Here is a 57,671-nt window from a genome sequence, read left to right as displayed (position 1 = left end):
TAGGAATTTATAGAAAGATCTGAGGCAAGCGATTTTTCTATTTATTGATTTGGCTGTGATTTCGTTTTCTGCTAGTGTAACAATCCAAGATCTGATTATCTGGTAAGAGGCTTCAGAAAGGCACGATAATCCATAACTGTCCTTGGAAAAGGCAGAAAATTGAGTGAGGTCATTCTGATATGAAACAAAGGTATGATTGCTATACCTTTTTTCATATCTTATATAATTTAAATACGATTCTATCATATTAGTACTACCTGAAGATCAGGTAATACTAAACATAATAAAAAAAAACTTATTTCAAAAGGAAGAAACTATATAGTTTCTTGTTCATTAAGTTTTTGTCTGTAGATAGCTCTGATTTTTTCAGCTCTTTTTGAAACAGATTTTTTCTCGTAATAGCTTCTTGCGCGAAGTTCTTTCAATACGCCTGTTCTTTCGAATTTCTTTTTAAATCTCTTAAGAGCTTTATCTATTGACTCGTTTTCTTTTACGTTGATGATAATCATTTATTTTCAATTTAAGGGATGCAAATATAAGTAATTATTCACAAATATTCACTTGTATTGATTTAAATTTTTAATTTATTAGATTTTTACTTATAACTATTTTTTGAATTTCTGAAGTTCCTTCACCTATCGTACAAAGCTTTGCGTCTCTGTAAAATTTTTCTACCGGGAAATCCTTTGTATATCCATATCCTCCAAAAATCTGTACAGCTTCATTGGCGATTTTTACTGCCACCTCTGATGCATAGTATTTGGCCATTGCAGCTTCCTTAGTCATGTGCATTCCTTTGATTTTCATATCTGCCGCTTTATAGGTAAGGAGGTTTGCAGCCTCAATTTCGGTAGCCATTTCTGCGAGTTTAAATGAAATTCCCTGGAAGGAAGCAATAGGTTTGTTGAACTGATGACGTTCCTGAGAATATTTCAAGGCTGCATCAAAAGCACCTTCTGCAATTCCAAGGCTTAAAGCTGCAATTGATATTCTTCCTCCATCTAGAACTTTCATTGCTTGTACAAAGCCATCGCCTTTATTACCAAGCATTTGGTCCTTATGGACTCTTACATTATCAAATATAAGCTCTGTTGTTTCGGATGCCCGCATTCCCAGTTTATTTTCTTTTTTCCCTGCACTAAATCCCGGAGTGCCTTTTTCAATAATAAACGCAGTAGAGCACCTGTGCTCTCCCGGATTTCCTGTTCTTGTTATAACTACAGCAATATCTCCGGATTTACCATGGGTAATAAAGTTTTTGGATCCATTTATTATCCAATAATCTCCATCCTGAACGGCAACAGTTCTCATATTGCCTGCATCAGAGCCAGTATTGGGCTCGGTCAGGCCCCATGCTCCTATAAATTCTGCTGAAGCAAGTTTGGGCAAATATTTCTTCTTTTGATCTTCATTACCGAAAGATAAAATATGGCCGGTGCAGAGGGAATTGTGGGCAGCCACTGAAAGTCCGATTGACCCATCAATTTTGGATATTTCCTTGATTGCAGTAATGTATTCAAAATATGAGAATCCTGACCCTCCATATATTTCAGGTACTAAAACCCCCATTAATCCCAATTCTCCCAGTTTTTTAAAGAGGGGAACAGGGAACTCCTGTTTTTCATCCCATTCCAATACATGAGGTTTTATGCTTTTCTGGCCAAAATCTTGTATCATCTTGGCTATCATTTGTTGGTTTTCGTTGAAGTCAAAATTCATACTCTAAAAATATTTTTTTTTTATAAACGTTGTATTATTTTAATTTGTTGAGAAAAAATTGAACTTTTGGTTCAAATTGGGAAAAAAGTATTTCCAACATTGTACCTCTTGATAAAGTTATAAAAAAGTAATGCTATCTTAGCAAAAGGAATTATATTGAATTTTTGGTAAACCGTTAACTTTATAATCATGAAAATTACAGTTGTAGGAACAGGGTATGTGGGTTTAGTAACAGGAACCTGCTTTGCTGAAACAGGCAATTTTGTGACATGCGTCGATATTGATGAGCAAAAGGTCTGCAAAATGAAGGAGGGTATTGTGCCAATCTATGAGCCAGGCCTTGATATAATGTTTGAAAGAAACATTAATGAAGGAAGGTTAACTTTTACGACAAAACTCGAAGACGCAATTGAAGGAGCAGAAGTAATATTTTTGGCTTTACCAACACCTCCCGGTGCGGATGGGGCTGCTGATTTGAGCTTTATCTTAAAGGTAGCTGAACAGTTAGGCTCATTAATTAAAGATTATGTTGTTGTTATAGATAAAAGTACTGTACCGGTTGGGACTGCTAAAAAAGTAAGACAAAAAATTGCAATGAATTGCAATTGTGAGTTTGATGTAGTGTCTAATCCGGAATTTTTAAGAGAGGGGGTTGCTATTGAAGATTTTATGAAGCCGGATCGTGTTGTAATCGGAACGTCTTCTGAAAGAGCCAAAAAACTTATGGAAAAGTTATATGCACCATTTGTAATGCAGGGAAACCCTATCCACATTATGGACGAAGAGTCCGCAGAACTTACAAAGTATGCTGCTAATGCATTTCTTGCAATGAAAATTTCATTTATGAATGAAATAGCAAACCTTTGCGAAAAAGTTGGTGCAAATGTGGATATGGTCAGAATGGGGATTGGTACCGATAAAAGAATTGGTAACAGATTCTTATTCGCCGGTGTGGGGTATGGTGGAAGCTGTTTTCCAAAAGATGTTAAAGCTCTTGTTAAAACAGCAAAAGACAATAACTACGACTTTAAAATTCTGAATGCAGTTGAAGATATCAATGAAATTCAGAAAACCATTATGATTCCTAAGATTAAAAATTTCTTTAAAGGGAATCTTATGGGAAAAAGAATAGCAATCTGGGGACTTGCTTTTAAACCTAATACTGATGATATCAGAGAAGCACCTGCTTTATATATCATTAATTCCCTATTGGCAGAAGGAACTGAAATTGTTGCATTTGATCCGGAAGCTATGGATAATGTGAAAAAGATCATGGGTGACAGGATTACTTTTGTCGATAACCAATACGATGCTTTACTTAAAGCTGATGCTTTAGTTATTGTTACAGAATGGCCGGCATTCCGTACCCCTGACTTCCCAAAAATGATTCAGAGAATGAATGCGAAAGTAATTTTCGACGGAAGAAACGTATTCAAAACAGAACAAATGAAAGAACTGGGCTTCCATTATGAATCTATAGGTAGAGAAAAAGTAACAAGAGATTCTAAGCCTGGAGAAAAAATTACCATTAGCAAGGATAAAATTATTGAAAACTAAGAAGTTTCTTATAAATGTATAATAAAGCTACAACAAATAAAAGAGTTTTAGTTACCGGAGGTGCCGGCTTTTTAGGGTCACATCTTTGTGATAGATTTATCGCAGAAGGTTACCACGTAATAGCAATGGACAACCTTATTACTGGAAATTTAAGAAATATAGAACACTTGTTTCATTTACCACAATTTGAATTCTATAATTGTGATGTTTCGAAATTTGTGCATGTTCCTGGCAATCTGGATTATATTCTTCATTTCGCTTCTCCGGCCAGTCCGATTGATTATCTCAAAATTCCTATTCAAACTTTGAAAGTGGGTTCATTAGGAACACACAATCTTTTAGGTTTAGCTAGAGCTAAAAAGGCAAGAATCCTTGTAGCTTCAACTTCCGAAATTTATGGTGACCCACACGTTCACCCTCAAAATGAGGATTATTGGGGAAATGTTAACCCTATTGGTCCTAGGGGAGTTTATGATGAGGCTAAAAGATTTCAGGAAGCTATCACTATGGCTTATCATACTTTTCATGGCCTTGAAACAAGAATAGTGAGAATCTTTAATACCTACGGACCTAGAATGCGATTAAATGATGGAAGAGCACTTCCTGCTTTCGTAGGTCAGGCGATCAGAGGCGAAGATCTCACGGTATTCGGTGACGGATCTCAAACAAGATCATTCTGCTACGTGGATGACCTGGTAGAAGGTATTTACCGATTATTATTAAGCGATTATGTATATCCTGTAAATATTGGTAATCCGGATGAGATTACTATTAAGGAATTTGCAGAAGAAATTATAAAATTAACGGGTACGTCTCAGAAAATAATTTATAAGCCTTTACCAACGGATGATCCTAAACAACGAAGACCGGATATCAGCAGGGCTAAAGAAATTCTTGGATGGGAGCCTAAAATATCCAGATCCGAAGGGCTAAAGGTAACTTATGATTACTTCAAAAATTTACCTTCTGAAGAGTTGAAAACAGAACCTAAGGAATTTTCGAATTATTCGAAGTAGTCTTTTGATAGGAATATCATTTATAATTAAAAAGTCCTGCCAGCTTTTGCTGGCAGGCTAATTTAAAGAATGGACTTTAATATATATGATGATATTGTAGCCAGGAGAAAGAGTTTATGTGTGGTTGGGCTAGGATATGTTGGTCTGCCAATTGCATTGGAATTCGCCAGAAAAACTAATGTTGTCGGATTTGATATAAACGCAAATCGGATCGGTCTAATGAGACAAGGTATAGACCCAAGTGGCGAATTAGCCAGAGAAGATTTTTTGGAAAAAAGTATCATTTTTACTCATTCAGTTGAGGATCTCAAGGAGGTGAATTTTTTTATTGTGGCAGTTCCTACTCCTATAGATACATTCAACCATCCAGATCTTAAACCATTAATAGCTGCTTGTAACACTGTTGGGAAAGTACTGAAAAAAGGCGACTATGTGGTGTTTGAATCTACTGTTTACCCAGGTTGTACTGAGGAAGATTGTATTCCAATCCTGGAAAAAATTTCTGGCTTAAAGTTTAATGAAGATTTTAAAGTTGGTTATTCCCCGGAAAGAATAAATCCGGGAGACAAAGAACATACTCTTTCTAAAATTATTAAAGTCGTTGCGGGATCTGATGATCAAGCAAAGGATGAAATTGCTAAAATTTATGCTCTTGTTGTTGAAGCAGGAATTCATAAAGCATCTTCAATTAAAGTCGCAGAGTCTGCCAAAATTATTGAAAATACCCAGCGAGATCTCAATATTGCACTGATGAATGAGCTTTCAATTATTTGTGATAAACTTGGAATCAATACCTTTGAGGTACTTGAAGCGGCAGCAACTAAATGGAATTTTTTAAAATTTACTCCCGGATTGGTTGGGGGGCATTGTATAGGTGTAGACCCTTATTATCTAACTCATAAAGCTAAATCATTAGGGTATAATCCGAATGTGATTCTGAGTGGCAGGTCAATAAATGATAATATGGGCGCTTATATAGCAAAGAAAACTATTCAGCTCCTGATTAAAAAAAATAAAAATATTAACCAGAGTAAGGTTTTGATTATGGGGGCTACATTTAAGGAAAATGTAGAGGATATAAGGAACTCAAAAGTCGTGGATGTGATCAGAGAATTAAGGTCATTTTCTCTGATTGTTGATATTATAGACCCTCATGCATCTTCTGAAGATTTTGAGCTTGAGTATGGAATCAGCATCAATCAAAAACCGGTAGGGCCATATGATGCCGTTATTATGGCGGTGGCACATAAAGAATATACATCTCTCGATCTTTCCTATTTTAGTAAATTAATGGATCAGAATTCAGTCTTTATCGATTTAAAAGGAATGTATCGAAATCAATTTAAAAATTTGACATATTGGAGTTTATAAAGAACATCTATGAAAACCTTTAGTAAAAAGATATTGATAACAGGAGGAGCCGGATTTATCGGATCTCATGTTGTAAGGCTATTTGTAAATAAATATCCTGATTATATGATTTATAATCTTGATAAACTTACTTATGCAGGAAACCTTGCAAACCTTACAGATGTAGAAAAGGCGCCAAACTATAAGTTTGTGAAAGGTGACATCGTAGATACGGGATTCATATCAGCCCTTTTTAATGAAAATAAGTTTGATGGAGTAATCCACCTGGCTGCGGAAAGCCATGTAGATAGATCCATTGAAAATCCAATGGAATTTATTTTTACCAATATCGTCGGAACAGTTAATCTTTTAAATGCTGCTAAAGGTATTTGGAAAGACAACTATGACGGAAAGGTGTTTTACCACGTTTCTACAGATGAAGTATATGGTTCTCTTCATGATGGAGGATTCTTTACAGAGACAACATCATACGATCCACAATCTCCATATTCGGCATCAAAAGCAGGTTCTGATCATTTCGTAAGGGCTTATCATAATACATATAAAATTCCTGTTTTAGTAAGTAATTGCAGCAATAACTATGGCCAGAATCAATTTCCTGAAAAGCTCCTGCCATTGATGATTAATAATATTATTAACAAGAAGCCATTACCTGTTTATGGCAAAGGTGAGAATGTCAGAGACTGGCTTTATGTGGTAGATCATGCCAGAGCTATCGATGTTATCTTTCATAAAGGGAAGATAGGTGAAACATATAATATAGGAGGTAATAATGAATGGAAGAATATTGACATTGTTAAGCTAGTATGTAAAGTAATGGATCAAAAACTGGGAAGAGCGTCTGGCGAATCAGAATCGCTCATCACCTACGTTAAAGACAGAGCCGGTCATGATTTGAGATATGCTATTGATGCTACTAAGATAAAGCAGGAGCTTGGGTGGGAGCCTTCACTTCAGTTTGAAGAAGGCCTTAATATTACAGTTGACTGGTACCTTAATAATCAGGAGTGGCTTGAAAATGTGACTTCCGGAGCTTATCAGAATTATTATCAACTACAATATAGTTCAAAATTCTAAGGATGTTTCAAACTCCCTTTCATAAAGAAAATTTAAGTAAATGCAGTTTCCTGGTAACAGGTGGTGCCGGATTTATAGGGTCTAATCTGGTAGAGTATTTACTTAAGTATAACGCAGGAAAAGTAAAAGTTCTGGATAACTTATCTACAGGATTTTACCATAATATTGCTGCGTATGAAGATAATCCTTCATTTGAGTTTATTGAAGGGGATATTAGAAATTCTGAAACTTGCCAAAAAGCTTGTGAGGGGGTTGATATCGTTTTTCATCAGGCTGCTTTAGGCTCTGTCCCGAGAAGTATTAATGATCCGATAACTTCTAATGAAGTTAATGTTAACGGATTTTTAAATATGCTTGTCGCGGTCAAAGATCAATCTGTTAAAAGGATGGTATTTGCTTCTTCTTCATCTGTATATGGAGATAATCAGGATCTTCCAAAACTGGAAGGTAAAGTGGGGAATGCGCTGTCTCCTTATTCGGTTACCAAGAAAATCAATGAAATGTATGCCGATGTTTTTTCTAAAATTTATGGCATAAACTTAATTGGCCTGAGATATTTTAATGTATTCGGTCCCCGGCAAAATGTTCAGGGTGCATATGCAGCTGTGATACCAAGGTTTATAGAAGCATTTTTAACAGGGGGCAAAGTTATATTTCATGGAGATGGTAGTCAAAGCAGGGATTTCACTTTTGTAGAAAATGCAGTACAGGCAAATATCAAGGCAGCATTTACGGATAATCCAAAGGCGTTGAATACTATTTATAATGCAGCTTTTGGAGATACTATTTCTTTGGTCGGTGTTTTTAAAAAATTACAGGAAATTTCTGGGAACAAAGAAATCCAACCTGAAATTCATCCAAAACGGGTAGGCGATATTCAGGATAGTCTGGCAAATATAAGCAAAGCAAAAGCGCTACTTGGTTATGAACCTGCAATAAAAGTTTCTCAAGGACTGGAAATTACATACAACTGGTATAAGTTTAATCTGGAATCAATAAAAAAATAACAAAATGAAAGGTATAATTCTTGCCGGAGGGTCTGGTACACGATTACATCCATTGACGCTTGCTGTAAGCAAACAGCTTATGCCGGTTTATGATAAACCAATGATATATTATCCTCTATCAATCCTAATGTTGGCAGGAATCAAGGATATCCTTATCATTTCAACACCTCATGATATGCCCAACTTCAAGAAACTCTTAGGTGATGGTAAAAATCTGGGTTGTACTTTTAGCTATGCAGTTCAAGAAACGCCTAACGGTCTTGCTCAGGCTTTTGTAATTGGTGAGTCATTTATTGGTAATGATAAAGTAGCGCTAATTTTAGGAGATAATATTTTTTATGGGTCTGGATTAAGTAATTTATTGTTTAAAAATAATGATCCTGATGGAGGAGTTGTATTTGCCTACCATGTCCAGGATCCTGAGCGATATGGTGTCGTAGAATTTGACAAAAACAACAAAGTTCTATCTATAGAAGAGAAGCCTTTGCAACCTAAATCTAATTTTGCAGTACCTGGGTTATATTTTTATGACAATCAGGTAGTAGAAATAGCAAAATGTCTTGAGCCTAGTCCAAGGGGTGAATATGAAATCACTGATGTTAATAAAGCTTATCTTGAGATGGGAAAGTTAAAAGTAGGTATTCTTGACAGAGGAACGGCTTGGCTTGATACAGGGACATTTCCTTCATTAATGGCGGCAGGGAATTTCGTTCAGGTAATTGAAGAAAGGCAGGGATTAAAAATTGGCTGTATTGAAGAAGTTGCATACAGAATGAATTTTATAAATGATGAAGGGTTAGAAAAACTAGCGAAGCCTTTATTGAAGAGTGGTTATGGAACCTATCTTCTGGACCTTTTAAAAAATAAATCCTGATAATAATCCACAGATTATAATAATGGGAGGAGGAACTTTCGTGAATTGAAGTAAGCAGAAGGTTCCTCCCATTATAAAATAACTCACAATATTACCTTGCAAGGGCTGAAACAGAATTATAGCAGTTGCAGTAACAATACCAGCACTCACGGCATTTATCCCTTCAAGTGAAGCTCTTACTGCTCTATATTTTTTTAACCTGTCCCAAAAACGGATTATAAAGAAAATCATAATGGTACCAGGCAAAAAAATACCTGCAGCAGCTACTACGGCTCCTAATATCTCTCCCCCAAGACCAAATTCCCTCATAGATAATGCACCAACAAATGAACTAAATGCAAATAAAGGTCCTGGTAAAATTTGAAGTAGAGCGAAGCCAGAAAGAAATTCTTCATGTGTCAGGTATTGTTTCTGATCAAAAACAACAAATTCTTTATAAAGCATTGCACTTAATGCTTGACCTCCACCAAAAATAAGACTGCCGTTTCTGAAAAAGTTTTCAAAAAGTCTGATTGGCAGTGCATTTGTCATTTTACCAAGCAATGCCGCTCCGATAAATATTCCAGCAAAAAGAAAAAAGTTAGACCATTCTATTTTTTTCAGACTAGCGCTTTCTTCTATGGGCTGTTTCTTAAAACGAAAAGAAGTAGTAAAGCCTCCTAATATAAGGCAAATAGGAAATATCGCCGGGGTTTGAATAAAATAACAAACTACAGCTGATATGATAAAGAGTACTATACTTGTCTTGGTTTTTACTGTTCCACTGCTGATTTTATAAGCAGCTGATGCTACAAAGCCAACAGCCATAGGTTGAATAAATCTTGTAAAGTATAATGGAATGCTTTCATTTTGTAAATAGGAAATTGCAATTGCTGCAATTGTCATAATTGTCACGGTAGGCAAGATCCAGCAAAGTAAGGTAAGAAAGGCAAGCCTGGGACCTCCAATTTTAAATCCAATAGCAGTAAGCGTTTGTGTTGAGGCTGGTCCTGGCAAAATCTGACAAAATGAATTCAATTCTATTAATTCTGCTTCCGTTAGATAGCCTCTTTTTTTTACTAAAATATTAAAAAATAAGGCCAAATGAGCTTGAGGTCCTCCAAAAGCGGATAGTGAAAGGAGAAAAACATCTTTTAAAAAAATAAGATGTCTTACTTTTTTAATTGAAATAGAGCTTTCGGTTTTATGTAATGGAACCTCAGGAAGCAATGGAGTCGATGGGATTTTTTAACTTTTAAACTTAAATATAGTTATTTCGGAGAAATTTTAATCTCATAAACAATCAAACTACTCTTATATGATAAAGTTTAATTTTAATTTGGCAGTGCTACTCTGCCTTTTTTTAATCTCATGCGATTCTCAAAATGGAAAATCGAAGGAAGCTGAAAACGTAGATACAATTGCTGCAGATAATATTTCGGCTGATAAAGAAGGAGCTGAAAATGATACTGCTGGTCTATTGAAAAGTGGGGAACTTACATTAAGACCTTTGGTCCAATCTCCGGATTTTCCTGATGCTATTCTGGAATTGAACAAACCGGAGGAAAATGGGAAATTAAAACCTGGAAAGGTGGAATTTGATTATGAGATAAAAAATTATGAGCTAAAAGGTCAGACCTCTGGTTTTTGTCAGGAAAAATGTGCCAATTCCAAAGATGGACAGCATATTCACCTGATATTAAATAACGAGCCCTATATAGCTAAATATGAACCAAAGTTTGAAGAAGAGTTGAAAGAAGGTCACTATGTAGCTTTATCCTTTCTTTCACGTTCTTATCATGAAAGTTTAAAACAGAGACAGGCATATGATTTACGCCAGTTTGTAGTTGGTAAGGCTGCTAATAAAAATATAGATTTGACTCAGCCAATGTTATTCTATAGCAGACCTAAAGGAGAGTATGTAGGTAATGATACAAAAAATATTCTGTTGGATTTCTATCTCGTAAATACCGATTTAGCCGAAAATGGCAATAAGGTGAAGGCTACGATAAACGGAAACGAATTTACAATAACTCAATGGAAACCATATTTAATTGAAGGTTTGCCAATGGGGGAGACGAAAATAAAACTTGAATTGTTGGATAAGGAAAATAAGCCAGTTAAAGCGCCTTTTAATCCGGTAGAAAGGAAGATAACTTTAAAACAAGCTGCAAGTTAAATGAATGGAAATATAGAGGCACCTTATAAAGTGCCTCTTATTTTAGTTTAGTGCAGAACTTCTCTTAAAATCTTAACTGACTTTAATTCGCCAAAATTTTCAATATGTTTGTTGAAAAACTGAAGAAGGATTTCGAGTAGCCTTTGACGGACTGAATTCGATATTTTTACAGGCTCAAAAAAATCTGATCCTATAAATTGATTTATTTTAGCTTCCTCTTCTTTAGTAAGAATTATGGCTGTTGAAGTAATTATATCTTTGGCAGATGAAGGGAAAATACCATGAAAGGAGGAAAGCTGAAATAGAAAATGAATATGAAAATTTTCATAATCTGATTCTAAAGAATCAAGGATAATAAGACTTTTATGCAAAAAGAAGAATAAGTCTTTATTGGCCTCTTCTTCCTTTAGTGTTTTAATTAAAACTTCTGCAATCATTAATGCGATCGTGGTCTTCTTTAGGTCATATGGAAGACTTTTATACGGCTGACTGCAATGTATTTCTGAAATTCTGTTCAGATTGATATTATGTTTCTTGTAAACAATTAAATCAAGAATAGTGAGGGGCTGGAAAAGTGCAATTTTACTTTTGCTTTTGCTTCTAACCCCATTTACTATATAGCTTTGAATGCCTAACTCGCTAGTATAAATTTTGGCTATAACAGAACTTTCTTTATACTTAATGAAGTTTAATACTATTGCTTCAGTTTTTACAAGCATTATTCAATTACAGCGATTTTTGCTACCATTGATTCTTCTCCGTTTTCTGAAGAAGAAAATACCAGGTAAGTTCCTGTTTCAGCTTTTTTACCGTTGTAATTCTTCCCGTTCCAAGTTGCAGTACCTCCGGCAGCTTTTGTCTGGAAGATAAGGTTTCCGTAAATGTCTGTTATTTTAACATTTGCATTTTTGGCCAGGCCTGAAATGCCTACTGTCCCTGAAAATCCTGGTGGTATAGGGTTTGGGAAGATTTTTACGTCTTTAAATTGATCAGTGCCTTCTGAAGATTCTCCGCGGAAAGAAATAAGCCCTTTGGATGTTGCAATAAAGACTTCTCCTGTGTTTTCCATAATTGCAACATCATTGATGATGTTGGAAAGGAGTGGACTGTTGTCAACAGTAAAATGATGAATTACTTCAAGGCCTGTTTCACTGAGGAGCCAAAGGCCGTTTTCTGTACCTATCCATTTTCGGTTACCACCATCAACTTTGATGCAATTGATAGTTTCCTGGTATAAAAGAGGATAGCCTTCATATATTGGCTTGACAGCGTCTACAGTAGCAGAAGTAAGTACAGAAGATGCATTGTAGATAATTCCAATGCCCTCAGTAGTTCCTATCCACATATCTCCTTTTTTGTCTTCTGCCATGCTTGTTATTATATTTTGGGGTAGACCACCTTTCCCGGGTGTATTATCCAGATAGCGATATTTATTTGTTTTTTCATTAAAAATAATCAATCCTTTAAACTTGTTCTGATTCATTCTTATCCATTTCTGGTTATAGCTGTCGATCAGTAATTCAATGTTGTGTGTGATATCATCAAGTGGGATAATATAATTTTTCCAAACAGAATCTTTGCTGAGTGCATGAAGCGCAAATGAGGTGGATGATGGAAGGAAACTGTTGAGAATCCACAATGTTCCGTTCTTGTCTACCTTTGCGTCTGTCGTCAGAACAAATGAAGAATGTCCTCCCCAAGGGTCTATTATTGGAGTATTGGTCGGATTGTATATGGTAGTTTGATTATTTTTTACTTCTAAAATACCGTTACCATAGGAGGCGAAGTATAATTTTCCATTGAAAGGGTTATATGTACTATGTATAATATCTGCAACATTTGATATGTTTCCAGAACTGGTCCATGTGTTATTTTCAAAGATATTGTATTGACCGGCTATGTCGGCTTTGAGGTAGCTGGAATTATAACCTCCACCACAAACTACGATTTTATCTCCATAAGCATCAACTTTGAAGGCATTCTCGCTTAAAGGTGAGTTTATCTGGAATGATTGGATGGTACCATTGGAAACTTTAAATAAGCCTCCACCTTCCTGATCTGCTACCCATAAATTACCGGCTTTGTCAAAAGAGGCCTCTTTCGGGAAGTTATATGGACTTCCCGTCTTCACTTCATAACTCCCCAAGTTTTCAACTATCAAAAGATAGTCATTCATACAACATAGAAGTTTATTCCCGCTTAAGTTAACCGTGGAAAGCTCTCTGTTATAAGATGGAAGGTCTGTTTTTTGCCATTTTTGGTCGGTATAATAATAAAAATCGCCATTAGAAGTTCCTGCTATCATAATCCCATTCAGGTAGTTTATAGTCCTGATAGATGATGGAATTCCGTCTTGAGTTTGAAATATATACCAGTTGGAATAGTCAAGAAGATTGATGGTTGTTGAAATGCGTCCAACCATAAGTCCTTTGTCGGTTGCAGCGTATAAACTATCCTTATTCTGGTTAAGTGAGCTAGTGTACACTTTTAAGGTGCTTCCGTTGGGGCCAATATTTGTATAAGATTCCTTTACTTCTTTTTTCTTGAGGTTTATAATTATTAATCCAAAATCTGTAGAAAGGTATGCAAACTCATTGTTGAAATTAATATGGTTAATGGCCTTACTTCCAATAATTGTTTTATTTTTCAGCTCACTCAAATTATAAATTGACCCATCCTTCTCAATAATATCAATATTGGCATCAGCGTAGGTTATGACTGTTTGGCCGGTGTAATCATTATGTTTGATGCTGGTGTAATCAACACCAGTGAGTCCATCAATTTTTGATAAAGGAGAAATACTGTTGTCTGTCTGGTCAACTACCGCCAGACTTCTGGGAGTGGCTGTGGCGTAAACTTTATTGCCTGCAACTGTAACTCCAGTCCAGTAATTATAAGGTAAGTGAGTTCTCCAGCTACCCAGTGGGATGGAAGACTGAGCGTGTGATTTTCCTGTTTGTATTAAAAGACAAAGAAAGATTAAAAGTATAAATCTAGATTTCATAATAAAAAGACATCAGCCCAAATATAACTTCGAAAAACAATAATTATTACATTCGCCTAAAAAGGAAAAGTGAATATTTTTTTTCAAATTTGATAAAATCCTGGTTTTATATAAAAAAATAAACCGAAATCCGTTTTATAAAATAAAGAGTCGAGTATGTCTGTAAGAGTTAATTTACCTAAAAGTGAGTCTTATTCAGTTGCATTAGCTGAAAAGCTTACTTCTGAATTTTTCTCTAATAATTTAACTATATCTGGCAGTCAGATAGTCCGATTTTGTAAAATTGATCAGGTTAATTTTTTTGTGTTAAAAGTTTTAATGGATAAGTGGAAGGAGGAAACTACCAAACTTAGGAGTCCATATTTTGATTATGAAAATGAAGAAGTCAAAAACGGAGTAGAAGTTTTTTTGAATATTCTTTCAAACCATATCCTAATAAAAAAGGAATTTTTCCGCCCTCTGCTCCAAAAAGCTATTTACGAGGCTATTATTTATATCATAAATCCTAAAGAATATATAAAAACAGAACTCATTCAGTCAGGACAAAATATTGAAGGGCTGAAGAAAAATCTTAAATTCTACAAGGTACACAAAAGGTTTTCAGAAAGTATCATTAACAAGGTAAAGCCAGATACTCAAGAAAATGAGTTTAATGAGATGGCAAGCCTTTACTCCGAACATTCAGATTATTTTGATTCTATTCAGCCCATTCTTGAGCAGTTTTCATCATTACTAGTAATTAATCCTAAGGAGTTTATTTTAGAAGAGCAGATTGCTTCTTTAAAAGTTGAAGAGAGAAAAGAAGAAAGTAGTATAAAGAAATCAATAGATATTCCAACCGTTGTAGAAACGGCTTCCAGTCCGACAAAAGAAAACACGACACTTAATCAGACCTATTCAAAATCACAACTTACTCTGAATGATATGCTTAAACAGCAAAATGTGTCAAATTCAGGGATGCATGTAAAAAGCAAAATTTTTGATATCAAATCTGCTATTCCACTTAATCAAAAGTTTATTTTTATAAGTGAATTATTTTCAGGTCACAGTGGTGAATATGAAGCAGCTCTTGCTGAGATTAATAATTGTACTGAACTTGAAGAAGCCAAACAATTATTAAAGGATAAATACCTTCCAAAATGGAAATGGGATTTAAACAGGAAAACTGTTCAGGATTTTTTTGAAATCGTAAGTCGTAAATTTTATTAGTGACTTAGCAGCTGTCGTCTGTGTGCATCCAGCTTTAAGAATATAAATAGCAGTATTGTAAATGACCACAGTGATGAGCCGCCATAGCTGAAGAATGGAAGCGGAATGCCTATAACAGGAAAAATTCCAATTGTCATTCCTATATTTACCATAAAGTGGAAGAATATAATGCATGCAACAGAATACCCGTAAATTCTTGCAAATTTATCCTTTTGTCGCTCTGCAAGATAAACGAGTCGCATCATGAAAAGTACATACATTACAATAAGGATTGTACTCCCAAGCCAACCATGCTCTTCTCCGATAGTGCAAAAGATAAAGTCCGTACTTTGCTCTGGTACGAAGTCAAATTTAGTTTGCGTACCTTCAAGAAAACCTTTCCCAAGGAATTCGCCTGAACCAATTGCGATCTTTGACTGAGTAACATTATAGCCTGCTCCGAGAGGGTCTATATCAGGATTTACCAGAACGAGAATTCTCTTTTTTTGGTGGTCCTGTAAAACTTTGTTTACAAAGAAGTCTACACTGAATGCAGTTGCAATACAAATAATGCAACCTGCCAGAACAAAAGCAGATCTGATCACTAATGTCCGGATTTTGGTACTTTTCTTTCTGGAAGTGATAATATAGATAAGGGCAAGAATCCCTAATCCTACTATAACCTGAACAATGACATTTGGAGGAAATATAAGGGCCAGGATAAATAGAATAACACTGACAAGACCCAGAATAAGTATGAGAGGAGAAAGCCCTTCTCTATACAGAACAAGAATAAATGCGCTGAAAACCAGAACAGAGCCTGTTTCATTCTGTAGTAATATACATATTGCTGGTAATCCGATGATCAGGGCACATATGAGTTTAGTCTGAAGTTTTTCGAATTTAATGTTGATTTTCCCTAAATATGTAGCAAGTGCAAGGGCAGTTATAAACTTGGCAAACTCGGCCGGCTGAATTCTCAGTGATCCTATTTCAAACCAGGATCTGGAACCTTTTGCTTCTGTTCCGAGGAAGATGGTGGCTATTAGGAGCAAGATCATTAACCCATACATAATGTATGCAAAGGTGTTGTAAAATTTATAGTCAATGACAAGGATCAATATAATAAGGACAACGGATGTACCTATCCAGACCAACTGTTTCCCTGAGTTTAAAGAAAAATCAAATATATTCTGCTGTGCTTCTGCATCGTATACTGCTGCGAAAACATTCAACCAACCTGCAACCACGAAAATAGCATAGAAGCCTACGGTGAGCCAATCTATACTTTTTGATAAATTATCATCTTGACGCATATTATTTTTTCAAAGCTGTCTTATTCCTATGGATAAAATCTTTTTCCAGGATGTATTTTTCAATATGTGGTTTAGTGATGGTATCGTTCAGGTATTTTTCCATCATTAATCTTGCAATAGGCGCCGCTGTCATTGCTCCGAATCCTGCATTTTCAACAAAAACTGCAATGGCGATTTTAGGATCTTCTTTTGGAGCAAATGTAATATATACGGAATGGTCCTTTCCGTGAGGGTTTTCAACTGTTCCCGTTTTACCACATACTTTCATTCCGTCAATCCTATTAAAGATTGAAGCAGTTCCTCCATTCACTACCATTTCCATTGCATCGATTACCACAGGATAATATTTTTTGTCAACTTTGGCGTAATGTTTTTCCTTGTATTGCTCTGGAACTTCCTTATTTTTTCCAATATATTTTACAAAATGAGGAGCATAGTAAAACCCTTGATTGGCAATTGTAGCTGCCATATTAGCCATTTGAATCGGTACAATCATTACCTCTCCCTGCCCAATATCAAGTGATCGTATCGTCGAATGTTTCCAGCCATTATAACCATACCATTTGTCATAAAATTCCGGAGACGGAATATATCCTGCTTTCATATTAGGTAAGTCTACACCTAGTTTTTGCCCAAATCCATATGACATAATCAAATCTCTCCATTGTATATATCCTATTCTGGAATCCTTAAATTTATTTTCATGTTTTCCCTGCTGAATCATGTTCCTGAAGGCCATATAATAATATGGATTACAGGACCATTGTAGCGATCCCAAAAGATTTAGCGGGGATGGGTGGTTGTGACAATTTGGCCCCCATGATCTGTTGCATGCAAACGTAGTATGAGGAGTCAAAATTCCCATTTGTTGTCCAACAAGAGCCTGAACTATTTTAAAAATTGACCCTGGAGGGTACATTGCCATTAAAGGTCTGTTAAATAATGGTTTTAAACTATCTTTCTCCAGTTTTCGGTAATTTTCGGAAAAGTGTCTGCCAGCCAATATATTAGGATCATAGGAAGGACTGGAAATAAAGGCAAGAATTTCTCCAGTTCCTGGTTCAATTGCTACAACACTTCCAATTTTATTTTCCATTAACCTTTCTCCGTATTGTTGAAGTTCCAGGTCAATACTTGTATAAAGATTTTCACCGGGCACAGAAATGGTATCATAAATTCCGTCTCTGAAAGATCCTTTTTCAACTCCTCTAACATTCACCATCATATACTTTACACCTCTTTGGCCTCTTAACAATTCTTCATAACTTGCTTCGAGCCCAGATATACCAATGTAATCGCCCTGGAGGTAATACTTACTTTCTTGTTTTTCCAGTTGTTTTTTAGAAATTTCCCCGATATAGCCTAGAGCATTGGCGAGACTTCGGTGCGGGTAGGAGCGGATGGTCCTTGCCTGGGGGTAAAATCCAGGATAGTCAATCAGGAAGTCCTGTACCTTGGCAAAGTCAGCGATAGAAAGTTGTTTTAAAAAAGCGGTTGGTTTTACAGATGAATAATCCCTTGCTTCTTTGATTTTTTTTACAAATTCTTCTTTGGAGATTCCAAAGCGTTTACAGAAGGTAAGCGTATCCTTTATTTGTACTTCCTTGGGTACAACCATTAAGTCAAATACAGGAGTGTTGAATACAAGTATCTTACCTTTTCGGTCATAGATCAGACCTCGGTAAGGGTATTCAATTATGCGGCGCATAACATTGTTCTGGGCTTCAAATTTATATCTTGAATCCAGTACCTGAATAAAAAACAGTCTTACAATAAAGACTGCTCCAGTCAATATGAAAATCAACTGAACAATATTTTTTCTATCTCTGAACATTTATCTTTTGCGGGAGAAAAGCAGAAACTGTAGCAGGGTGAAGACCCCGAAAGTAAATATTGAGCTTAATACAATTTTGCCAATTGCCTGAAAGAAGACATTAAGTCCCCAGGCTTCAATAGCAAAAAGAAGCGTATGATGAATAAATATGAGTACCGCGGCGTAAGAAGCGAACCATTGAAACCCAAGGGACTGGATGGAAATTTCCATGGTAGCATCGTAACCACCTCTAGGGGTAAGCACATTTATTACATATGGTCGAATATAAGCTATGAAAACGCAGGCTGCCATATGCATACCAACGGTGTCATAGAATATGTCAATTGTAAAGCCGAAGGCCATGGCTATAATCATGGTGAGCAGATGCGGAATCTCGTATGGCAGCATAAGTATAAAGCCAATATAGATATAGCAAAATGCCATATTGAAGAAGGCAAAATTTCTGAATATCAAAATTTGTAATACCCAAAACAGGATAATCAGAAATATGGGCATTATGATTGATCTGCTTCTCATTCGTCAGATGAATAATTATTCTGGTATTCCAGTGAATCTTTTTCGGCTTTTAAGTAATTTTCAATTACATAAACATATCTCAGACTTGTAAAGTCAGTGGCCAGTTTAACATTGATTTTGTAAAATGGTTTTCCCTGATCTATTTTGAAATTTTGAATTCTCCCTATTAAAACTCCGGGAGGAAACAAGGTATTGTAGCCTGATGTAACAACACTGTCTCCAATTTGGAAATGGTGATGCCTACCCACATACTGAAGGTCCGCTACAGCAGGATCCATTCCTTGCCATTTTACAATTCCGTCAATTTCTCCATCTGCGATTTTTGCTGATACACTCCATTTCTCATGTAACAACGAAATAATTGTTGAGAAATTTTCGGAGCAAGATTTAACTTTTCCGACAATTCCATCCTGAGCAATAACCCCCATACCGGGTTTGATTCCGTCAAGAGTTCCCTTGTCTACTGTAATATAATTGGTAAATCGACTTGTGGAATTATTTACAACTTTTGCAGGAATGTAATTGTATTGGTTGGCTTTTAAAAATTCTGATTTATTGCCAATGATAAAATCCTTTTTTTGGTATTCTTTGGTAAGCAGTCGCTTCAGCCTTGCGTTTTCTCCTGCAAGCTGAGTGTTTACATCCTTAAGATTAAAATACTCAGTTACGTTGTTGGTTGTTTGAAGAATTTCACCAACAACGTAATTTGAAGTATTAAAATAGGATGCGCTTTGATAACTGTTGTTTCTGATTATGAGCCATACACATATGGCTTCGAGAATCAGAAAAAAAAGAAATGCCTTATACTGGTATAAAAAATGAAATAACCTGTGCATTTAAATTTTAAGTCATCAATACTGCTCTGTATTTATCAAATTCTTTTATGGCCATTCCAGTCCCTCTTACTACAGCGCGAAGTGGATCTTCAGCCACGTGTATCGGAAGTTTGGTTTTCATTGCCAATCTCTTATCCAATCCTCTAAGAAGTGCTCCTCCTCCTGTAAGGTGAATACCATTATCATAGATATCGGCACTAAGCTCCGGGGGAGAAATCTCAAGGGCTTTCAGCACTGCTTCCTCAATTTTTGAAACAGATTTGTCAAGTGCAAAAGCAATTTCTGAATAAGTTACTTTTATAATTTTCGGAATACCAGTCATCAGGTCTCTTCCTCTTATTTCATAATCTTCAGGAGGATTATCAAGTTCAGTAAGCGCTGAACCAACTTCGATTTTTACTCTTTCTGCAGATCTTTCACCAATAAGCAAGTTGTGCTGTCTTCTCATATAGTCGAGGATGTCTTTATTGAAGACATCACCTGCTACTCTGATAGACTGTTCGCAAACAATACCTGAAAGTGCGATCACTGCAATCTCTGTTGTCCCTCCTCCGATATCGACGATCATAGAACCTACTGGTTGTTCGATATCGATTCCAAGACCAATTGCGGCTGCGATCGGCTCATGTATCATATAAACTTCTTTTGCGCCTGCATGTTCTGCAGAGTCACGTACGGCTCTTTTTTCTACTTCTGTGATTCCTGAAGGGATACATATGACCATCCTGTGAGATGCACCGAAGAATCTTTTTCCTCCATCAATTAACTTGATAAGTCCTCTTATCATGTGCTCGGCAGCATGGAAGTCGGCGATTACGCCGTCTTTAAGAGGTCTGATGGTTTTGATGTTCTCATGAGTCTTCTCATGCATTTGCATTGCTTCCCGGCCAATTGCTCTTACCTTACCTGTAATCTTGTCAAGGGCAATTATTGATGGTTCATCAACCACAATTTTGTCCTTATAGATGATTAAGGTATTTGCTGTTCCCAGGTCAATTGCGATATCACTGGTGAAAAAATCAAATAATCCCATGCTTATTAAAAATCCTGATTTAAACTAATCCTTTTAATACTGTGAAATTTACAAATTTGTTTTTAAATCAAAAGAAATTATACTCATTTTTAGTGCTTGAAATGCCTGAATCCAGTCAGGACCATGGCTATTTCATGTGCATTGCAATAGTCTATTGACTCTTGATCTTTAATTGACCCTCCCGGTTGTATTACTGCTTTGATACCAGCTTTATCAGCTATTTCAACGCAGTCAGGGAAAGGGAAGAATGCGTCGGATGCCATTACTGCTCCTTCAAGGGAGAATCCAAAACTTTTGGCTTTTTCAATCGCTTGTCTGAGTGCATCTACTCTTGAGGTCTGACCTACTCCGCTTGAAATCATCTGTCCGTCTACTGCCAATACGATTGCATTGGATTTGGTATGCTTACAGATTTTGTTGGCAAACAACAAAGCTCTTTTTTCTTTGTCGGATGGAAAACGATTGGTTACAGGTTTTAGTTCTTCCTCTGTTTCCTTTTTTAAATCTTTTTCCTGTTCTATAACTCCGTTAAGAAGTGTTTTAAACTGTCTTGAAGGGAGTGTAACGGATTTTCTCCTTAATAAGATTCGATTTTTTTTCGAAGTAAGTAATTCAAGTGCATCTTTTTCAAAATCCGGAGCAATTAATACTTCGAAGAAAAGCTTGTTTAGCTCTTCAGCTGTTGCAATGTCAATTTTAGATCCGGTGATGATTACACCTCCAAAAGCAGAAACAGGATCAGCCGCTAATGCTTTCAGATAAGCTTCTTTGGGAGAGCTTGCTGTAGCTATGCCACAGGCATTATTGTGTTTAAGAATTGCAAAGGTAGTTGTCCCTTCAAATTCATCTATTAATCCAACAGCTGCATCAACATCAAGGAGGTTGTTATAAGATAATTCCTTGCCGTTTAGTTTCTCAAACATATCATCAAGTTTACCATAGAATACACCTGCCTGATGAGGGTTTTCTCCATAACGAAGCACCTGAAAGTCTCTTACACTTTGCTTAAAGTGTTTTATTTCTTCTCCGCTAAAGAAATAATTAAATATTGCAGTGTCGTAATGGGAGGAAATATCAAATGCTCTTCCTGCGAAAAGTCTTCTTTCATTAAGATCTGTTTCTCCTTTTCTTTCAATAAGAATATTTTCGAGCATAGGATATTGATCTTTTGAAGCTACAATCACAACATCCTTAAAGTTTTTAGCAGCTCCTCTGATTAGAGAGATTCCTCCTATGTCAATTTTTTCGATGATATCTTCGTCAGAAGCACCGGATGCAACTGTTTCTTCAAATGGGTATAAATCTACTATTACAAGATCGAGGCTTGGTATGTCATATTGAGCAACTTCTTTCTGGTCTTGTTCAAAATCTCTTCTGAAAAGAATTCCACCAAAAATTTTAGGGTGAAGTGTTTTAACCCTTCCTCCAAGAATTGACGGATAAGTAGTTAGTTCTTCTACCGGAGTAACTTTTATTCCCAGGTCTTCAATGAATTTTTGAGTGCCTCCAGTGGAATAGATTTTAACGCCCTGTTTGTCAAGAAGTTTAACTATTCTGTCAAGTCCGTCTTTATAATAAACTGATATAAGGGCAGATTTAATTTTTCTTGGATTCATTATTTACTTTTTAAAATTTCAGGAAATAGGATTATATGTTTTTGAACAAATAAGCGCATCGATCACTTTAGGAAAGTGTTCGTGTTCAAGTGCTTGTATTTTTTTTGCAAGAGTTTCGGCAGTATCTTCATCAGTTAGAAAGCATTTTGCCTGAAATACGATTGTTCCTTTGTCGTATTCTTTATTTACCATATGGATGCTTATGCCGCTTTCTTTTTCCTTAGCCTTTACAACAGCTTCATGAACATACATGCCATACATTCCTTTTCCTCCATAGGATGGAAGTAATGCGGGATGAATATTTACAATTGAATTGGGAAATGCTTCAATCAGATTTTCAGGAACTAGCCATAAAAAACCAGCTAAAATAATCCAATTTACGCCTAACTCTTTGAGTTCATTTACTATTATTGGTGATTGAGAAAATTGTGCTTTGTCAAATACGCGCGTAGGTACTCCAAGCAATTTTGCACGCTCCAGGGCGTATGCATTTTTATTATTAGAGAGCAGTAATACTACTTCTGCACTTTTATGCTCCTGAAAATACTCAATAATTTTTTGTGCATTTGAACCTGAACCGGAACAAAATATTGCAATTTTAACGGGCAAGGGATTTTTGATTTTAAGGATGCAAATATATAATAAGATTAGACAAAAAGCATACTCAGTACTCCGGTAAGCATTATTACCTTGCAAAAAGTGCTTAATTTCTTAAAATCTGTTATAGTATCTGCCCTCGAAAGGTAAATCAGGAAGATAAAAAATGGAAGAATAACAAAAATGAGATTATATGTAATAAAGTATATATTATAAGGATTCTCTCTCATCAGCCAAAAGTATCCTATGATAAGAGAGACAATGAAAATTATTCCGATGATGAATAGGAATGATTTGGTTTTTCGGATTCCCCAAATTATCGGCAATGTTTTACAGCCAAAATTTGCATCACCTTTAACATCTTCCATGTCTTTTACAATTTCCCGAATCAGGGATATAAAGAAGGCAAAGACTGCATAAACGAGAACCGAGATGTAGCGCTCTTTAGCAAATATTCCAACAAGCATTATTGATAGTCCGGTAAGGAAGGATATAGCTAAATTTCCGGAAAGTGGTTGTCTTTTTAATTGGTTTGAGTAAAGCCATAGCAGGAAACTGCAAAAGGCAATAATAACCCCTAGCCTCAATCCCATCATCAATCCGGCAATAATACCGGTGCCATTGAGAATAAAATGGAAGATCATTGCTGTCCTCCTTTTGAATATTCGTCCGATTACAACTCTTCCAGGTTTATTAATGATGTCAATTTTGATATCATAATAGTCGTTGATAATGTATCCGGCTGCTGCTATGGAAACTGTAGCTAATGTGAGTAATAGGAAAGAGAAGTTAAATGGTTTAGTACCATGAAAAACTTTAATAAGGAAAAAATAGACAAACAGCTGAGAAAAAAACAAAATCAGAAGATTATTAAACCGGATGAGTTTAACAAACCCCTTGAAGTAAGTTTTTAAATGCAGTTTTACCGGTCTTGGCATATTTTAATTTTTTACCATTGATCTATCAGCCATTTGCCCTGAGCTTTCATTACTTTTTCGATGACATCTCTTACTGCCCCGCGTCCTCCATTATAAGGAGAAATATATTTGCAGACGTTTTTTATATCATCTACGGCATCATTGGGGCAGGTTGGCATTCCAACCAATTTAAGCATTTTAAGATCAGGAAGATCGTCCCCCATGTATAAAATTGAACTTTTGTCCAGATGTTTATCGTGCAGGTATTCATTGTATACTGCAAGTTTGTCTTTTACCCCCATGAAAACATCTTTTATCCCTAGAAATTTTAATCTTTTGGAAACTCCTTCTTCAAACCCTCCTGTTATAATAATGATGTTATATCCGCTCTGCAGAGCTTTTTCAATGGCATATCCATCTTTAATATAAAAATTTCTAACATGTTCTCCGGTTGAGAAAGCCTGTATACTTCCATCAGTAAGAACCCCATCTACATCAAAAAGAAAAGTGTTGATTTTTGAAAAATCAGAATGTTGGCTATTCATGAAAATTAAGATTGTGAATGAACTTTAATTATATTCTCTGTAATGTCTTTATAAATTTTCTTAAAATCTTCTTTATTGTCAAGAATTTTTAAATGGTCCCTTATAGTTGAAATATCTTTCCGTACAGCAGGGCCCGTTTGCGCTTTAATAGGATCTATTTCAAACGCTTTTTTCAGTGTTTCAGAAAGCAGAGGTTGCAGTATGGTAAAGTCTATATCATTCTCGTCCAGCATAGATTTAGCCATATAAAGCAGGTGATTTGCAAAATTTGCTGAAAAAACTGCAGAAAGGTGGACGAGCTTTCTTTTTTCTTCAGAAGCCTGAAATGCTTTTGTGGAAATACTCTTCCCTAAAGCTAAAATATGCTTGGAAGTTTCTTCATCAGAGCCTTCTGTGAGAATCGGAATTTCTTCCCAGGAAACCTTTTTCCGTTTTGTAAAGGTCTGCAGTGGATATAGGCTTCCAAAATGTTCGAAACAGGATAAAATTGATATAGATTTGGTACCAGAAGTATGAAGCAAAATTCCATTTGGAGGAAGGCTTATCTGAGCGGATACTTCTTCTATAGCATCGTCGTTAACTGCAATAATAAAAATTGCAGACTTGCTTTGGGTAAAATTCAGACTTGAAACGCAGGCAGCATTGTATAACATACTACACAGGTTTTTTGCTGAATTGGGATTTCGTGAATATACTTCATTCACAAAATGCCCGGCATTTTCAAGAGCAGGGGCCAGATGACTGGCCAGATTGCCCGAACCGATCATAGTTATTTTATAGCCCATGCTCGCAGATTTAAAAATTATTCAGTGTTTTTGTCTCTCATTTTAGCAAACTCCTGATATCTTCTGATCATAGCAAGCAGAAGACCCGCCACCAGCACAAGAGTTCCGATCCAAAGAATATTAATAAATGGTTTTTCAATTGCTTTCAGAATGATATAATCTTTCTGGGTGGTATTTACAGCAAATGTAAACTCTTCCTTTGCCGGGTCAATATTTAGGAAGCTGATTTTGATTCCAAGATCTTCGTTGACATCAGGAATTTGTCCTGCCAATCCTTCTTTTACTTTAATTATGTATATCGGATGTATGCTGTGATTCTTCTCCCTATCAAGTACGTGGAAATGAGCCATTACTGCAGCGTCTTCCTGAGTCAACGGCATTCCCGGAACGTATTTAACTCTTTCAACTTCATTAAGGATCGTTACATAGTCGTTGATAAATACAGTGTCTCCTGGTTTAATGGTATACTCTTCAGTAGGCGACCATTCTTTTTCTTCGTCAGGAGAAGGGATGGAAGACACGTGAGCATATAGGTCCTTATCATAAAAATGTTCAATGCCTGGTGATGCAAGAAGGCCCATAGTAGGATTAACCTGAGCTCTGGGGTAAAGAGTAAATGTATCACCGTTAGCTTTAGCTATTAAAACTTCATAATAAGTGTTTTCAGGATAGATTTCGATTGTATCTCCTTTGTTAAAATATTTTTCCCCTTTATGTTCTATTGCCTTTTTGGCCAGAGCCTTGTATTGGTCATCAAGAAGAATCAGGTGTTCTTTTTTGATGTAACCGGGAAAACCTTTGGCTTCAAGCCTTGGTCCAATGAATTTCAGCTTGTAGTCATTCATTTCTTTCCACTCATTTCTCCAGAGAAGAATATTGTCTCTGTTAAAATCATCGCCTGCTTCCTTAGAATAAATTAATCCTGTGGTGTTAAGGGAAATGATTTTAGAATATCCTGATGAAAATAGAATTCCGAAGAGCATCAGAGCTACGCCTATATGAGCAATAGCTCCACCAGTCAGTTTGTAGTTGTTTTTAACTATTTTGAAAAAGATGCTGATATTGCTGATTACTGAAAATAATGCAGTAGTAAAGAGTAAAATATAAGTCGGAGTGATGTCGATTTTATTCAGCATCGTCAGACAAATTAGTGCACTGGAAATCAGTAAAGTTAAGATCGCAGGGATGCTCATTTCTTCCCATAGCTTTTTGCTATCCATTTTTTTCCACCAGAAAAACTGACCGATAGCGGAAAGTAATGCAATCAGTATTCCTGCCCAGATTTGAAATTTTGTGTAATGTTCAATCTGATCGGCAGGAGGGGCAATGTTGGATTCAATTCCGACCCAGCCAAGGAATTTATTGTAAACAGGAATTGAAGTAGTATAAAGAACCTGAAATGCTGCAAGACAGAATACTACTACTCCGATAAATATCCAGAATTCTCGGGAGTAAACAGATACTTCTTCATTTTCTTCTCCTCCAAGTTTTTTCCAGCGGACACTGATGAATATTACAGCTATAATTATAAGTGCAAAAAGGAAAAGTAAAAGTTGCCCCGAGAGCCCAAGATCAGTAAATGAATGTACGGAAGAATCTCCAAGGACCCCGCTTCTTGTAAGGAAAGTAGAGTAAAGGATTAATAGAAACTGTGCAGTGATGAGTATTACAGATGCTTGAAGAGATTTATTGCTGTTTTTGAAAATAAGCATTGTATGAATTCCTGCAACAAGAATCAGCCAAGGTACATATACAGCATTTTCTACGGGGTCCCAGTTCCAGTAGCCCCCAAAGTTCAGGGTTTCATATGCCCAGTAAGCTCCCATCAAAATTCCGATACCCAAGCTAGATGCAGCGAATAGAGCCCAAGGGAAAGCAGGTCTGATCCATTCTTTATACCTGCCTTGCCATAATCCGGCCATACAATAAGCAAAAGGAACAAGGGTTGCGGCAAAGCCAAGGAAAAGAGTAGGAGGGTGAATCACCATCCAATAATTTTGTAAAAGAGGATTTAAGCCAGTGCCATCCTCAGGAATGAAGTTAGGATTATTTTGATATACAGGAATATCTCCCATATAATCTTTCAATAAGATAAATGGAGAACTACCAATTTTAAAATCTAGTCCTGGAATTACAATCCCCAGAATCATCGAACAAAGGAAAAGCTGAACAAGACAGAAAATTGCCATGACAGGCGCTTCCCAGGTTTTATTAACTTTAATAAGAATTAAACCAAGAAGTACATTCCAGAAAGTCCAGAGCAGAAAACTACCTTCTTGGCCTTCCCAGAAGCATGAGATCATATATTCGGAAGGAAGATTGTTGGAAGAATGGCTCCAGGCATAGTGGTATTCGTAGTAATGCTGACTTATTATGGTAAATAAAGCTGCAACTACACCAAATACTGCCAGTGAGTGGATGAAAAAGATGCCTCTGGCAAATCTGATCCAGGAATCTTTTTTGGCTAGATCAACTGATACTGTGGATTTTCCGAAAGAGATGGTAGCAAGTATGGAAAATATAAATGAAATGATGACACAAAGATGGCCTATGTCCCCCAGATATTCGCGCATGAATTCGATAGTTTAATTAGTTAGCCTTCAGTTCTTTTTCTTCGTATTTAGAAGGGCATTTCATAAGGATTTTATCTGCTTTGAAGATTTTCTCCTGACTGCTGCCTATTACCACAATTTGTTCAGCTCTTTCAAAATCCTGTGGTCTAGGGTTAAGGTATACTACTTCCTGTTCCTGGTTATTCTGATCAATAAGTTTGAATGCAAAATAATTAGGGTCCATTTCCGGCTTGTAGTAAAAATCTGTTAATTGTCCATTGGCGTCTTTTTTAACTTTGCCAACTACGTGCACCTTGCTTTTATTCCCGTCTGCTGCCATTTGGGCTGCATCTTTAAATGTTACGTAAGCACTTGTATCCCCGGATGTTGAAACTATAACACCGATGCAAATAGCGATAACAATAAGGCCTATTATGTGAGTCTTTTTCATGTTATTTTTGATGCTCGATTTCGTCTTCCAGTTTAGTTAGTTTTCTGTCTAGTGCTACCAGGTATACAATGATACCTGTAAGAATTAGCACAAAAGTTCCCACTACAACATATATTTTACCTTCTTTTCTGAATGTATCTGCCATTTCCACATTTTCAGAGGAAGTTGTACTTTGCGCCAGAATCGGAGTGCCAAAATTCAATAAGAACAATAAGACGAATAAAAAAAACAATTTTTTCATAGATTAATTCCCCCACTTAATTAGGTGTTCGATATTTTTAAAGCGTATTCTTAAAGTTGTGATCCACCAGCCTAAAAGGGAAAAGCCAATGATGGCTGGGTAGAATACCAATCTCATTTTGCTGTCCAGGTCATAAGCATTAAAGCCAGGATTTCCGCCATTTCCAGGGTGAAGAGAGCTCGTCAGTCTTGGCAGTACAAAAATCAGAGCGAGAAATGCAGGATAAGCAAGGATGTTGTAAATGGCACTGATTTTAGCTTTTTCTACAGGATCGGAAAAAGAACCTCTTAATATAAAATATGCAAGGTAAATAAGAATGCCGATAGCAGACGCATTTTGTTTCGGATCGCCGCTCCAAGGTTCACCCCAGGTGAATTTTGCCCAAAGCATACCAGTTACAATCCCTAGTATTCCGAATATGATACCTGTATTGGCTGATTCTACAGCGGTTTTATCATGTTTCCAGTTTTCGTTGGAAAGATATAATATGGCATTTACCACAGAAACCCCGAGCATAATGATCATAGCAAACCACATTGGCACATGGAAATACAAGTTTCTTATAGATTCATTAAGAATGGGAAGTCTTGGTACGGGAAATAAAAAACCTGCAATCAGTGTGTAGAACAGGAGAATGATTGTAAGTATTTTCCACCAGTTGAGTGGACCTTTTCTTGAATTTGTTGTCATGAGGCCGAAATCTACGAAATTACCTTTTTCAGCTTCGCCAAAGGTAAGGAAATAGTAAATATGTTACAGTTATTATAATTACATTTATAGAAAGCACAATTGCAATTTCATCAATACTTAACGATCGATCCAGTCCGTCCATTGCGGCTTTCGAAATTTTGATGATAAGAAGTAATAAAGGCAAAATCACAGGAAAGCCAAGAATGGCCATAAGCGTGGCATTATTTCCGGCTTTTGCTGCAATAGCGCTGATCATTGTGAGTGAAGAGGCAAATGATATCGAGGCCAGTAATATGTTGAGTATAAACAACATATTGTCTTCAACCCTATTCTCCATGACCAAAGTGTAAAATCCGAAAGCAATAATTCCCAGAAAAATCATCAGAATACCATTGTAAATGATTTTTGATATGATAAAAGCCTGAGGATTTGCTATGGTATAATAATAAATAAACCGCTGTTGCCGTTCCTGAAAAAAGCTTTTAGATACAGCATTTATGGAAATGAAAAGCATTATGATCCAGAATATTGCATTCCAGGTTGAAGGAGAAAGTTGCGATGTTCTGACTCCAATGCTGAGGTAGCATATAAAAATAGCTCCGCCTACATACAGCAAGATTCCTCCGAAGGCGTATTTTTGTCTCCATTCGAGGGTAAGATCTTTTTTTATCAGGGCTAATATCTGGGCAAGCATTTCAGGTGCAAAGATGGGGAAAACCCATTGATCAAAAAAGTAAATTTATCTAGTTTAAATACCTATTTAAAGGAAAATCCGGCAGCTAAACGTATATTTGTGATATAGAACTTTTGAAACAATGAAAAAAAATCTTTTAACTCTTGGTTTGTTATTTTTTGTGTTGGTTACCTCTTTTGCTCAAAAGGCTGACCCTAAAAATGTTGTAAAAATAGGCTTTCCAGTAGTATTTGTTGGCAGTTTAAATTTGGCATATGAAAGAGCAATAAATGAGAAGGTTTCAATTCAGATTGGAGGCGGCTATCGTCATATTGTAGATGATTATGGTTTTACATGGTCGGACCCTGATAATTCAAGAGCCGACGATTCAAAAATATTTTCGGGATATACGCTTGTTCCTGAAATAAAATATTATTTAACAAACACAACTTGGTCAGCTCCCAAAGGATTTTACATTTCTGCATTTGGAAGATATGGGAAGTATGATGTTAATTTCAAAGATAATACTACTACTACCAATGATTATAATGCAAAATATAGCTACACAGAATCTGGTGGAGGTGTTTTAGGTGGTTTTCAGTTTATTGTGGCAAAGGTTTTTGTGATGGATTTTTATATTGGGCCACAGTTTAAAGTCAGGACCGTGCAGCCTATTGTTTGGGAAGATCCAAGAATCGCCAGAACTAATCCTAAAAATGCAGCTTCTTATATTGGAGTTGAAAAGGATGGTCAGAGACCAGGAGTCAGGCTAGGATTTAATATTGGTATTGCATTTTAAAATAATGTATATAAATAAATCATAAAAAAGCCTTCCGATTTGTTCTGGAAGGCTTTTTTATGATTTATCTAAATTGGAATGGCAGATCTAGTAGGTATCTACTTTTTTTTGAATAGCTTACTATATGCGGTGCTTGTCTGATAGGTAAGTGTTGAATCATTGTCAAACGTGTAGTTCCAGGCCGGCATATTTCTGTTTTCTATTATGATTGTTTTAAGGCTGTCCTTTTTTCGATAGCCATTCATGTTGAAATTCAAAACGTTCTTTTTTTTATTCACGTAGTAAGTGCCAAAGATGCTGTCAACCAGAATTGTATCACTTCCCATTCCGCTTCTAAGGTAGAGGGAATAAAATGTCTTATCCTCGCTAAAAGCATAGGAAGTGTTAAAGTCAGTCCATTTTCCAATAAGTCGTGGGTCCGAAAAGTTTTCGTCTTTTTTACAGGCAAAAAGTATGGGTAGGGCCAGAGCGAAAATGTATAACTTACGTTTCATGCTATAAATTTAGCTAAAATTTAAATCCCAGAGAGGGAGCAAGATAAATTGAGTAAAAAGTCTTGTTTGCTACATCTGTATTAGCCTGGACTCCTAAGACCAAGCATCCTATCAAATGTTCCGGAATTATAACCGTCTGGAATCCAATTCCCAGCCCACCTCCTAAAGGTTTGGGCTTTTCAATGGGTATACTGCTATTTACATTTTGAAGTTTTCTCCAGTGATTGTGAAGGGTATAGGGACGAGTATTGCCATCAAAATAAATGAGGTTGCCATACGTTAAACTGCCCTGAATGAATATTCCTTCAGGAGCCATTGCTAATGGGTAAAACCGGAAAAGACCTTCGGCAAGGTAACCGTCTTTCAGAAAACTTTCTTCTTTTACCTTAATATTATTTTTACCGCTTCCGGTATTTCCGAGTTTTGCGAAAAGATTTATACCCAGTGAGAATTTGCTGCTAAGAGGATATTCAAATTCAATCGATGCGGTGTTCCAGAAAAATGCTGGAGAAAGCTTGATGTTTAAACCTTTAGAAGAGTTCTCTTCTGTTGCAGCGTGCTTAAAGAAATGATAATGAAAGGGCCTTTTTTCAAAATCTGATGAAAATGAGGATAAAGGGAGCAAAAGTGCAAAAAGGTAAAAAATCCTTTTCATTTAATTCTTCTGAAGATATAATATTCTAATATAAAGTTATGAATAATAGTTGGATTTAACTGATATCGGTAGTGCATTTTAACTATAAGTAATAGTTCTTTGTAAAAGAAATACTTATTAGAAGGGCTTAAAAATGTCCAGTAGAAGTCTACGGCGAGGGTACAAATATAGTTGTATGTTAAAAATGCCAGAAATGAAAAAGGCAGGCTCGTTTAGAGTCTGCCTTTTTTTGTATTTTATTTATTGTTTAGCCGATTACAGCTTCGGCAAGTACAATGACTTTATTGTTAAGTACTTCCACTATTCCACCATCAATTACTAGGTTTTTTACCTGGTTATGGCCTTCGGAAATTTTAACATTTCCTTTGTCCAGTGTGCTGATGATTGCTGCGTGGTTATTGAGTACTTCAAATGGTCCTTCAGTTCCGGGAAGGTTCACTGCGACAACTTCGCCGCTGAATACCTTTTCATCAGGAGTTATGATTTCTAGAAACATCATTCTAATGTTTTATAGTGAAATTTTAATGAGGATTTAGAAAGAAAAGAGGAATGCCGTTAGATCAGCATTCCTGATTCCTCATTAATTATTTTGCTTCTGCAAGAAGTTTCTCTCCTTTAGCAACTGCCTGTTCTATGCTACCAACAAGGTTGAATGCAGATTCAGGAAGGTGATCATATTTACCATCCATAATTTCATTAAATCCTTTGATAGTATCTTTAATATCTACAAGGACACCTTTAAGACCAGTAAATTGCTCCGCAACGTGGAATGGCTGAGACAAGAATCTTTGCACCCTTCTAGCTCTGTGAACCACTTGTTTATCTTCGTCAGAAAGCTCGTCCATACCAAGGATGGCGATAATATCCTGAAGTTCTTTGTATCTCTGAAGTATTTCTTTTACCCTTTGAGCACAGTTATAGTGAGCATCACCAAGAATGTCTCTTGTAAGAATTCTTGAAGTAGAATCAAGAGGGTCAACTGCAGGGTAAATTCCAAGCTCGGAAATTTTTCTTGACAATACGGTAGTAGCGTCAAGGTGAGCGAAGGTTGTTGCCGGAGCAGGGTCAGTCAAGTCATCTGCAGGAACGTAAACCGCCTGTACAGATGTGATAGATCCTCTTTTGGTAGAAGTAATTCTTTCCTGCATTGCACCCATTTCTGTTGCAAGCGTTGGCTGATAACCCACAGCTGATGGCATACGGCCAAGAAGAGCGGATACCTCAGAACCTGCCTGAGTGAAACGGAAGATGTTGTCGATGAAGAAAAGGATGTCTTTACCTTGTCCTTGTCCATCGCCATCACGGAAATATTCAGCTACAGTAAGACCTGACAGAGCAACTCTTGCACGTGCTCCAGGAGGCTCGTTCATCTGACCGAAAACGAATGTAGCTTTAGAATCTTTTAGTTTTTCAGTGCTAACAGCAGCAAGATCCCATCCACCATGTTCCATGCTATGCTTAAATTCGTCACCATAGTTAACGATACCAGCTTCAATCATCTCACGAAGAAGGTCATTCCCTTCTCTTGTTCTCTCTCCAACACCAGCAAACACTGAAAGACCAGAATAAGCTTTAGCTATATTATTGATAAGCTCCTGGATCAAAACGGTTTTACCTACTCCAGCACCACCAAACAAACCGATTTTACCTCCTTTGGCATATGGCTCGATAAGGTCAATTACTTTAATACCGGTAAATAAAACTTCAGTAGATGTAGAAAGATCTTCAAATTTAGGAGCATGTCTGTGAATTGGAAGGGTTCTGTCTCCTTTTGGCTGAGGGATACCATCGATAGCTTCACCAACTACGTTGAAAAGTCTTCCTTTTATGTCTTCACCAACAGGCATTTGGATAGGAGCACCTTTGTCTATAACTTCCATTCCTCTCTGTAAGCCGTCTGTACTCTCCATAGAGATGGTTCTTACCCTGTCTTCTCCCAGGTGCTGCTGACATTCAAGTACAACTACCTGGCCATTCAGTTTTTTAACTTCAAGGGCATCCAATATCTTTGGAAGTTTTGTATTAGGCCCCTCAAAGCTCACATCTACCACAGGTCCAATTACCTGTGTTATTTTACCGATATTTGCCATTATAATTTAAGCTGTTAAAGTAAAGTATGGTTAAATTTGCGAGTGCAAAACTACTGGTTTATTTAATCATTCCAAAATGAGCATTATTTTATTTATCCATAACATCAGTAGTTCTTTCGAATTTTATAGATAACTGTAGTTATAGTGTTCTTTTTCCAGTTATTAGAAGTATTGATGGACAGGAAATGTTTAATATTTAAGAAATATTTGTAAATCAGGAGTTAAGTATGATTCTGAATGTAGTTCCTTTCCCTAATTCTGAAAAAAGTACAAATATTTTCCCGTTATGGTAATTTTCTACAATCCTTTTCACAAGGGTTAACCCAAGGCCCCACCCTCGTTTTTTAGTAGTATATCCAGGTTTAAAAATTTCCTGAGCTTTTGATCTTGGAATACCTTTTCCGGTATCTGAAATATCAATGGCGATTTTTCCATCATTCATTCTTAATATTCTGATGTCGATCCTGCCGATTCCATTCATTGCATCGGTAGCATTTTTACAAATATTCTCAATAACCCATTCAAATAGCGGTTTATTGATTTTTGCTGTCGCAGATACTTCTACATCTGAAATGATAGAGAATGTGACTTTACTTGAAATTCTGGATTTGAGATAGTCAATATTTAATTTTACCGCCTGATACACATTTTCATCGGACAAAGTAGGGACGGAGCCTATATTGGAAAATCTTGCAGTAATCATTTCCAGGCGAACTATATCTTTATCCAGCTCTATAAGAGCTTCTTCACCCTCATATTTGGGGTTGCTTTTTAATAACTCCAGCCATGCCATCAAGCTGGATAAAGGTGTGCCAAGCTGATGAGCAGTTTCCTTAGCTAAGCCTACCCAAACTCGGTTTTGTTCTGCGTTCCTGGAATAGCTAAATGCCAAATAGGCAATTATTGCAAATATTGCAATTACTGTAAGTTGAATGAATGGATAATAAACTAATTGAGTTAATAGATAGGAGTTTTTGTAGAATATGTAATTTTTAAGTCCAGGGCCGAATTCTACAACAATTGGCTCATGTTCCTTTTCCATTTCCGAAATTTCTTTCTTCATGAAATCGATTCTTTCAGCTTCCGAAAGGCCATCTGGAATAAATAAATTTTTCTCACTAATAGGTAATTTATTTTCATCCGTCAGAATTACAGGAACGGAATTATTAGCTTCAATGATTTCCTGAAAGAGAAAGGTTAATCCTCCGCTATTCTCCGGACTTATGGCCGTTTTAAGTCCCTTGGCATAAAGATCAATCAATTTTTTCTCCCTTTCTGCCAGTTTGTTAACCAAACTCTGGGTGTAATAAATTGATACTGTGCCAATTACTACGGCAATGATTAATATAATCAGTTTGAATTTTGATCTGTTCTGATATATGTCAAGTGTTCTTAACTGAGTAAATTCCATTTTTCAAAAATACTTTTTTCCTAAAAGAAACAGGAACATTTTTGCTCTGTCTTATATTACTACAATTAAAATATCCTTTTTCTTACATTAGCTTTCGTATTTAGAAATTTAAAGGTTATTTTTGCAATCCCACAGTACAAAAGGAATGATTAGTAATTTTAAAGCGGTTAGTTTATCCTATAAAACGGCTCCCCTGGAAGTCAGAGAGTTGCTCTCTTTAAACGAGGATTTATGTAAGAAACTGATGCTGAGCCTAAAAGAGTTCACTGACGCTTCCGAAATATTAATCCTTTCTACCTGTAACAGGACTGAAATTTATTATTCTTCCAATTCAGACTTCAGCAAGGAGATTGTAAAACTGGCTTTTCTTCAGAAAGGAATTACCGATGGAGAAAAGTATTACAATTATTTCCAGATTATAGAAGATCATTCTGAAGCTGTCCTCCACCTGTTTAATGTGAGTATTGGTCTGGAGTCTCAGGTTGTAGGAGATATGCAGATTACTAACCAGGTAAAACATGCTTACCAGTGGGCGGCAGACATGGGAGTAGTTGGTCCGTTTTTACACAGACTAATGCATACCATTTTCTTTACCAATAAAAAAGTTGTTCAGGTTACGCCTTTCAGAGATGGTGCTGCTTCAGTAAGTTATGCTACTGTGGAACTTGCTGAAGAATTGGCAATAGAACTGGCTGAACCTAAAGTGCTGATCGTTGGATTGGGTGAAATGGGGGCAGATGTATGCAGGAATTTCTCAGGGACCGGACTTAAAAATATCACAATCACCAACCGTACTTATTCTAAAGCAGAAGAACTGGCTAAGGAATGCGGAGTTAAGGTTATCCCATTTGAAAATCTTTGGGAAGCAGCAAAAGAAGCTGATGTAATTATTTCTTCTGTTTTCAGAGATGAACCTTTGTTTACGAAAGAGGAAGTAGCGAAGCTGAATATTTTATCTTATAAATACTTTATTGATATATCAGTACCAAGAAGCGTAGAGAGTAAGGTTGAAGAAATTCCCGGAGTATTGGTATATAATATAGATCATATCAAAAACAGAGCTAATGAAGCTCTGGATAAAAGAGTCAATGCTATTCCGATGGTAAGAGAAATTATTTCGGAAAGTATTTTGGACTTTAATGACTGGGCTAAGGAAATGGTGGTTTCTCCGACCATCAATAAATTAAAAAATGCATTAGAACAGATTCGTCAGGAAGAAATGTCAAGGTATTTGAAGCAGCTGAATGACGAAGAGAGCAAAAAGGTAGACATGATTACCAAAAGTCTGATGCAAAAAATAATTAAGCTGCCTGTACTCCAGTTAAAAGCTGCATGCAAAAGAGGGGAAGCTGAAACACTCATGGATGTTCTGAATGATCTCTTTAACTTAGAGCAGCAACCGGAAGAGCTTAGAATAAAAGACAAGAACTAAGGGTTTAAAATATTCGTTTAAAAACTAAAGCAGGGAAAACTTCCCTGCTTTTTTTATAGTTTTGCCCTGGATGAATCTAAATAAATCATTTTTATTTCTGCTATTTTCCTTGATCTCTCAGGCATTGGTCCTGGCAGGTGGGAGGGACTCATTAATTACTGTAAAGAAAGAAAAGCTTGAAAGTAATAAGAAAGGTCAGTTTGTCCTTCCGAAAGAAACTATCCTTAACCTATATAATGATTTTACACCTGTAAAAGTGGTGTCGCCGGGAGATGCTGAGCAAATTGGTTTTGTAGACAGAAAAGGAAAATTTGTTATTGCTCCTGAATATCATGTTTTGGTTGAGCACTTTCAAAACGGTTGTGCCATAGTCGGCAATTATAAAGACTCTAAAACCTTAATGGGAGTGATTGATGAGAACGGAAAAGTAGTTGCGCCCCTTAAGTATGACTCCATTGTACGTATTTCAAAAGCAGTATTTTCTTGTAACCTGGGCGGTTATTTTGATTTTTATAATGCGGCGGGAATTCGATTAAATGTAGCAAAGCTTACGGATTTCAAAATAGATGGAAATCTTGTTTCGGGAACCAATGTTGAAGCGGAGCAAGGAGTTTTTGATCTGAATGGTAAATTGCTTTTGCCCTTTCAATACAAGAAGATAATTATCAAAGATTCCGGAATTGATGCAAAAAAATATCCGATCTGGAAAATAGTAGGAAGTGGGAAAGATTTGTTTACAATTCATGCAGATAGTCTCCAGTCTTTTCAACCTGGCTTCAATAGATTTTTTAGGAATGAATATGTAGGGGTTTTAAAGGGTAGTCAGATTCTAGCTCCACCTGTATATACAGACATCCAGATTCTGGAACCAGGTCATTTTATAGTTAAGAAAGAAAAATATTTCGGATTGGTTGATAGCACGGGAAAAGTAATCCTGCCGTCAATATTTGACAGTATTGAGAAAACAATGTGCCCATCTCTTTTAAAGCTTTATTCAAGGGAAGGAGAATCTGTTTTTAATAAAGAGAGCAGGCAAGTGATATTCCGAAATGAAAAGGCTGTTCATGTGCTTGATTGTATTGCTTTTGCTTTAAAAGATAAAGACCATAAATGGGGAGTAGTTGATGTGAATAGCAACACTATTATTCCATTTGAATATGATTCAATTGGATATAAAAGAGAAGGTTTATTTGAAGCAGGTACAATAACGGACGGGAAGCTTGAAATGGGCGCTATTGATTCAGAAAGGCAGTGGATAATTTGTCAGGGCGACCTCGACCTGTTTAATATAGGCCTGCTTGAAGCAAATGAAGAACAGGATAGTAGTGGTAAGATCGAAAGAAAAAGTATTTGTAATCTTAACCGATATAAGTATGCTTCCTATGAAAAATTGGCAAATGGATTTATAAAAGTAAAAAACTATAAAGGCCAGATTGGGTTAATCAACAGCAAAGGGAAAGAAATCTCAGAGCCAATTTATGATTCACTGGCTGCAGTTTCTGATACTCTTGAACTTTTCTTTTTAAGAAAGGGAAAAAATGTCGGACTCATAGATGGTGACGGAGTATTTGTGTTCAGTTTTAAAGATGACGTAACAGATATACAACCTTTCGAGAATGGTCATGCTGCATTTAAGAAAAAAGGGCTGTATGGTTTTATAGATTTAAATGGAAATATAAAAGTTGCTCCAAAATATCCTAAATATCAGAATTTTTCAGATGGTTATGCTGCTGTTGTGTTGTTGGGGAAATGGGGGTTTGTAGATAAAAATGAAAACATAGCTGTTCAGCCTTATTATCCTCAGGTTCGTCCTATGAGGAGAGGAGTAGCAAGAGTTTCAACCGGGGCCGATAAATGGAAGTTTATAGACTCGACAGGAAAAGATATAAACGGGAACGTCTACAATGAAATTGATGTTTGCGGCAAAGGCAGATATAAGGTCTTTAAGAATGGGAAGGCAGGTTTGGTTGAAGTCAACGGAAAGGAGTTGATCGTTCCCAGGTATGATCAGCTGATAGATTATGAAAATGGAATTATCAAAGTGAGGAAAGATGGTAAAGCAGGATTTATTGATGAAGCGGGTAACTTCATTATTCCTCTCGAATATGAAGACGTATCATACGATAAGATTAATAATATTTACTTTCTGCAACCGAAGCCGGAAGAGAATACATCTTTAGAACTTACTACAGATAAAAAATAAACCTGATTATTTCCTTACTAAATGCCAATAAGAGTTTTTATTATACTGATCTGTTGTCTTTCTTTTTCCTTTTCGAATGCACAGGAGAAGACTTCTCTGACCTATAGCGAGGGACTTGCTGTTGTAAAAAAGAAGTTACCTGAAGGTACGCGCTTTGGCTTTGTGGATGAAGATGGTAAGCTGGTAGTGGATCATAAATATGATACTGTCTATAAACCTTTTAGACAAGGGCTGGCAAATGTCGGGATATTTGGTAAAGCAGGTCTTATTAATAAAAAGGGGAAAGAGGTAATTCCTATCCAATATAAAGAAATCGGAGATATGTCAAGGAACATCATTCCAGTAAAGAATGATCAGGGGTTGTGGGGATTTTTAAAGAAGGACGGAAAGAAGATCACTGATTGTCTGTATAACAATTACAGATTTTCCCATAAAGGAAGGATCATCGTTCAGTACAAGGGTAAATGGGGGATTATAGAAGGTAACGGCAATCAGGCTGTTAATTTCAGCTATAACTACATTCAATATCTTGACGGGAAAAACTTCAGAGTCCACAGAATAAACAGCTGGCAGATTAAAGATGCGAAAAATAAAGTGATGGCAAGTTTTGAATTTGACTCTCTGAAACCCGCATCCGGAAATACTTTTATCTATTCTCTTATCGGAAGTTATGGACTCGTTGCTTTGGATGGAAGCCTTCTGACGGATCCTGTTTACGATGAAATCGGACCTTTCAAAGGAAGTGTAGCACCAGCCCAAAAAGATAAGTGGGGCGCTGTGAGTATTACTGGAAAGGAAGTACTCCCGTTTACATTTGATAAGATCATTGTTGAAGCTGCATTTATCATTGCCGGCAAAAAGATCCGGGATGGTTACAGATACCAGCTTTACGACCATGAAGGCAAATTGCTTGGCAAGCACGATTTTGATGAAGCAGGCTTTGCTTCCGAAAATCTTTGTGCGGTAAGAAAAAAGACGCTGTGGGGGTATGCTGATGAAACAGGTGATTTGGTAATACCCTGTAAATACAGAGACGTATCTGTTTCTCCCGAAGGGATGCTTGAGGTAACAACAGTATCCAATCAGAAGATGTTGCTGAGCAGGAATGGTGAGACCATTGTTGAACCAGAGGATTTCTCTTTCTATAAAAAGGGAATTTTCAGAGTGGATGCAGCTCAGAAAGCGAGCTGGATTGTTCCCAAAAACAGCTATGACACTTTTGAGAAGATAAGCAATGAGCATTGGATCGTTTCTAAAGCTGGTAAATATGGTATCATTAATACATCAGGAAAAGAAGTGATTCCGGTAAGGTACGATGCTGTACTTCCTCCTTCCCCCAATGGATATATTCCTGTTTCTTTAAGTCGTAAATGGGGTATCCTGAATATGAGCAATCGTTTCACTGTCCCTCTTACTTATAAGTTTGAAAAAATATACCCCTTTAAAGACGGGTTGTTTCGTGTTGTGGTAAATAAGAAATTTGGATTTATTGATGGTGAAGGTAATATGTGGATTTCTCCTCAATATGCCCAGGCAAGAGATTGTTCCGAGGGGATGGTGCCAGTGGTGATAAGAGATAAATGGGGCGTATTGGATAATAAAGAAGTGCTGAAAGCTCAACCATATTACGAATCTGTCAGTGATTTTAAAAACGGTTCTGCAATTGTTAAAGAAGGCAGCAAATGGAATCTTATAAACAAAGAAGGGAAGCCTCTGCATAGTGTACCTTTCGATAAGATTGTGTCTACTAAGTATGAACGTTATTTACTTTACAAAGACAATAAGTTAGGCCTTGCAGATAGGAATGGTGAGGAGGCTCTTGCGCCTAAGTACGACATGATAGAAGAACTTGGAGAAAACAAGATAAAAGTGAAGAAAGACGGTCTTTGGGGGGTATTAGACTATAATGAAAATATCATATTGCCCATAGAGAATGATGTAGTGATATATGATTCTGTTACAGGCAATTTTTTTGCAGGAAAGAAGGGCAAGCTGGAAGTGATGCAAGTGAAATGAGTTAAAAGTTGAAAGTTAAAAGCTTAAAGTTTTTTTAGCTTTGAACTTTTAACTTTCAACTTTAAACTTTCAACTTTATTAAAGTTCCACTCCAAACCTTGCCCCTAACTCTTTTAAATCCTTTTCTACAGGCGCTAGTAACGGAATTCCCTTTTCCATTCTTTCTGCTTCCATATCTCTTTCGGGGTCTCCGGGAATAAGTACTTTTTCTCCTTCTATTGCTTTGGCTGATCTGAATCTTGTGATCCAGTTATCCATGTGTGATTTAAATTCTTCTTTTGGTCTCCAGGCGTCTATGCGCATTGCTCCGAAGAAATGTCCGATGCCTTCCCCGACAGGATCTGCAGGTGGAGCAAGGAAACTAACGAATGGAGGAACCCATGGTCCGTAGTTGGCTCCGGAAAATACTGCTGAAAAAATATCAACTATTGCGCCAAGGCAATATCCTTTGTGACTGCCGTGTTCTCTGTCACCGCCCAGTGGTAATAGTGCCCCCCCGTCTTTTAATTCATGGGGGTTGGTACTTTGTGCTCCTTCTCTATTCTGGATCCAACCGTATGGGGCTTCAAGATTTTTTCTCTGAAGTATTTCAAGTTTACCATTAGCAGCAGTTGTAGTAGCAAAGTCAGCTACAAAAGGAGGTTGCTTGTCAGCAGGTATGGAAACAGCTATGGGGTTGGTTCCCAGTAATCTCTCTAAAGAGAATGTAGGCGCTACGAGCGGACTGGCATTCGTCATTGCAATACCAATCATATCTTTTTCCAAGCCCATCATAGCATGATAGCCGGCTATGCCAAAATGGTTTGAGTTTTTAACTGAAACCCAGCCTGTTCCCGCTTTTTCTGCTTTCTCCATTGCTATCTGCATAGCTTGTGGAGCAATTACAAGGCCTAATCCTTTGTCACCATCTACAACAGCTGTGGATGGTGTTTCATGTACTATCTTAAGTTTAGGGTTTGCATTTATCCTTCCTGCCTCCCAGAGTCTTACATATCCGGAAAGTCTTGCTACTCCGTGAGAATCAACGCCTCTGAGGTCGGCGGATAATAAAACCTTAGCTCCGAGTTGGGCATCAGCCTCTGGGCATCCTATTTTTTTAAGAATATTTTCAGTAAAGGAAAGTAATTGATGGTAGGCGTACATAATGCTGAATTTGTCCGCAAAACTATCAAATTAATAGAAAAGATTCTATAAAAAATTTTATAGGATAAGGTATGTAGTGTGTATCTCAAATAAATGTTTTTTGTCGATGGTGACCTTTCTGGCCCTTTCCAGCTATGCAAAAGGACTTGAGATTAAGGCCCCAAACTTTCTCGAACCTGGGTTCGGAAGTCCCGGGAGTACGCCTGGATCTTTCAAAAGTACTTCTGGAACTTCCGGAAGTAAGCCTGACGCGCTCAGGCTTAAGCCTGGAGGTCTGAGGCTTTAGCCTGGAATTTTTAGGTTTAAGCTTCATGAATATTTGCTTAAGTCTGGAACTTGCAGCAGCCACCTGACTCCTTCAGAAGTACTCCTGGAGGAGCCAGGAGCGTTCCCGGAAGTATAAGGAGGTTTCTGGAAGCTCCAGGCTTAAGCCCGGAACAGTCAGGCTTAAGCCTGGAGGCTCCGGGCTAAAGCAGTAATGCCAGAAGCTTAAGCAATATGGGCGGAGGCTAAAGCCTGAGAGGAATTTAGGGGAGATCTTTAGTGAGTAGTATGTTGCATAATGGCTCTTAAGATTTCTTTTTGTGCATGGAGAATTAAATACCTAATCTTAAAATTTTAAAGCTGCACTAACAGGATGCTTAAAAGCGTTGAATGGTTTGTATCTTTGGCTTACGTCAATTGCTTTTTGTAAAAAACTTTTGAATGGCTTTACATTTAACTTTTAACTTTTAGCTGAAAATATCTTGTTTGAAATACTAAATGCCTCAATAACAATTATGAAACGAATTTATATTTTTATTTTACTACTTGTACAGTTTCAGGTCTTCGCAGAAGATCCAAAGCATCTTAAAGCGGAGATCAAACAAGTGACTGTTTTTTTGAACAAAGCACAGGTGACTAATTTACTTCACGCAAGATTGGAAAAAGGAAACAATGAGCTTGTTGTGGATGGATTGCCTGCGGGGATTGATAAGCACAGCATTCAGCTTTCCGGTAAAGGAGATTTTGTGATTATGTCTGTGAAACATGACTTAAATTATATTGATCCCCAGAAGAAAAGTGCTGAAATGATTGCACTGGAAGATTCGGTTCGCTTTTACAGGGTGCAGGCAAAGAAGGCCAAAAGCCTTAATGATGTACTGTTAAAAGAAGAACAAATGATTCTGGCCAATATGGTAATAAAGGGTGAAAAACAAACGCTTACGGCAGATGATATTGAGGATGTGGCTGATTTTTATAGAGAAAGACTGGAGGAGATTCGTTTTACTCTGATAGATAATGAGGATAAATTAAAAGAGCTTAATGATAAAGTGTCGCGCTTTCAGCAGCAATTAAATGATCTGTTTAATGAAAAGAATAAGAATACCAGCAAAATCACCATTACCGTTTCTGCTAAATCTTCGGGGAATGTTCAGCTAGAGCTTCTGTATATTGTAAATGATGCCGGCTGGACTCCTTTGTATGATATTAGAGTTAAAGATGTGAAAGGCCCTGTGCAGCTGAATTATAAAGCTCATGTTTATCAGAATACCGGCCTGGATTGGAATAATGTGAAACTCAAACTTTCCACTTCAAACCCAACATTGGGGTTAACCAAGCCCGAGTTGAATCCCTGGTATCTTGATTTCTATATTGAGCCTCCGGTTGTTAGTATGGCCGAATTTTTAGAACCTGAAGTAGCCAAAGAGGAAGAGGCGCTTGAAGAGAGAATAGCAGCAGATTCAGCCTATATATATGGCTCACTTATAAAAAAGAATCTTCTGAATACAGGTTCATTTGTAGTCAGTGATTTTACTGAAGTCGTAGAAAATACAGTATCAGTAGAATTTGACATCGCTCTTCCTTATACAGTTCTTTCCGGAAATAACCCCCAGTTGGTAGACATTCAAAGCCATGAAGTAAAAGCAGCTTATGAAAATATCTCTATTCCAAAGCTTGATCAGGATGCATTTCTCATTGCGCATGTGACGGACTGGGAAAATCTTAATCTGCTTTCAGGAAATGCGAACATATTCTTTGAGGGTACTTTTGTAGGCGAATCATTTATAGATGCGCAAAACACTAGTGATACATTAGAGCTTTCATTGGGCAGAGATGGTAAAGTGGTTGTAAAGAGGAATAAGCTAAAAGAGTTTACTAAGAAGAATTTTATCGGGTTAAATAAAAAAGAAGAACACGCTTTTGAAATAGAAGTTAGAAATACCAAAAAAGAGAGCATCAATATTGTAGTTGAAGACCAGATTCCTGTTTCTCAAAACAATCAGATCGAGGTGGCGCTGATCGATGGAGGAGGAGCATCTTTTGATAAAGTCAGCGGGAAGCTTCATTGGAAGATGAATATCGGGGCCGGAGAAGCAAAAAAAGTTTTATTTAAATATTCATTGAAATATCCTAAAAATAAAATAGTTTCCGGTTTGTAAAGGGGAAGATATTTGACCTCATCCCTAATCCTTCTCCTGAAGGTGAAGGGGACAGTTTACAGAAAGAAAATAAGTGGTTTATATATTGAAAAAGATTTTAACAAGGGCATCAAAGTCTCGCTCCTTCGTGACACAGCCATCAACGTAACAACGTAAAGATTCTTCAAGTTGGAGGGAGGGGCAAGATTTTTATCAGTGAGGTAAAGTTATGAAAGCCTTAGGAAAGTCCTGACCTCGAAGAGGTCAAATGTTTATAGATAAGAGTAGAGGATTAAAATACGACCCTGTAGGGGGCGCATCAAGGCAATGCCCAGCTATCTATAAATATTCAATCCCTTCAGGATTATGGGAAAGTCTGAATCAGGATTTACAGGATTTAAGGATTAACAGGATATTGGTTATTCCAGCCTCATGGACTTCCAAGACCTCAGATGAACTTAATAAAGGAAAGATTCTTTATGTTGACCTTGTTCTGTCTGAAGGAGAAGAAAACAGTTTACAGAAATACTAAATGTAGCTTATACATTGAAATAAATTTTAACAAGTGCATCAAAGTCCCTCGCCTTCAGGAGAGGGATTTAGGGTGAGGTCATAAGAATTAAATTCTATTGCCGATTTTCAAAAAAAATATTAGATAGTAATAACAGATTAATATGAAAAAACTTCTTATAGCTGCCTGCATTTTTTTACAGTTTCAGGCTTTTGCGGAGGATAAGAAAAACCTGAAAGCCGAAATAAAACAGGTTACAGTATTCCTTAATAAAGCACAGGTGACGAGCTCAATAAATACTCAGTTAGATCCCGGTTCTAATGAGCTCATGATAGACGGGCTACCTGCCGGTATTGACAAACAAAGCATTCAGGTTTCGGGAAAAGGTGATTTTGTGATCATGGCAGTGAAGCATGAACTGAACTTTGTAGATCCTCAGAAGAAAACCAAAGAAATGATCGTTCTGGAAGATTCGATCCGCTTTTATCAGAAAGAGGTAAGAAAACTGAAAAGCCTGAATGATGTGTATGCCAAGGAAGAGCAAATGATCCTTGCCAATCAGAATATAAAAGGGGAGCAAACTGTTACTGCTGATCAATTGGAGGATGTGGCAGATTTTTTCAGAGAGAGGCTTGAAGAAATTAAAATTGAGGTAATTGATAATGACGAGAAACTGAGAGTGATTCAGGAAAAAGCTGACAGGTTTCAAAGGCAATTCAATATTCTTTTTAATGAAAGAAATAAGAATACAAGCAAAGTTACGATTTCGATTTCATCTAAATCCGGAGGTGCTGCTCAGCTAGAACTGCAGTATATCGCAGCAGATGCAGGATGGTATCCATTGTATGATATCAGAGTGAAAGATACTAAAGGGCCAGTGCAGCTGAACTATAAAGCTCAGGTCTATCAGAATACTGGCCTGGACTGGAATAAGGTTAGGATTAAACTTTCTACTTCCAATCCTACTCTTGGCGGAAACAAGCCGGAGTTGTATCCCTGGTATCTTAATTTTTATGAACCTAAGCCGGTAGTGAGATCTCCAAGATTTCGGAGTGATGGAGACAGCTATAAAAAAGAAGCCAAAACAATGTCATATGAAAATGAAGATGCTGCAGGTACTCCCGCTCCCGCAATGTCTGTAAGCGCTTTCACTACGGTTGTTGAAAATGAAACATCTGTAGAATTTGATATTGCCTTGCCTTATACCATTCCAACAGGAAATACTCCTCAGCTGGTGGATATCAAAAGTCATGAAGTAAAAGCAAGTTATCAGTATACTGCTGTCCCCAAGATAGATCAGGATGCGTTTTTGGTAGGTCATGTAACGGATTGGGATGAGCTGAATTTATTATCAGGCAATGCCAACATCTTCTTTGAAGGAACCTTTGTTGGCGAGTCTTTCATCGATGTGAACAATACTAATGATACGCTATCACTTTCTCTTGGAAGAGATAAGAAAGTTGTTGTTAAAAGAAATAAGCTAAAAGACTTTACGAAGAAAAATTTCATAGGCTCAAATAAAAAAGAAGAATATGCTTTTGAAATTGAAGTGAGGAATACAAAAAAAGAAGGCATTGAAATTCTTGTGGAAGATCAGATCCCTGTTTCTCAAAACAGCCAGATAGAAGTAGAGACGATAGATACAGGAGGAGCTGCCTATAACAAGGACAATGGTAAGCTTCAGTGGAAATTAAACCTGGGGGCCGGAGAGACAAAGAAGCTGTTGTTTAAATATTCGGTGAAGTATCCGAAGAACAAGACGGTAGGCGGGTTGTAGTAGCTTTTGATAAAAAGTATCTGTTTTGATAAAAAAAGAGGTCAGATAATTTTCTGACCTCTTTTTTTTAGAATTAGCTAATATCTGGTAGTGGATAGATCATTCTCCTACTTTGTGATCCTAAGCCCTGCGAAGGATCTGATAGTTACAAAAATGCATTGCCGCTTCAATCAGAAATTTGCAAGATAGTTAAACTACATTCTTTTGGAAAGCTCAGATGTTTCGCAAGCTCAACATGATACAGCAAGGATTCTCTAAAATGCCCTAACCCTTCAGCTGAAGGTTAGCTATTGGCTTTGATATGGGTACTAAATAATTAATCCTCTCATTTTTGTCAGCGTACATTACTTACAGCTTTCCGCATAAAAAAAACGCTGCTTCTTGTCGTTTCAAGAGATTGCGTGTGAGTTAATGTTGTTAATGCGACCAGTGTTTTATTATGCTCTTCATTGAATTGAGCATAATCCGGATTTTATATCAACTTATGGATTCATACTTGATCGCTTTGGCCAGCACACCTTCTTTCAGAGCATAAGCCGAAACCCGGATTTTTTCAAGCTGATATTTCTCAACTATATAGTTTATGAGAATACAGGTCACTACTATCATATCAACCCGCATTTCGATCATACCCGGGATGATCATACGTTCAGCTCTGTTTTTCTTCAGAACCTCCTGGAAGGTTTGTCTGAAGCTATCAAGAGGTAAATTGTATTCCTTTTGCTTATCGTTTAATGAAATTCCTTTTCTGAGAGCATCTATGTCAGCAAGTGTATCAAAGGTTCCGGAAGACCCTACGAGCAGGTCAGGTTGAAAATTCCGGACGGCAGCAGTAAGGGCAGGTAATTTTTCATCCAGATAATTTACAACCTGATTTATTTGGTCATGTTGAATGGGATCTGAAGGAGTGAAAAGGTCCAGCATTCTTTGAGCTCCGATTTCAAAGCTTTCTTTCCAGAAAATTTTATCCGAATTACAAATAATAAATTCTACGCTACCACCTCCGATATCCATGATCAGGCTTTTTTCCGTGCCAAGATTAAGGGCATTTTTAACTCCATGGTAAATCAACTCCGCTTCACGTTCACCGGAGATGACATGGACAGAAATGTTGAATCTGTTTTTGATTTCTCTGATAAAGTCTTCACCGTTTTTGGCATTTCTTACTGCACTGGTGCCAGTGGCAAATATTTCATTTACCCCCAACTCATCCATTTTATCCCTGAATTCGGAAAGCGTAGCAAACGCCCTTTCACAGGCTTCCGGACTGATCATGCCTTTAGTTATTCCTCCCTGTCCGATTTTTACAGATGTTTTTTTCTTAAACAGAACTTTATAATTATCCGATTCCGTCTCGATAATCAGAAGATGGAAGGTGTTTGTTCCCAGGTCAATAACCGCAATTTTTCTAGGTGCCATATATAAAAATATCCTGACAAGATAAGCAATTACCCGTGTTTTTGGGGGATAGAAAATGAAAATTACCGATATAACTAAGCCCCGATTTTAAAAAATGTTTAAGTAATGATTTTACCTTTTTGAATATCAGGGTGTTTGTGGAAATTTGATTGCTTTCTCCCAAAGGAAGAAGAAATTTGATATTTTCAGGGATTCAGAATTTATTTTAAATTCTAAGTTTATCTTTAGAGCTAAATGAAAACGACCAAAGAAAAATTTGAACTTCTTGAGAAGAAAAATCAGGATGCTATAAAAGGTGGGGGCAAAGAGCGCAACGATGCTCAGCATGCCAAAGGAAAACTGACTGCCAGAGAAAGAATCGGATTGCTGCTGGATGAAGGAAGTTTCGAAGAAACCGGAAAGTTTGTGACGCACAGAAGCCGTGAGTTTGGTCTGGAAAATGAGCAGTACCTGGGCGATGGTGTGGTTACCGGGTTTGGGAAGGTAAATGGAAGGCTCGTGTATGTGTTCAGTCAGGATTTTACTGTTTTCGGAGGTTCTTTGTCAGAAACACATGCAGAAAAGATTTGTAAGGTCATGGACCTGGCCATGAAAAACGGAGCCCCTTTGATCGGACTGAACGATTCTGGAGGTGCGAGAATTCAGGAGGGGGTGGTTTCATTGGCAGGTTATGCAGATATCTTTTATAAAAACACCCTGGCTTCCGGACTGGTACCACAGATCTCTGCAATTATGGGACCTTGTGCCGGTGGAGCGGTGTATTCTCCTGCGATTACAGATTTTATCATGATGGTGGAGAATACCTCCTACATGTTTGTGACTGGTCCGAACGTAGTGAAAACCGTAACTCATGAGAATGTTACTGCCGAAGAGCTTGGAGGCGCTTCGGCACATAGCGTGAAGAGCGGGGTGACACATTTTGCATGCGCCAATGAAATAGAATGTTTAGACTACATCAAGACCTTGCTGAGCTATATTCCTCAGAATTGTGATGAAGATGCACCTGCTTATGCATACACTCCGGGTAATGAATTCCGCCCTTCGTTAAATTCAATCATTCCTGATAATCCCAATCAGCCTTACGATATGAGAGATGTCATCGGTCATATCGTGGATGAAGAATCTTTCTTTGAGGTGCATAAGAATTTTGCGGAAAACATTGTGGTAGGTTTTGCAAGACTGGCAGGCAGAAGTATTGGTATCGTAGGAAATCAGCCTTCCGTGCTGGCCGGTGTACTGGATATTAATTCAAGTACCAAAGCTGCTCGGTTTGTCCGCTTCTGTGATTGCTTTAACATACCTCTGCTGGTGCTGGAAGATGTTCCGGGATTCCTACCGGGAACACAGCAGGAGTGGAATGCGATTATTACCAATGGAGCAAAATTGCTGTATGCCTTTTCGGAAGCAACAGTTCCAAGAATTACAGTCATTACGAGAAAAGCATACGGAGGAGCTTATGATGTGATGAATTCTAAACACATCGGCGCTGATCTGAATTATGCATGGCCTACTGCAGAGATAGCGGTAATGGGTGCTAAAGGTGCGGCTGAAATTATATTTAAAAGAGAAATAGCAACTGCTAAGAATCCTGAAGCCAAGCTGCAGGAGAAAATAGATGAATACACCGATAAGTTTGCCAACCCTTATCTGGCTGCAAGCAGAGGGTATATCGATGAAGTGATCATGCCTGAGGAAACCAGGAAAAAACTGATTTCAGGTTTTGAAATGCTTAAAAATAAGGCAGTAGCAAGACCAAAGAAAAAACACGGAAATATTCCTTTGTAAATGTTAAACCTTTAAAAATTATTGGCCGTTGAAAAAATCCTGTTAATCAATATAATCAGTTACCTTAAGGTAAACTCTAAAGAATTGATTAACAAAACTCATTTTTAAAAACGATTAATTTCGGTTAAACCTTTAAAAGACATAAGAGTAACTATAGACATAAAATTATGAATCAAGAGAGCAGGACATTTTTAGAGAAGTACCTTAACAATGCTTCTCCCACAGGTTTCGAATGGACGGGGCAGCAGCTTTGGCTGGATTACATCAAGCCGTTTATCCATGAATATTTTACAGATACCTATGGAACGGTAGTTGGAGTTATAAATCCTGGGGCTCCTTATAAAGTAGTGATAGAGGCGCATGCAGATGAGATCTCCTGGTTTGTAAATTACATCACAAAGGATGGATACATCTATCTGAGAAAAAACGGAGGCTCGGATCATGCCATTGCTCCATCGAAGAGGGTTAATATTCATACCTCTAAGGGTGTGGTGAAGGGCGTGTTCGGATGGCCTGCCATTCACGTGAGGGACAATGAAAATGACAAACCACCGACAATGAAAAGTCTTTTCCTTGATCTGGGCTGTGAGTCTAAAGAAGAGGTAGAGGCATTGGGTGTGCACGTTGGTTGTGTGGCAACTTTTGAAGATGACTTCATTGAGCTGAATAATAAATTCTATGCTGGAAGAGCATTAGATAACAGAATCGGTGGTTACATGATTGCGGAAGTTGCAAGAAGAATTAAGGAGAATGGCAATCAGCTTCCTTATTCTCTTTATGTTGTTAATGCGGTTCAGGAAGAAATAGGTTTGCGTGGTGCAGAGATGATCGCGCACAGAATTAATCCTGATGTAGCGATTGTCACAGATGTGTGTCATGATACTCAGTCTCCAGCCTATAATAAAATTCAAAGCGGAGATTTGTCATGTGGTAAAGGGCCTGTGCTTACTTATGGTCCTGCTGTGCAGAACAATCTTCTTTCCATGATCATCAAAACTGCAGAAGAAAAAGGAATTCCTTTTCAGCGTGCTTCTGCCTATAGAGCTACCGGTACTGATACGGATGCATTCGCTTATTCCAACAGCGGTGTTTGTTCTGCATTGATATCATTGCCATTGAAGTATATGCATACCACTGTAGAAATGGTATCAAAACAGGATGTTGAAAATGTAATCAATCTAATGTATGAATTCCTGCTTCAGCTACCTACCGGTCATGATTTCAGATATATAAAATAATAAAAATTTAAAAGGAGAGACTGTATGGATAAATACTATATGAAACCTCTGGTTCTGGTGTTTTTATTGATGATAGCCCCTGTGGCTGCCGGACTTTACGGTGCCATGCATGATCAGATTTCTTATACAGTCTCTCCCGAATTTTTTCTTAAGTTCCGATTCCCTCAGTTTTTCGGAGCAGATCTTTCCAACTGGACAAAACCTGGCAACGAGCGTATCGGGGCCGCTATTATTGGCTTCCAGAATACATGGAAAGTAGGAGTACTGTTAGGTATCATACTTGGATGTGCAGGTTTTATGCATAAAGACCAGAAGGATATGTTCAGGCATACCTTGCAGGCTTATTTTGTGACCATGATCATTGCCTTTTTCTCCGGCCTTACAGGACTGTTAACCGGCATCTATTCAACGCATCATATTTCTTCCTTACCAGAAGGCATCTCTGATCCTGTATCTTTTAAAGCTGTAGAAATCATGCATAACTTCAGCTACATGGGCGGCATCGCAGGCATGCTGATAGGGGTGTGGTGGCATTTGTATAAGAAGAGGAAGAAGGAGGAGGTGATGGGGTGAGGGATTTTTGTATGGTGAAACTTTTGGGATATTCAAGATAATTTGTTCGTTGTAAATTTTTGAAACTAAGTGGGTTGGTTGGTCGTATGAGTGGGTGGGATTTTTAGAATGGATAAAGTTTTTTTTATTAGTGGTAAAAGAGAGAGATATACACCGTATGGCGTGTATTCAAATGTTAGCAGAAATTTTAGACCCAAATAATGAGAGAGCAACTTCTTAACAAGCTTACAGACATAAATTTTTATCTTCCTATTATTCCTTTTCTATTAGGTATTATATTAAAAATTCTTTTAGACTTGAATTTAGGAAAATGGTTTGTAAAAAACTTTTATTGGCTTTCTTTCAGAAGCATTTTCAGAAATAAAACGAATAAGTTTTCAGGTGTCTATAAGCAAAATTGGTACATAGAAAACAACAGGCGTTATAAGAAAGTGTCTGACAGGCAAAGTCTCGTAACATTGAAACAACTGAATAAATATTGCTATGGAGAGTTCTATGCGAAAAATGGTCATGAGAAGTACTACATGTTTGGGGAAGTAATAGATAGAAGGATTATTGGTCATTGGAGCAGTATAGATAGCAAACTTGACTATTTCGGTTCATTTGAACTATCCATCATAAACAGTAAGACAATTGAAGGCATTTGGATTGGACACTCTAATGAAATACCAACAGTAATACATCAACATAAATGGACTTTTACTGCAGTTACACCAACCCATAAATTCTTAGTTCCAATACAACTAACGATATTCATAAAGAGAAAATATTCTGCTAAAAAGGTATTGCCAAAAGTAGGGCTGACGTAATCCTGTAGAGCTGAACCTCCCTGGTTGAAGGTATGCCGAGAATGAAAAGCGGCATTAAATAAAGCTTTTCAATGTTAAATAAAAGATGAAGGAAGGCTCTTTACTGGAGATTTATAGGAGCTGCCAGTAAACAACCCTGCGGTATTTCAAAGGCAATAGAGAGGTATTGAGCGGTATATAAAATATGCCTGGCTGATGTGTGGAAGTCGAGAGTAGTGCTTCTAAGTCCTGCACTTTTTTATTATTTTTAATAGCGTGCGGGGGCATCTCGGTGGATAGTTAAGCAATTCTAAACCCGGCACATTTTATATACTTAACGTTAGCACCAATAGTAATGACGACAAGATTTGAAGATATCGACTTGAAAATTGAGAAACTGGTTTTTCTTCTGAATGCTGAAGAAGGTAATCCAGGCATTTACGATTTGATCTGGGAGCTGGGACGTTTCAACCTGACTATTGAAGACAAGTATAAAATTGCAAGACTTGTTTTAACTGAAATTTTACAAGACGACTTGGTAATTCTTGAAAAATACAAGGACTTTAAATTGGAAGAGAAAATTGCGACAATTGACAAAGGAGAAATTGACGAATTGCTCAACAATCCATTCTACTGGTATCCGTGTAATGAAATTCTATCAATAAGCTTGACAGATAAAGGGAGTGAATACTTAGACAAAGAAATACCAAAGTATGCAGACAAAATTAATGCACGACTTAGTGGAAAATAGAACTACTGGTGCTAACAGCCGTTTTGCAAAAGCGGGGGTTTCGTGCTTCTATGAAAGTGAAGTGGTTAATTCAAGTTTTTTGCATCTAATGAAATTTAGTTCTAAAAATCCCCGCCTTCGCAAAGCGGCAAAACGTTAGCGGAAAAGGAAAAATACAAATCTACAATAAATAATTACAATGAATAAAAAGATTTATAAATGTTTAGTAGCATCACCTGGAGATACAGCCATAGAGCGTGAAACCTGCTTGAAAGTTTTCAATGAATTGAATGATGGAATTGGTGAAAAATTTGGATTTGTTATTGAAAAGAGGATGTGGGAATATAACACTAGACCAGCTTTTGGCGATTATAGTCAAGCTGTGATAAGTGAACAACTTGGAGATGATTATGATATTTTCATTGGAATTATGTATAAGAAGTTTGGTACTGAAACTAAAATGGCAGGTTCAGGAACTGAGGAAGAGTTTAATAATGCTTATAATAGATTGTTGAAAAAAGAAAACATAGAAATTATGTTTTACTTTAATGATGAAGCTTCTAAACTTAGTGAAATAAATCCTGATGAACTTTTAAAGGTAAACTCTTTTAAAAAGAAAGTGGCAAATCTAGGTGGGTATTACTGGAACTACAATGGTCCCCAAAATTTTGAAACAGTTCTAAGAAGACAATTAAGTGATTATTTTTTGAAAGCAAGCAAGTCTGATGCTATTAATAACCAAAGTGAAATACTAAAGGAAACTATCAGATTAAAACTTAAAGAAAGATTGGATCGCGCTTTGTGTATTTTTGACTCACAACCGATAATTTGGGTTGATCCAGTTATAAGTAATACAAATGAAATTTCAAACAATGCTGATGAAAATTTTAAAAGAAGGATTGATGTAAAAAAAATTATTTCAAATCCTTCATCTACAATTATAAAGGCTCCTCCGCAATTTGGGTTAACATGTTTAGCCCACTACCTTGTTAAAGAAGCATGGGAGATTGGTGATTTTTGGGTTTATATCGATTCTCAATTCGTTAAACCACATAATATTCATAAAAAGGTTATACAAGAAGCAGAGTCAATCGGTCTAAAACTTGAAGATATTAAATGTATAGTAATAGATTCTTGGAACAATTATGAAATTGATTCTTTTAAAAAACTTAAAAATGTTTGTGAAGAATATAAAGAGATTCCGATTATTGTTATGCAAACGATTGATAACTCAAAGTTTTTAATTGATAATAGTGAAATTAAAATTGATAAAAGTTTTGATGTTCTTCACTTGTTGGCATTGCCAAGAACTCAAATAAGAAAAGTTGTATCAGAATATAATAAAGCTAAAGATATTGCCGCAGAAGAAGCTTTGCTCTCTAAAGTTATCGACGATTTAGAAGTTCTAAATATTCATAGAACTCCATTTAATTGTTTGACTCTTCTAAAAGTATCAGAAAAATATTTTGATCAAAGTCCAGTTAATAGGACTCAAATGCTTGAAATGGTACTTTTTGTCTTGTTTAACATGGATGGGATTCCAACCTATAAAACAAAGCCCGACTTAAAAGATTGTGAATACGTTTTGGGTAGGTTTTGTGAAAAATTAATAAGGAATGAAAGGTATTCATTTCAACGACAATCATTTATTGATGAGCTTAATTCTTTTTGTAAAGAGAAATTAATTGATTTAGAAATAGATGTTGTTTTTGATGTTTTAGCTGCTAATCAAATAATCACAAAAATTGATCTTGACTATGTCTTCAGATCTTCATACTGGATTTTTTATTTTGCAGCCAAAAGAATGCATAATGATAAAGATTTTAATGATTATATATTTAAATCTAAAAAGTATATCTCTTGCCCTGAAATTATAGAATTTTATACAGGTATTGATAGAAGCCGTTCTGATGCACTTGAAATATTAAAAAATGACATACAAAATACTTGCGAAATTGTAAATGCAAAAGTTGCTCTCCCAGAAAATATGAATCCATTTGGTTTAATTAAATGGAAACCTACTGAAGAGCAGATTCTGAAAGTGCAAGATGAGTTAAGTGAAAATGTTATTAACTCAGGTTTACCTGATTCAGTAAAAGATCAACATGCAGACAAAAATTATAACCAAATAAGACCATACAATCAAAATATTCAATCTTTCTTAGAAGAATACTCCTTGCTTAATTTAATGCAAAATATTCGTGCTTCTTCAAGAGCATTAAGAAACAGTGATTATGTTTCACCAGAAATAAAGAAAGATATTTTAAAAGAAATTTTGCGAGGATGGAATCAAATTTCAAAGGTTTTATTAGCTCTAAGTCCAATATTGGCTCAAAAAGGGGAAGCAAAATTTGAAGGTCAAGGGTTTTATTTAGAAGATGGTTTTGGAGCAACTTTTGAAGAAAGGATTAATGGGATAATACAAGCTAATTTGACTAATGTTGTAGGATTCTTTAAGAACGATATTTTTTCAAGTAAGATAGGTCCTTTGCTTTTTGATCACTTCACAAATGAAACAGATCAAAATATTAAACATCAATTAGCTCTATTATTTGTTTTTACCAGACCTCGAGGGTGGAAAGCTAAAATTGAAGATTATATTGTGTGTTTACATAAAAACTCATTTTATCTGTTTGATATTTTAAACTCTCTTCGAGGAAGATATGCTTTTGATTTTGCTAACTCGGATGAACTTAATGAAATCTCTTACTTAATAAAAATGTGTTATGCTAAACACGAATTTGGTTCTAAAAAACCAGGCTTACACGAAATTGTAAAAATTTCTAACAAATCTCTACCTACTCGAGATTCAGATAAAGAAAAATAATAAAAATTTCTAAGAGATTAGTTGTATACAAAGGGGAGAAACGTCAGGAGTTACTATCTGATGTTTTTTTTGGCTTTACGATCATTTTTCCGTTTTAGCCTTCGTTGTTCTTTTCCTGATAATGGTTTTCTGTCCAAATCAATGTTGTCACTATAGTATGGAGTTACTTTTAGAGCTTTGGAGTAAGGTTGTATATTTATAAGACCTTTTTCCAAGGCTTCTTTCTGTGTGACTATTAAATAGTTTGTTTCGACACATTTTTCTTTAGCAACATCAAGTAAATCTCCTTTTGCTTCATTTTTGATTACTATAATTTTTTTATTGGACAGATCATTGTTAATTATACCAATAATATAATGATCTGGAATTAATGTGCTTATCAATTCGTCTTTCATAAAAATATAGCTAGTAAAGATTATAGAATAACCTATCGCTCAATAACTGATTAACCATTGAAACTTAGTATTGTTATATAGGTTAAAAAAATCTTGTTAATAATGCCTCTTCCGCTAACATTGTGTATATGACATTGGGCGGTTCGGTTTGTAAGTCACACTCTTTCTCGATATCTTTCTTGGTGCTCGTGGGATAAGAACTGCGTTTAAAACGCCCAACGCCCACATACACCTATCGTTATAGGGCATTTTAAAAGACGACACAATGAAACAAATAATTTACATATTGACATTAGCATTTGGACTTTATGGTTGCAACAACAAGACAACAGAAAAAGCGACCGACCAAAACTTGGGAGACACTTTACAAACTATTTCGGCTGACAAACCTAATTTGGAAATTTACATCAAAGACAAATCGCAATACGACCAGACTTTTATAAATGGACTTGCGGACTACAATGAGCCTATAAAACTCATTGACAATTACATTATAACTGGCAAAGACACAACGTATTTTCCGGAAGACCTTAATTTAAATAAAGAGACAACTTTTAAAGCAACAAAGGACATTAATAAATATGTGCTGACAGTTACAAGAAACAACTTAACAAATTTGACATACACATTTAAACTCATAGACAAAGACAATAAAACTGTTGACACCAAATCGGGAAAAGCAATTTTAGGTTCAATGTTTTTTTTAGCGTCAGAAGTTGACGAAGACAGCGAAACAGGTGACGGTTACGGTAGTTGTGAATATTGGGACAAATCTAATGACTGCTGGTTTGCAATAAGAATTGGAATTGGAAAGGACGACAACGGAAAACTTAGAGCAATGCTAAAATATGGTTGTGACGACAAAAACAAACAAACTTTAAATTTAGACGAATGCCCTACACTTCGGACAGAATAAAAACGCCCTATAACAACTAAGTTTTCGTGCGGCACAGCGTGCCGAGCATGAAAACGCTGTTGCACGGAACCTTAGGTAGTTAGGCAATGCACTATGGGTAATGAGACTATTTTTAGTGAGATATAAAAAAGTGGAGAGGATATTTAGGGAGTTATTATCCTTACGATGAAGGCATTTTTAAACTGGTTGTTTAGATATTTCATTATTTGCTTAGAAGTTTATTGTCTATTTGATATTGTTTATTTTACCTTGGTCAAAGCTTCGCTGGAACTGCTCTGGAACAAGAGAGTTCAATTAAATATTTACTTCAGTTTTGTTGATATTGAAAAAAAAAGGTGGCCCACGTCTGTCAAAAATTTCAATAACGACCATGGTTTTGGTTTTGCAACAGGAACAGATTTTCGGGTCATAGGAAGTAATCGTTCTTCCATTTAGAGGCATGATAGTTTTCTCCGGCATCTGTGCCTTGATGGTGGGGATGGTCACTTTCTTAG

Annotated in this window: 53 protein-coding genes and 1 pseudogene (1 of these 54 running past the window's edge); 24 read left to right on the top strand and 30 right to left on the bottom strand. The window is 36.7% G+C overall.

Features of this window, described 5'->3' with window-relative positions; all coding sequences use genetic code 11:
- The 3 genes from MYP_RS23380 to MYP_RS23370 form a co-directional block, all read right to left on the bottom strand.
- Positions 1–246, bottom strand: the start of a protein-coding gene (locus MYP_RS23380) for a tyrosine-type recombinase/integrase (protein WP_045469326.1). 633 nt of this gene lie to the left of the window's left edge; the window shows 246 of its 879 coding nt (coding positions 1–246); it begins with the start codon at positions 244–246; the stop codon falls past the left edge of the window.
- Between the two features lie 68 nt (positions 247–314).
- A complete protein-coding gene (gene rpsU, locus MYP_RS23375) occupies positions 315–509 on the bottom strand; it encodes a 30S ribosomal protein S21 (RefSeq protein WP_045469323.1) in 195 nt (64 codons plus the stop codon).
- A 70-nt stretch (positions 510–579) separates the two neighbouring features.
- Positions 580–1,719: an acyl-CoA dehydrogenase family protein gene (locus tag MYP_RS23370; RefSeq protein WP_045469320.1), complete on the bottom strand. Its 1,140-nt coding sequence runs from the start codon at positions 1,717–1,719 to the stop codon at positions 580–582.
- A 189-nt stretch (positions 1,720–1,908) separates the two neighbouring features.
- Between MYP_RS23370 and MYP_RS23365 the strand changes: the two genes are divergently transcribed.
- From MYP_RS23365 to rfbA, 6 genes are all read left to right on the top strand, one after another.
- A complete protein-coding gene (locus MYP_RS23365; RefSeq protein ID WP_045469317.1) occupies positions 1,909–3,276 on the top strand; it encodes a UDP-glucose dehydrogenase family protein in 1,368 nt (455 codons plus the stop codon).
- Positions 3,277–3,290: 14 nt separating this feature from the next.
- The gene (locus tag MYP_RS23360) at positions 3,291–4,292 is read left to right on the top strand and encodes a UDP-glucuronic acid decarboxylase family protein (RefSeq protein WP_045469313.1); all 1,002 of its coding nucleotides are present in this window, start codon (positions 3,291–3,293) and stop codon (positions 4,290–4,292) included.
- Positions 4,293–4,361: 69 nt separating this feature from the next.
- Positions 4,362–5,663 (top strand): nucleotide sugar dehydrogenase, encoded by a 1,302-nt coding sequence (locus tag MYP_RS23355; protein WP_197060175.1) that lies wholly within the window; start codon positions 4,362–4,364, stop codon positions 5,661–5,663.
- 9 nt (positions 5,664–5,672) lie between these two features.
- Complete coding sequence (rfbB, locus tag MYP_RS23350; RefSeq protein WP_045469309.1) at positions 5,673–6,740, top strand: dTDP-glucose 4,6-dehydratase; 1,068 nt, start codon at positions 5,673–5,675, stop codon at positions 6,738–6,740.
- 2 nt (positions 6,741–6,742) lie between these two features.
- Positions 6,743–7,747: an SDR family oxidoreductase gene (locus tag MYP_RS23345; RefSeq protein WP_045469306.1), complete on the top strand. Its 1,005-nt coding sequence runs from the start codon at positions 6,743–6,745 to the stop codon at positions 7,745–7,747.
- Between the two features lie 4 nt (positions 7,748–7,751).
- A complete protein-coding gene (gene rfbA, locus MYP_RS23340; RefSeq protein WP_045469303.1) occupies positions 7,752–8,621 on the top strand; it encodes a glucose-1-phosphate thymidylyltransferase RfbA in 870 nt (289 codons plus the stop codon).
- Here rfbA and chrA read toward each other — a convergent pair.
- Positions 8,604–9,830 (bottom strand): chromate efflux transporter, encoded by a 1,227-nt coding sequence (gene chrA, locus MYP_RS23335; protein ID WP_370568900.1) that lies wholly within the window; start codon positions 9,828–9,830, stop codon positions 8,604–8,606. The genes rfbA and chrA overlap by 18 nt on opposite strands.
- A gap of 88 nt (positions 9,831–9,918) precedes the next feature.
- Between chrA and MYP_RS23330 the strand changes: the two genes are divergently transcribed.
- The gene (locus tag MYP_RS23330) at positions 9,919–10,779 is read left to right on the top strand and encodes a hypothetical protein (RefSeq protein ID WP_045469300.1); all 861 of its coding nucleotides are present in this window, start codon (positions 9,919–9,921) and stop codon (positions 10,777–10,779) included.
- Positions 10,780–10,826: 47 nt separating this feature from the next.
- Here MYP_RS23330 and recO read toward each other — a convergent pair whose 3' ends face one another.
- On the bottom strand, positions 10,827–11,498 hold the full coding sequence (gene recO / locus MYP_RS23325) for a DNA repair protein RecO (protein ID WP_045469297.1): 672 nt from the start codon (positions 11,496–11,498) through the stop codon (positions 10,827–10,829).
- Positions 11,498–13,783 carry a type IX secretion system anionic LPS delivery protein PorZ gene (gene porZ / locus MYP_RS23320; RefSeq protein WP_045469294.1) on the bottom strand — a complete coding sequence of 762 codons (2,286 nt, stop codon included), beginning with the start codon at positions 13,781–13,783 and terminating at the stop codon, positions 11,498–11,500. The genes recO and porZ overlap by 1 nt, the downstream gene beginning before the upstream one ends.
- A 156-nt stretch (positions 13,784–13,939) precedes the next feature.
- Here porZ and MYP_RS23315 point away from each other — a divergent pair, with 156 nt between their 5' ends.
- A complete protein-coding gene (locus MYP_RS23315; RefSeq protein ID WP_045469291.1) occupies positions 13,940–14,992 on the top strand; it encodes a hypothetical protein in 1,053 nt (350 codons plus the stop codon).
- Here MYP_RS23315 and rodA read toward each other — a convergent pair.
- The 15 genes from rodA to MYP_RS23240 all read right to left on the bottom strand — a co-directional run bounded on the left by rodA (position 14,989) and on the right by MYP_RS23240 (position 29,594).
- Complete coding sequence (gene rodA / locus MYP_RS23310; protein ID WP_045469288.1) at positions 14,989–16,287, bottom strand: rod shape-determining protein RodA; 1,299 nt, start codon at positions 16,285–16,287, stop codon at positions 14,989–14,991. The two genes, MYP_RS23315 and rodA, sit on opposite strands and share 4 nt — an antisense overlap.
- A gap of 1 nt (position 16,288) precedes the next feature.
- On the bottom strand, positions 16,289–18,121 hold the full coding sequence (locus MYP_RS23305; RefSeq protein ID WP_045469285.1) for a peptidoglycan D,D-transpeptidase FtsI family protein: 1,833 nt from the start codon (positions 18,119–18,121) through the stop codon (positions 16,289–16,291).
- On the bottom strand, positions 18,122–18,637 hold the full coding sequence (locus MYP_RS23300) for a hypothetical protein (protein WP_045469282.1): 516 nt from the start codon (positions 18,635–18,637) through the stop codon (positions 18,122–18,124).
- On the bottom strand, positions 18,634–19,473 hold the full coding sequence (mreC, locus tag MYP_RS23295) for a rod shape-determining protein MreC (RefSeq protein ID WP_045469279.1): 840 nt from the start codon (positions 19,471–19,473) through the stop codon (positions 18,634–18,636). Before mreC ends, MYP_RS23300 begins: the two co-directional genes overlap by 4 nt.
- A 7-nt stretch (positions 19,474–19,480) precedes the next feature.
- Positions 19,481–20,506 (bottom strand): rod shape-determining protein, encoded by a 1,026-nt coding sequence (locus MYP_RS23290; protein WP_028979898.1) that lies wholly within the window; start codon positions 20,504–20,506, stop codon positions 19,481–19,483.
- Between the two features lie 89 nt (positions 20,507–20,595).
- Positions 20,596–22,122: a bifunctional phosphoribosylaminoimidazolecarboxamide formyltransferase/IMP cyclohydrolase gene (purH, locus tag MYP_RS23285; protein WP_045469276.1), complete on the bottom strand. Its 1,527-nt coding sequence runs from the start codon at positions 22,120–22,122 to the stop codon at positions 20,596–20,598.
- 18 nt (positions 22,123–22,140) lie between these two features.
- Complete coding sequence (purN, locus tag MYP_RS23280; RefSeq protein WP_045469273.1) at positions 22,141–22,731, bottom strand: phosphoribosylglycinamide formyltransferase; 591 nt, start codon at positions 22,729–22,731, stop codon at positions 22,141–22,143.
- Positions 22,732–22,769: 38 nt separating this feature from the next.
- A complete protein-coding gene (locus MYP_RS23275) occupies positions 22,770–23,657 on the bottom strand; it encodes a geranylgeranylglycerol-phosphate geranylgeranyltransferase (RefSeq protein WP_045469270.1) in 888 nt (295 codons plus the stop codon).
- 11 nt (positions 23,658–23,668) lie between these two features.
- Complete coding sequence (locus MYP_RS23270; RefSeq protein WP_045469267.1) at positions 23,669–24,181, bottom strand: KdsC family phosphatase; 513 nt, start codon at positions 24,179–24,181, stop codon at positions 23,669–23,671.
- Positions 24,182–24,186: 5 nt separating this feature from the next.
- On the bottom strand, positions 24,187–24,966 hold the full coding sequence (locus MYP_RS23265; protein WP_045469264.1) for a Rossmann-like and DUF2520 domain-containing protein: 780 nt from the start codon (positions 24,964–24,966) through the stop codon (positions 24,187–24,189).
- Between the two features lie 17 nt (positions 24,967–24,983).
- On the bottom strand, positions 24,984–27,539 hold the full coding sequence (gene ccsA / locus MYP_RS23260) for a cytochrome c biogenesis protein CcsA (protein WP_045469261.1): 2,556 nt from the start codon (positions 27,537–27,539) through the stop codon (positions 24,984–24,986).
- 16 nt (positions 27,540–27,555) lie between these two features.
- Positions 27,556–27,969, bottom strand: coding sequence for a cytochrome c maturation protein CcmE domain-containing protein (locus MYP_RS23255; protein WP_045469258.1), 414 nt, complete (start codon positions 27,967–27,969; stop codon positions 27,556–27,558).
- A gap of 1 nt (position 27,970) precedes the next feature.
- The gene (locus MYP_RS23250; protein ID WP_045469255.1) at positions 27,971–28,210 is read right to left on the bottom strand and encodes a CcmD family protein; all 240 of its coding nucleotides are present in this window, start codon (positions 28,208–28,210) and stop codon (positions 27,971–27,973) included.
- Positions 28,211–28,213: 3 nt separating this feature from the next.
- Positions 28,214–28,900 carry a cytochrome c biogenesis protein CcsA gene (gene ccsA, locus MYP_RS23245; RefSeq protein ID WP_045469252.1) on the bottom strand — a complete coding sequence of 229 codons (687 nt, stop codon included), beginning with the start codon at positions 28,898–28,900 and terminating at the stop codon, positions 28,214–28,216.
- Between the two features lie 28 nt (positions 28,901–28,928).
- A complete protein-coding gene (locus MYP_RS23240) occupies positions 28,929–29,594 on the bottom strand; it encodes a heme exporter protein CcmB (RefSeq protein WP_045469249.1) in 666 nt (221 codons plus the stop codon).
- Positions 29,595–29,715: 121 nt separating this feature from the next.
- Between MYP_RS23240 and MYP_RS23235 the strand changes: the two genes are divergently transcribed.
- Positions 29,716–30,372 (top strand): DUF3575 domain-containing protein, encoded by a 657-nt coding sequence (locus tag MYP_RS23235; protein WP_045469246.1) that lies wholly within the window; start codon positions 29,716–29,718, stop codon positions 30,370–30,372.
- 98 nt (positions 30,373–30,470) lie between these two features.
- Here MYP_RS23235 and MYP_RS23230 read toward each other — a convergent pair whose 3' ends face one another.
- The 5 genes from MYP_RS23230 to MYP_RS23210 form a co-directional block, all read right to left on the bottom strand.
- The gene (locus tag MYP_RS23230; protein ID WP_045469243.1) at positions 30,471–30,866 is read right to left on the bottom strand and encodes a hypothetical protein; all 396 of its coding nucleotides are present in this window, start codon (positions 30,864–30,866) and stop codon (positions 30,471–30,473) included.
- A gap of 13 nt (positions 30,867–30,879) precedes the next feature.
- Entirely contained in the window at positions 30,880–31,521 is a 642-nt protein-coding gene (locus tag MYP_RS23225; protein ID WP_045469240.1) for a hypothetical protein, read from the bottom strand.
- A gap of 247 nt (positions 31,522–31,768) precedes the next feature.
- Positions 31,769–32,017: an ATP synthase F1 subunit epsilon gene (gene atpC, locus MYP_RS23220; protein WP_045469237.1), complete on the bottom strand. Its 249-nt coding sequence runs from the start codon at positions 32,015–32,017 to the stop codon at positions 31,769–31,771.
- 88 nt (positions 32,018–32,105) lie between these two features.
- A complete protein-coding gene (gene atpD / locus MYP_RS23215) occupies positions 32,106–33,611 on the bottom strand; it encodes a F0F1 ATP synthase subunit beta (protein ID WP_045469234.1) in 1,506 nt (501 codons plus the stop codon).
- Positions 33,612–33,825: 214 nt separating this feature from the next.
- Positions 33,826–35,022: a sensor histidine kinase gene (locus tag MYP_RS23210; protein WP_045469231.1), complete on the bottom strand. Its 1,197-nt coding sequence runs from the start codon at positions 35,020–35,022 to the stop codon at positions 33,826–33,828.
- 145 nt (positions 35,023–35,167) lie between these two features.
- Between MYP_RS23210 and hemA the strand changes: the two genes are divergently transcribed.
- From hemA to MYP_RS23195, 3 genes are all read left to right on the top strand, one after another.
- The gene (gene hemA, locus MYP_RS23205) at positions 35,168–36,454 is read left to right on the top strand and encodes a glutamyl-tRNA reductase (RefSeq protein ID WP_045469228.1); all 1,287 of its coding nucleotides are present in this window, start codon (positions 35,168–35,170) and stop codon (positions 36,452–36,454) included.
- Between the two features lie 70 nt (positions 36,455–36,524).
- Positions 36,525–38,657, top strand: coding sequence for a WG repeat-containing protein (locus MYP_RS23200; protein ID WP_045469225.1), 2,133 nt, complete (start codon positions 36,525–36,527; stop codon positions 38,655–38,657).
- A 21-nt stretch (positions 38,658–38,678) separates the two neighbouring features.
- Complete coding sequence (locus tag MYP_RS23195) at positions 38,679–40,673, top strand: WG repeat-containing protein (protein WP_045469222.1); 1,995 nt, start codon at positions 38,679–38,681, stop codon at positions 40,671–40,673.
- A 78-nt stretch (positions 40,674–40,751) separates the two neighbouring features.
- Here the strand turns inward: MYP_RS23195 and MYP_RS23190 are convergent, their stop codons facing one another.
- The gene (locus MYP_RS23190) at positions 40,752–41,816 is read right to left on the bottom strand and encodes an Ldh family oxidoreductase (protein WP_045469219.1); all 1,065 of its coding nucleotides are present in this window, start codon (positions 41,814–41,816) and stop codon (positions 40,752–40,754) included.
- 106 nt (positions 41,817–41,922) lie between these two features.
- Here MYP_RS23190 and MYP_RS23185 point away from each other — a divergent pair, with 106 nt between their 5' ends.
- The 5 genes from MYP_RS23185 to MYP_RS23170 all read left to right on the top strand — a co-directional run bounded on the left by MYP_RS23185 (position 41,923) and on the right by MYP_RS23170 (position 46,506).
- The gene (locus MYP_RS23185; protein ID WP_045469216.1) at positions 41,923–42,102 is read left to right on the top strand and encodes a hypothetical protein; all 180 of its coding nucleotides are present in this window, start codon (positions 41,923–41,925) and stop codon (positions 42,100–42,102) included.
- Positions 42,103–42,152: 50 nt separating this feature from the next.
- On the top strand, positions 42,153–42,287 hold the full coding sequence (locus tag MYP_RS26825; RefSeq protein ID WP_262506814.1) for a hypothetical protein: 135 nt from the start codon (positions 42,153–42,155) through the stop codon (positions 42,285–42,287).
- Between the two features lie 308 nt (positions 42,288–42,595).
- Positions 42,596–44,239 (top strand): DUF4139 domain-containing protein, encoded by a 1,644-nt coding sequence (locus tag MYP_RS23180; RefSeq protein ID WP_052430461.1) that lies wholly within the window; start codon positions 42,596–42,598, stop codon positions 44,237–44,239.
- Between the two features lie 247 nt (positions 44,240–44,486).
- A complete protein-coding gene (locus tag MYP_RS23175; RefSeq protein WP_045469213.1) occupies positions 44,487–44,750 on the top strand; it encodes a hypothetical protein in 264 nt (87 codons plus the stop codon).
- Between the two features lie 142 nt (positions 44,751–44,892).
- Positions 44,893–46,506: a DUF4139 domain-containing protein gene (locus tag MYP_RS23170; RefSeq protein ID WP_052430460.1), complete on the top strand. Its 1,614-nt coding sequence runs from the start codon at positions 44,893–44,895 to the stop codon at positions 46,504–46,506.
- Between the two features lie 477 nt (positions 46,507–46,983).
- On the opposite strand, the gene MYP_RS23165 is transcribed toward MYP_RS23170, so the two are convergent.
- Positions 46,984–47,925 carry a Ppx/GppA phosphatase family protein gene (locus MYP_RS23165; RefSeq protein ID WP_045469209.1) on the bottom strand — a complete coding sequence of 314 codons (942 nt, stop codon included), beginning with the start codon at positions 47,923–47,925 and terminating at the stop codon, positions 46,984–46,986.
- A gap of 234 nt (positions 47,926–48,159) precedes the next feature.
- On the opposite strand from MYP_RS23165, the gene MYP_RS23160 reads away from it, so the two are divergent.
- From MYP_RS23160 to MYP_RS25545, 6 genes are all read left to right on the top strand, one after another.
- Entirely contained in the window at positions 48,160–49,710 is a 1,551-nt protein-coding gene (locus MYP_RS23160; RefSeq protein ID WP_045469206.1) for an acyl-CoA carboxylase subunit beta, read from the top strand.
- A 167-nt stretch (positions 49,711–49,877) separates the two neighbouring features.
- On the top strand, positions 49,878–50,948 hold the full coding sequence (locus MYP_RS23155) for a M42 family metallopeptidase (protein ID WP_045469203.1): 1,071 nt from the start codon (positions 49,878–49,880) through the stop codon (positions 50,946–50,948).
- A 24-nt stretch (positions 50,949–50,972) separates the two neighbouring features.
- Positions 50,973–51,521 (top strand): hypothetical protein, encoded by a 549-nt coding sequence (locus MYP_RS23150; RefSeq protein WP_052430459.1) that lies wholly within the window; start codon positions 50,973–50,975, stop codon positions 51,519–51,521.
- A gap of 200 nt (positions 51,522–51,721) precedes the next feature.
- A complete protein-coding gene (locus MYP_RS23145; RefSeq protein ID WP_045469200.1) occupies positions 51,722–52,330 on the top strand; it encodes a hypothetical protein in 609 nt (202 codons plus the stop codon).
- Between the two features lie 334 nt (positions 52,331–52,664).
- Positions 52,665–53,060 (top strand): hypothetical protein, encoded by a 396-nt coding sequence (locus MYP_RS23140; protein WP_045469197.1) that lies wholly within the window; start codon positions 52,665–52,667, stop codon positions 53,058–53,060.
- A gap of 178 nt (positions 53,061–53,238) precedes the next feature.
- A complete protein-coding gene (locus MYP_RS25545) occupies positions 53,239–55,866 on the top strand; it encodes an STAND family AAA ATPase (protein ID WP_052430458.1) in 2,628 nt (875 codons plus the stop codon).
- Positions 55,867–55,919: 53 nt separating this feature from the next.
- Here MYP_RS25545 and MYP_RS23130 read toward each other — a convergent pair whose 3' ends face one another.
- Entirely contained in the window at positions 55,920–56,261 is a 342-nt protein-coding gene (locus MYP_RS23130; protein WP_045469194.1) for a hypothetical protein, read from the bottom strand.
- Between the two features lie 265 nt (positions 56,262–56,526).
- On the opposite strand from MYP_RS23130, the gene MYP_RS23125 reads away from it, so the two are divergent.
- Positions 56,527–57,177, top strand: coding sequence for a hypothetical protein (locus MYP_RS23125; protein ID WP_045469191.1), 651 nt, complete (start codon positions 56,527–56,529; stop codon positions 57,175–57,177).
- Positions 57,178–57,471: 294 nt separating this feature from the next.
- On the opposite strand, the pseudogene MYP_RS26645 reads toward MYP_RS23125, so the two are convergent.
- Positions 57,472–57,671, bottom strand: a pseudogene (locus tag MYP_RS26645) (hypothetical protein); the annotation flags it as partial.

Source organism: Sporocytophaga myxococcoides (assembly GCF_000775915.1).
In the GTDB taxonomy this organism is placed as follows: domain Bacteria; phylum Bacteroidota; class Bacteroidia; order Cytophagales; family Cytophagaceae; genus Sporocytophaga; species Sporocytophaga myxococcoides_A.
The sequence above is the reverse complement of the archived record's forward strand: the minus strand, read 5'-3'. Positions and strand labels throughout refer to the sequence as shown.

Excerpts from the sequence above, each read along its gene's own strand:
- rfbA (WP_045469303.1), top strand. The coding sequence starts at position 7,752 with ATGAAAGGTATAATTCTTGCCGGAGGGTCTGGTACACGATTACATCCA.
- hemA (WP_045469228.1), top strand. The coding sequence starts at position 35,168 with ATGATTAGTAATTTTAAAGCGGTTAGTTTATCCTATAAAACGGCTCCC.
- MYP_RS23265 (WP_045469264.1), bottom strand. The coding sequence starts at position 24,966 with ATGGGCTATAAAATAACTATGATCGGTTCGGGCAATCTGGCCAGTCAT.
- MYP_RS23160 (WP_045469206.1), top strand. The coding sequence starts at position 48,160 with ATGAAAACGACCAAAGAAAAATTTGAACTTCTTGAGAAGAAAAATCAG.
- MYP_RS23255 (WP_045469258.1), bottom strand. The coding sequence starts at position 27,969 with ATGAAAAAGACTCACATAATAGGCCTTATTGTTATCGCTATTTGCATC.
- MYP_RS23240 (WP_045469249.1), bottom strand. The coding sequence starts at position 29,594 with ATGCTTGCCCAGATATTAGCCCTGATAAAAAAAGATCTTACCCTCGAA.
- MYP_RS23300 (WP_045469282.1), bottom strand. The coding sequence starts at position 18,637 with ATGAGAAGCAGATCAATCATAATGCCCATATTTCTGATTATCCTGTTT.
- MYP_RS23290 (WP_028979898.1), bottom strand. The coding sequence starts at position 20,506 with ATGGGATTATTTGATTTTTTCACCAGTGATATCGCAATTGACCTGGGA.
- MYP_RS23210 (WP_045469231.1), bottom strand. The coding sequence starts at position 35,022 with ATGGAATTTACTCAGTTAAGAACACTTGACATATATCAGAACAGATCA.
- MYP_RS23365 (WP_045469317.1), top strand. The coding sequence starts at position 1,909 with ATGAAAATTACAGTTGTAGGAACAGGGTATGTGGGTTTAGTAACAGGA.
- MYP_RS23315 (WP_045469291.1), top strand. The coding sequence starts at position 13,940 with ATGTCTGTAAGAGTTAATTTACCTAAAAGTGAGTCTTATTCAGTTGCA.
- MYP_RS23180 (WP_052430461.1), top strand. The coding sequence starts at position 42,596 with ATGAAACGAATTTATATTTTTATTTTACTACTTGTACAGTTTCAGGTC.
- rpsU (WP_045469323.1), bottom strand. The coding sequence starts at position 509 with ATGATTATCATCAACGTAAAAGAAAACGAGTCAATAGATAAAGCTCTT.
- MYP_RS23235 (WP_045469246.1), top strand. The coding sequence starts at position 29,716 with ATGAAAAAAAATCTTTTAACTCTTGGTTTGTTATTTTTTGTGTTGGTT.
- MYP_RS23190 (WP_045469219.1), bottom strand. The coding sequence starts at position 41,816 with ATGTACGCCTACCATCAATTACTTTCCTTTACTGAAAATATTCTTAAA.
- MYP_RS23150 (WP_052430459.1), top strand. The coding sequence starts at position 50,973 with ATGGATAAATACTATATGAAACCTCTGGTTCTGGTGTTTTTATTGATG.
- MYP_RS23250 (WP_045469255.1), bottom strand. The coding sequence starts at position 28,210 with ATGAAAAAATTGTTTTTTTTATTCGTCTTATTGTTCTTATTGAATTTT.
- MYP_RS23305 (WP_045469285.1), bottom strand. The coding sequence starts at position 18,121 with ATGTTCAGAGATAGAAAAAATATTGTTCAGTTGATTTTCATATTGACT.
- MYP_RS23145 (WP_045469200.1), top strand. The coding sequence starts at position 51,722 with ATGAGAGAGCAACTTCTTAACAAGCTTACAGACATAAATTTTTATCTT.
- rodA (WP_045469288.1), bottom strand. The coding sequence starts at position 16,287 with ATGCGTCAAGATGATAATTTATCAAAAAGTATAGATTGGCTCACCGTA.
- MYP_RS23185 (WP_045469216.1), top strand. The coding sequence starts at position 41,923 with ATGGTGACCTTTCTGGCCCTTTCCAGCTATGCAAAAGGACTTGAGATT.
- MYP_RS23370 (WP_045469320.1), bottom strand. The coding sequence starts at position 1,719 with ATGAATTTTGACTTCAACGAAAACCAACAAATGATAGCCAAGATGATA.
- atpC (WP_045469237.1), bottom strand. The coding sequence starts at position 32,017 with ATGTTTCTAGAAATCATAACTCCTGATGAAAAGGTATTCAGCGGCGAA.
- MYP_RS23130 (WP_045469194.1), bottom strand. The coding sequence starts at position 56,261 with ATGAAAGACGAATTGATAAGCACATTAATTCCAGATCATTATATTATT.
- atpD (WP_045469234.1), bottom strand. The coding sequence starts at position 33,611 with ATGGCAAATATCGGTAAAATAACACAGGTAATTGGACCTGTGGTAGAT.
- MYP_RS25545 (WP_052430458.1), top strand. The coding sequence starts at position 53,239 with ATGAATAAAAAGATTTATAAATGTTTAGTAGCATCACCTGGAGATACA.
- MYP_RS23330 (WP_045469300.1), top strand. The coding sequence starts at position 9,919 with ATGATAAAGTTTAATTTTAATTTGGCAGTGCTACTCTGCCTTTTTTTA.
- ccsA (WP_045469252.1), bottom strand. The coding sequence starts at position 28,900 with ATGACAACAAATTCAAGAAAAGGTCCACTCAACTGGTGGAAAATACTT.
- MYP_RS23360 (WP_045469313.1), top strand. The coding sequence starts at position 3,291 with ATGTATAATAAAGCTACAACAAATAAAAGAGTTTTAGTTACCGGAGGT.
- MYP_RS23195 (WP_045469222.1), top strand. The coding sequence starts at position 38,679 with ATGCCAATAAGAGTTTTTATTATACTGATCTGTTGTCTTTCTTTTTCC.
- rfbB (WP_045469309.1), top strand. The coding sequence starts at position 5,673 with ATGAAAACCTTTAGTAAAAAGATATTGATAACAGGAGGAGCCGGATTT.
- MYP_RS23225 (WP_045469240.1), bottom strand. The coding sequence starts at position 31,521 with ATGAAAAGGATTTTTTACCTTTTTGCACTTTTGCTCCCTTTATCCTCA.
- MYP_RS23355 (WP_197060175.1), top strand. The coding sequence starts at position 4,362 with ATGGACTTTAATATATATGATGATATTGTAGCCAGGAGAAAGAGTTTA.
- MYP_RS23170 (WP_052430460.1), top strand. The coding sequence starts at position 44,893 with ATGAAAAAACTTCTTATAGCTGCCTGCATTTTTTTACAGTTTCAGGCT.
- ccsA (WP_045469261.1), bottom strand. The coding sequence starts at position 27,539 with ATGCGCGAATATCTGGGGGACATAGGCCATCTTTGTGTCATCATTTCA.
- recO (WP_045469297.1), bottom strand. The coding sequence starts at position 11,498 with ATGCTTGTAAAAACTGAAGCAATAGTATTAAACTTCATTAAGTATAAA.
- purH (WP_045469276.1), bottom strand. The coding sequence starts at position 22,122 with ATGAATCCAAGAAAAATTAAATCTGCCCTTATATCAGTTTATTATAAA.
- MYP_RS23165 (WP_045469209.1), bottom strand. The coding sequence starts at position 47,925 with ATGGCACCTAGAAAAATTGCGGTTATTGACCTGGGAACAAACACCTTC.
- MYP_RS23275 (WP_045469270.1), bottom strand. The coding sequence starts at position 23,657 with ATGCCAAGACCGGTAAAACTGCATTTAAAAACTTACTTCAAGGGGTTT.
- MYP_RS23270 (WP_045469267.1), bottom strand. The coding sequence starts at position 24,181 with ATGAATAGCCAACATTCTGATTTTTCAAAAATCAACACTTTTCTTTTT.
- MYP_RS23125 (WP_045469191.1), top strand. The coding sequence starts at position 56,527 with ATGAAACAAATAATTTACATATTGACATTAGCATTTGGACTTTATGGT.
- MYP_RS23155 (WP_045469203.1), top strand. The coding sequence starts at position 49,878 with ATGAATCAAGAGAGCAGGACATTTTTAGAGAAGTACCTTAACAATGCT.
- MYP_RS23230 (WP_045469243.1), bottom strand. The coding sequence starts at position 30,866 with ATGAAACGTAAGTTATACATTTTCGCTCTGGCCCTACCCATACTTTTT.
- MYP_RS23345 (WP_045469306.1), top strand. The coding sequence starts at position 6,743 with ATGTTTCAAACTCCCTTTCATAAAGAAAATTTAAGTAAATGCAGTTTC.
- mreC (WP_045469279.1), bottom strand. The coding sequence starts at position 19,473 with ATGCACAGGTTATTTCATTTTTTATACCAGTATAAGGCATTTCTTTTT.
- MYP_RS23140 (WP_045469197.1), top strand. The coding sequence starts at position 52,665 with ATGACGACAAGATTTGAAGATATCGACTTGAAAATTGAGAAACTGGTT.
- MYP_RS23200 (WP_045469225.1), top strand. The coding sequence starts at position 36,525 with ATGAATCTAAATAAATCATTTTTATTTCTGCTATTTTCCTTGATCTCT.
- MYP_RS23175 (WP_045469213.1), top strand. The coding sequence starts at position 44,487 with ATGTTTATAGATAAGAGTAGAGGATTAAAATACGACCCTGTAGGGGGC.
- porZ (WP_045469294.1), bottom strand. The coding sequence starts at position 13,783 with ATGAAATCTAGATTTATACTTTTAATCTTTCTTTGTCTTTTAATACAA.